53 protein-coding genes (1 of these 53 running past the window's edge) are annotated in these 56,622 nt (G+C 67.5%); 28 read left to right on the top strand and 25 right to left on the bottom strand.

Annotated features, from left to right (window positions below):
• Positions 1–218, bottom strand: the 5' portion of a protein-coding gene (locus WS95_RS01095; protein WP_034206056.1) for a hypothetical protein. It extends 211 nt beyond the left edge of the window; 218 of the gene's 429 nt are visible here — the first part of the coding sequence; its start codon is at positions 216–218; the stop codon falls past the left edge of the window.
• 127 nt (positions 219–345) lie between these two features.
• On the opposite strand from WS95_RS01095, the gene WS95_RS01100 reads away from it, so the two are divergent.
• The gene (locus tag WS95_RS01100; protein ID WP_059821821.1) at positions 346–957 is read left to right on the top strand and encodes a TetR/AcrR family transcriptional regulator; all 612 of its coding nucleotides are present in this window, start codon (positions 346–348) and stop codon (positions 955–957) included.
• A gap of 272 nt (positions 958–1,229) precedes the next feature.
• Here the strand turns inward: WS95_RS01100 and WS95_RS01105 are convergent, their stop codons facing one another.
• From WS95_RS01105 to WS95_RS01130, 6 genes are all read right to left on the bottom strand, one after another.
• A complete protein-coding gene (locus WS95_RS01105; protein WP_034206054.1) occupies positions 1,230–1,643 on the bottom strand; it encodes a hypothetical protein in 414 nt (137 codons plus the stop codon).
• A 350-nt stretch (positions 1,644–1,993) separates the two neighbouring features.
• The gene (locus WS95_RS01110) at positions 1,994–2,863 is read right to left on the bottom strand and encodes a PhzF family phenazine biosynthesis protein (RefSeq protein WP_059821823.1); all 870 of its coding nucleotides are present in this window, start codon (positions 2,861–2,863) and stop codon (positions 1,994–1,996) included.
• Positions 2,864–3,190: 327 nt separating this feature from the next.
• The gene (opcM, locus tag WS95_RS01115) at positions 3,191–4,726 is read right to left on the bottom strand and encodes a multidrug efflux transporter outer membrane subunit OpcM (protein ID WP_034206312.1); all 1,536 of its coding nucleotides are present in this window, start codon (positions 4,724–4,726) and stop codon (positions 3,191–3,193) included.
• 10 nt (positions 4,727–4,736) lie between these two features.
• Entirely contained in the window at positions 4,737–7,922 is a 3,186-nt protein-coding gene (gene ceoB, locus WS95_RS01120; RefSeq protein ID WP_034206053.1) for a multidrug efflux RND transporter permease subunit CeoB, read from the bottom strand.
• Between the two features lie 46 nt (positions 7,923–7,968).
• Complete coding sequence (gene ceoA, locus WS95_RS01125; RefSeq protein WP_034206052.1) at positions 7,969–9,186, bottom strand: multidrug efflux RND transporter periplasmic adaptor subunit CeoA; 1,218 nt, start codon at positions 9,184–9,186, stop codon at positions 7,969–7,971.
• A gap of 31 nt (positions 9,187–9,217) precedes the next feature.
• The gene (locus tag WS95_RS01130) at positions 9,218–10,078 is read right to left on the bottom strand and encodes an alpha/beta hydrolase (RefSeq protein WP_034206051.1); all 861 of its coding nucleotides are present in this window, start codon (positions 10,076–10,078) and stop codon (positions 9,218–9,220) included.
• A gap of 173 nt (positions 10,079–10,251) precedes the next feature.
• Here WS95_RS01130 and ceoR point away from each other — a divergent pair, with 173 nt between their 5' ends.
• Together ceoR and WS95_RS01140 are read left to right on the top strand one after the other, a co-directional pair.
• Positions 10,252–11,256, top strand: a complete 1,005-nt coding sequence (gene ceoR / locus WS95_RS01135; RefSeq protein WP_034206050.1) for a putative multidrug efflux transcriptional regulator CeoR — start codon at positions 10,252–10,254, stop codon at positions 11,254–11,256.
• A 416-nt stretch (positions 11,257–11,672) separates the two neighbouring features.
• Positions 11,673–11,966, top strand: a complete 294-nt coding sequence (locus WS95_RS01140; protein ID WP_034206049.1) for a DUF4148 domain-containing protein — start codon at positions 11,673–11,675, stop codon at positions 11,964–11,966.
• Positions 11,967–12,183: 217 nt separating this feature from the next.
• On the opposite strand, the gene WS95_RS01145 is transcribed toward WS95_RS01140, so the two are convergent.
• The 3 genes from WS95_RS01145 to selD all read right to left on the bottom strand — a co-directional run bounded on the left by WS95_RS01145 (position 12,184) and on the right by selD (position 15,239).
• Positions 12,184–13,263 carry a purine-nucleoside phosphorylase gene (locus WS95_RS01145; protein ID WP_034206048.1) on the bottom strand — a complete coding sequence of 360 codons (1,080 nt, stop codon included), beginning with the start codon at positions 13,261–13,263 and terminating at the stop codon, positions 12,184–12,186.
• A 231-nt stretch (positions 13,264–13,494) separates the two neighbouring features.
• Positions 13,495–14,088 (bottom strand): LysE family translocator, encoded by a 594-nt coding sequence (locus WS95_RS01150; RefSeq protein ID WP_059821825.1) that lies wholly within the window; start codon positions 14,086–14,088, stop codon positions 13,495–13,497.
• Positions 14,089–14,174: 86 nt separating this feature from the next.
• Entirely contained in the window at positions 14,175–15,239 is a 1,065-nt protein-coding gene (gene selD, locus WS95_RS01155; RefSeq protein WP_034206311.1) for a selenide, water dikinase SelD, read from the bottom strand.
• Between the two features lie 128 nt (positions 15,240–15,367).
• Here selD and WS95_RS01160 point away from each other — a divergent pair, with 128 nt between their 5' ends.
• Positions 15,368–16,204: a DMT family transporter gene (locus WS95_RS01160; protein WP_034206046.1), complete on the top strand. Its 837-nt coding sequence runs from the start codon at positions 15,368–15,370 to the stop codon at positions 16,202–16,204.
• Between the two features lie 260 nt (positions 16,205–16,464).
• Here WS95_RS01160 and pdxR read toward each other — a convergent pair whose 3' ends face one another.
• Positions 16,465–17,973 carry a MocR-like pyridoxine biosynthesis transcription factor PdxR gene (gene pdxR / locus WS95_RS01165; protein WP_059821827.1) on the bottom strand — a complete coding sequence of 503 codons (1,509 nt, stop codon included), beginning with the start codon at positions 17,971–17,973 and terminating at the stop codon, positions 16,465–16,467.
• 126 nt (positions 17,974–18,099) lie between these two features.
• Between pdxR and WS95_RS01170 the strand changes: the two genes are divergently transcribed.
• Together WS95_RS01170 and gabD are read left to right on the top strand one after the other, a co-directional pair.
• Positions 18,100–19,383 (top strand): 4-aminobutyrate--2-oxoglutarate transaminase, encoded by a 1,284-nt coding sequence (locus WS95_RS01170; protein WP_155294409.1) that lies wholly within the window; start codon positions 18,100–18,102, stop codon positions 19,381–19,383.
• 87 nt (positions 19,384–19,470) lie between these two features.
• Positions 19,471–20,940: an NADP-dependent succinate-semialdehyde dehydrogenase gene (gabD, locus tag WS95_RS01175; protein WP_034206310.1), complete on the top strand. Its 1,470-nt coding sequence runs from the start codon at positions 19,471–19,473 to the stop codon at positions 20,938–20,940.
• A 116-nt stretch (positions 20,941–21,056) separates the two neighbouring features.
• Here gabD and WS95_RS01180 read toward each other — a convergent pair whose 3' ends face one another.
• Positions 21,057–22,601: a methyl-accepting chemotaxis protein gene (locus WS95_RS01180; protein ID WP_059821932.1), complete on the bottom strand. Its 1,545-nt coding sequence runs from the start codon at positions 22,599–22,601 to the stop codon at positions 21,057–21,059.
• A gap of 413 nt (positions 22,602–23,014) precedes the next feature.
• A complete protein-coding gene (locus tag WS95_RS01185; protein WP_059821829.1) occupies positions 23,015–24,559 on the bottom strand; it encodes a methyl-accepting chemotaxis protein in 1,545 nt (514 codons plus the stop codon).
• Here WS95_RS01185 and WS95_RS34555 point away from each other — a divergent pair.
• Positions 24,558–24,761 carry a hypothetical protein gene (locus tag WS95_RS34555; protein WP_156444416.1) on the top strand — a complete coding sequence of 68 codons (204 nt, stop codon included), beginning with the start codon at positions 24,558–24,560 and terminating at the stop codon, positions 24,759–24,761. The two genes, WS95_RS01185 and WS95_RS34555, sit on opposite strands and share 2 nt — an antisense overlap.
• Positions 24,762–24,772: 11 nt before the next feature.
• On the opposite strand, the gene WS95_RS35520 is transcribed toward WS95_RS34555, so the two are convergent.
• The gene (locus tag WS95_RS35520; RefSeq protein ID WP_257139534.1) at positions 24,773–25,036 is read right to left on the bottom strand and encodes a hypothetical protein; all 264 of its coding nucleotides are present in this window, start codon (positions 25,034–25,036) and stop codon (positions 24,773–24,775) included.
• Between WS95_RS35520 and WS95_RS01190 the strand changes: the two genes are divergently transcribed.
• The 3 genes from WS95_RS01190 (at position 25,031) to WS95_RS01200 (ending at position 26,896) form a co-directional block, all read left to right on the top strand.
• Positions 25,031–25,726 (top strand): class I SAM-dependent methyltransferase, encoded by a 696-nt coding sequence (locus WS95_RS01190; RefSeq protein ID WP_257139535.1) that lies wholly within the window; start codon positions 25,031–25,033, stop codon positions 25,724–25,726. The genes WS95_RS35520 and WS95_RS01190 overlap by 6 nt on opposite strands.
• Complete coding sequence (locus WS95_RS01195; protein ID WP_059821833.1) at positions 25,723–26,283, top strand: GNAT family N-acetyltransferase; 561 nt, start codon at positions 25,723–25,725, stop codon at positions 26,281–26,283. The genes WS95_RS01190 and WS95_RS01195 overlap by 4 nt, the downstream gene beginning before the upstream one ends.
• A 133-nt stretch (positions 26,284–26,416) precedes the next feature.
• Entirely contained in the window at positions 26,417–26,896 is a 480-nt protein-coding gene (locus tag WS95_RS01200) for a DUF523 domain-containing protein (RefSeq protein ID WP_441294154.1), read from the top strand.
• A 100-nt stretch (positions 26,897–26,996) separates the two neighbouring features.
• Here WS95_RS01200 and pcaF read toward each other — a convergent pair whose 3' ends face one another.
• Positions 26,997–28,199: a 3-oxoadipyl-CoA thiolase gene (pcaF, locus tag WS95_RS01205; protein WP_059821837.1), complete on the bottom strand. Its 1,203-nt coding sequence runs from the start codon at positions 28,197–28,199 to the stop codon at positions 26,997–26,999.
• Positions 28,200–28,425: 226 nt separating this feature from the next.
• Here pcaF and WS95_RS01210 point away from each other — a divergent pair, with 226 nt between their 5' ends.
• Complete coding sequence (locus tag WS95_RS01210) at positions 28,426–29,214, top strand: IclR family transcriptional regulator (RefSeq protein ID WP_059780215.1); 789 nt, start codon at positions 28,426–28,428, stop codon at positions 29,212–29,214.
• 268 nt (positions 29,215–29,482) lie between these two features.
• Here WS95_RS01210 and WS95_RS01215 read toward each other — a convergent pair whose 3' ends face one another.
• Both WS95_RS01215 and WS95_RS01220 read right to left on the bottom strand, forming a co-directional pair.
• Positions 29,483–30,598 carry a succinylglutamate desuccinylase/aspartoacylase family protein gene (locus WS95_RS01215; RefSeq protein ID WP_059821840.1) on the bottom strand — a complete coding sequence of 372 codons (1,116 nt, stop codon included), beginning with the start codon at positions 30,596–30,598 and terminating at the stop codon, positions 29,483–29,485.
• A 55-nt stretch (positions 30,599–30,653) separates the two neighbouring features.
• Positions 30,654–31,427, bottom strand: a complete 774-nt coding sequence (locus WS95_RS01220; RefSeq protein ID WP_059821842.1) for a transporter substrate-binding domain-containing protein — start codon at positions 31,425–31,427, stop codon at positions 30,654–30,656.
• A gap of 136 nt (positions 31,428–31,563) precedes the next feature.
• Here WS95_RS01220 and WS95_RS01225 point away from each other — a divergent pair, with 136 nt between their 5' ends.
• Positions 31,564–32,484, top strand: a complete 921-nt coding sequence (locus tag WS95_RS01225) for a LysR family transcriptional regulator (RefSeq protein WP_059821844.1) — start codon at positions 31,564–31,566, stop codon at positions 32,482–32,484.
• A gap of 48 nt (positions 32,485–32,532) precedes the next feature.
• Here the strand turns inward: WS95_RS01225 and WS95_RS01230 are convergent, their stop codons facing one another.
• The 4 genes from WS95_RS01230 to WS95_RS01245 form a co-directional block, all read right to left on the bottom strand.
• On the bottom strand, positions 32,533–33,864 hold the full coding sequence (locus WS95_RS01230) for an MFS transporter (RefSeq protein WP_059821846.1): 1,332 nt from the start codon (positions 33,862–33,864) through the stop codon (positions 32,533–32,535).
• 56 nt (positions 33,865–33,920) lie between these two features.
• On the bottom strand, positions 33,921–35,111 hold the full coding sequence (locus WS95_RS01235) for a M20 aminoacylase family protein (protein ID WP_059821848.1): 1,191 nt from the start codon (positions 35,109–35,111) through the stop codon (positions 33,921–33,923).
• Between the two features lie 556 nt (positions 35,112–35,667).
• A complete protein-coding gene (locus WS95_RS01240; protein ID WP_059821849.1) occupies positions 35,668–36,543 on the bottom strand; it encodes an SDR family NAD(P)-dependent oxidoreductase in 876 nt (291 codons plus the stop codon).
• Between the two features lie 139 nt (positions 36,544–36,682).
• Positions 36,683–37,261: a TetR/AcrR family transcriptional regulator gene (locus WS95_RS01245; protein WP_059821851.1), complete on the bottom strand. Its 579-nt coding sequence runs from the start codon at positions 37,259–37,261 to the stop codon at positions 36,683–36,685.
• Between the two features lie 201 nt (positions 37,262–37,462).
• Here WS95_RS01245 and zwf point away from each other — a divergent pair, with 201 nt between their 5' ends.
• Complete coding sequence (zwf, locus tag WS95_RS01250; protein ID WP_059821853.1) at positions 37,463–38,938, top strand: glucose-6-phosphate dehydrogenase; 1,476 nt, start codon at positions 37,463–37,465, stop codon at positions 38,936–38,938.
• A gap of 70 nt (positions 38,939–39,008) precedes the next feature.
• Here the strand turns inward: zwf and WS95_RS01255 are convergent, their stop codons facing one another.
• The gene (locus WS95_RS01255) at positions 39,009–39,950 is read right to left on the bottom strand and encodes a LysR family transcriptional regulator (protein ID WP_059780062.1); all 942 of its coding nucleotides are present in this window, start codon (positions 39,948–39,950) and stop codon (positions 39,009–39,011) included.
• A gap of 101 nt (positions 39,951–40,051) precedes the next feature.
• Between WS95_RS01255 and WS95_RS01260 the strand changes: the two genes are divergently transcribed.
• From WS95_RS01260 to WS95_RS01290, 7 genes are all read left to right on the top strand, one after another.
• The gene (locus tag WS95_RS01260) at positions 40,052–41,254 is read left to right on the top strand and encodes an MFS transporter (protein WP_059821855.1); all 1,203 of its coding nucleotides are present in this window, start codon (positions 40,052–40,054) and stop codon (positions 41,252–41,254) included.
• Positions 41,255–41,282: 28 nt separating this feature from the next.
• A complete protein-coding gene (locus WS95_RS01265; RefSeq protein ID WP_059821857.1) occupies positions 41,283–41,606 on the top strand; it encodes a MoaF-related domain-containing protein in 324 nt (107 codons plus the stop codon).
• Positions 41,607–41,621: 15 nt separating this feature from the next.
• Positions 41,622–42,572 (top strand): LLM class oxidoreductase, encoded by a 951-nt coding sequence (locus tag WS95_RS01270; protein ID WP_059821860.1) that lies wholly within the window; start codon positions 41,622–41,624, stop codon positions 42,570–42,572.
• A 149-nt stretch (positions 42,573–42,721) separates the two neighbouring features.
• Complete coding sequence (gene dkgB / locus WS95_RS01275) at positions 42,722–43,528, top strand: 2,5-didehydrogluconate reductase DkgB (protein WP_059821862.1); 807 nt, start codon at positions 42,722–42,724, stop codon at positions 43,526–43,528.
• A gap of 68 nt (positions 43,529–43,596) precedes the next feature.
• Positions 43,597–44,712 (top strand): alkene reductase, encoded by a 1,116-nt coding sequence (locus WS95_RS01280; protein WP_059821864.1) that lies wholly within the window; start codon positions 43,597–43,599, stop codon positions 44,710–44,712.
• Between the two features lie 217 nt (positions 44,713–44,929).
• Positions 44,930–45,448, top strand: coding sequence for a DUF3455 domain-containing protein (locus WS95_RS01285; protein WP_059821866.1), 519 nt, complete (start codon positions 44,930–44,932; stop codon positions 45,446–45,448).
• Between the two features lie 552 nt (positions 45,449–46,000).
• Positions 46,001–47,389, top strand: a complete 1,389-nt coding sequence (locus WS95_RS01290; protein WP_034206024.1) for an NCS2 family permease — start codon at positions 46,001–46,003, stop codon at positions 47,387–47,389.
• Positions 47,390–47,595: 206 nt separating this feature from the next.
• On the opposite strand, the gene WS95_RS01295 is transcribed toward WS95_RS01290, so the two are convergent.
• Both WS95_RS01295 and WS95_RS01300 read right to left on the bottom strand, forming a co-directional pair.
• Positions 47,596–47,997 (bottom strand): CopD family protein, encoded by a 402-nt coding sequence (locus tag WS95_RS01295; RefSeq protein ID WP_059821868.1) that lies wholly within the window; start codon positions 47,995–47,997, stop codon positions 47,596–47,598.
• The gene (locus tag WS95_RS01300) at positions 47,994–48,302 is read right to left on the bottom strand and encodes a DUF3817 domain-containing protein (protein ID WP_059821870.1); all 309 of its coding nucleotides are present in this window, start codon (positions 48,300–48,302) and stop codon (positions 47,994–47,996) included. Before WS95_RS01300 ends, WS95_RS01295 begins: the two co-directional genes overlap by 4 nt.
• Before the next feature lie 107 nt (positions 48,303–48,409).
• Here WS95_RS01300 and WS95_RS01305 point away from each other — a divergent pair, with 107 nt between their 5' ends.
• From WS95_RS01305 to WS95_RS01320, 4 genes are all read left to right on the top strand, one after another.
• Positions 48,410–49,357, top strand: a complete 948-nt coding sequence (locus WS95_RS01305) for a GlxA family transcriptional regulator (RefSeq protein ID WP_059780069.1) — start codon at positions 48,410–48,412, stop codon at positions 49,355–49,357.
• 77 nt (positions 49,358–49,434) lie between these two features.
• The gene (locus WS95_RS01310) at positions 49,435–50,355 is read left to right on the top strand and encodes a LysR family transcriptional regulator (protein ID WP_059821872.1); all 921 of its coding nucleotides are present in this window, start codon (positions 49,435–49,437) and stop codon (positions 50,353–50,355) included.
• A 226-nt stretch (positions 50,356–50,581) separates the two neighbouring features.
• Positions 50,582–51,364 carry an ABC transporter substrate-binding protein gene (locus WS95_RS01315; protein WP_059821874.1) on the top strand — a complete coding sequence of 261 codons (783 nt, stop codon included), beginning with the start codon at positions 50,582–50,584 and terminating at the stop codon, positions 51,362–51,364.
• A 224-nt stretch (positions 51,365–51,588) separates the two neighbouring features.
• The gene (locus WS95_RS01320; RefSeq protein ID WP_034206018.1) at positions 51,589–52,704 is read left to right on the top strand and encodes a succinylglutamate desuccinylase/aspartoacylase family protein; all 1,116 of its coding nucleotides are present in this window, start codon (positions 51,589–51,591) and stop codon (positions 52,702–52,704) included.
• Between the two features lie 152 nt (positions 52,705–52,856).
• Here WS95_RS01320 and WS95_RS01325 read toward each other — a convergent pair whose 3' ends face one another.
• The gene (locus WS95_RS01325; RefSeq protein ID WP_059821876.1) at positions 52,857–53,663 is read right to left on the bottom strand and encodes a MetQ/NlpA family ABC transporter substrate-binding protein; all 807 of its coding nucleotides are present in this window, start codon (positions 53,661–53,663) and stop codon (positions 52,857–52,859) included.
• A gap of 306 nt (positions 53,664–53,969) precedes the next feature.
• Here WS95_RS01325 and WS95_RS01330 point away from each other — a divergent pair, with 306 nt between their 5' ends.
• From WS95_RS01330 to WS95_RS01345, 4 genes are all read left to right on the top strand, one after another.
• A complete protein-coding gene (locus tag WS95_RS01330; protein WP_059821878.1) occupies positions 53,970–55,127 on the top strand; it encodes a porin in 1,158 nt (385 codons plus the stop codon).
• A gap of 219 nt (positions 55,128–55,346) precedes the next feature.
• Positions 55,347–55,607: a DUF2866 domain-containing protein gene (locus WS95_RS01335; protein WP_011548992.1), complete on the top strand. Its 261-nt coding sequence runs from the start codon at positions 55,347–55,349 to the stop codon at positions 55,605–55,607.
• A gap of 124 nt (positions 55,608–55,731) precedes the next feature.
• A complete protein-coding gene (locus WS95_RS01340) occupies positions 55,732–56,115 on the top strand; it encodes a DUF6232 family protein (protein ID WP_059821880.1) in 384 nt (127 codons plus the stop codon).
• A gap of 210 nt (positions 56,116–56,325) precedes the next feature.
• Complete coding sequence (locus WS95_RS01345) at positions 56,326–56,553, top strand: hypothetical protein (protein WP_059821882.1); 228 nt, start codon at positions 56,326–56,328, stop codon at positions 56,551–56,553.
• The last annotated feature ends 69 nt before the right edge of the window (positions 56,554–56,622 follow it).

Here is a 56,622-nt window from a genome sequence, read left to right on the forward strand (position 1 = left end):
GGCAGCTTCAATTCGACGAACGCGGCGGGCTGCGCGCGCCCCTGCACGAAGATGCGGTCGCGCGGCAGCACGTTCAGCGTGCCGATCACGTTCGGCGCCAGGAACGCGTTCCCGGTCAACCCCTCGACGTCCAGCAGCGCATCGGTCAACTCGGCAAACACCGGTCCTTCGTCTTCTTGCGTGAAAACCCCTTCTGATACGGTCAGCGTAATCGGCATCGCAGTTTCTCCAGGTCAGGTCATCAGGATCGTGACGTGATATAAGTATCAGTCACTCTCTATACATTAGACACTGATCGCTCTCTATGCAAGCAATAAAGAGCGATCGCTCTGAAGCGAGCCCGTCATGCGTTATTCCGCCGAGCACAAGCACGAAACCCGCACCCGCATCCTCGAAGCCGCGAGTCGCCTGTTCCGCCAGGAAGGGTATGGCGGCTCCGGCATCGGTCCGTTGACGAAGGCGGCCGGCGTCACCAACGGCGCGTTCTACGGGCATTTCAAGTCCAAGGGTGAAGCCTTCCGCCAGATCGTGCTCGACGGCCTCGACCAGCTCCGGCATGGTGTCGCAACCTTCAAGGCCGAGCATGGCGCCCGTTGGCGGCGCCCGTTCGTAGCGTTCTACCTGGGGCCGCGACGCACCTGCGCACTCGGCGAAAGCTGTGCGCTGCCGAGCCTGTCTCCCGAAGTGATGCGCGCCGACGACGACACGCGCGACGCGTATGAACACGCGCTGAGGCAAATCGTCGACGAAGTGTCGTCCGGGCTCGGCGATACGCCCGACGACGACCGCGCGATCGCGTTTCTCGCGCTGCTGTCCGGTGGCGTCACGCTCGCGCGCGCGGTGCGCGATCCCGAACTCGCGCAGCGCATCGCCGATGCGGTCGGCCGTTACGCGGTCGTGATCGCCGAGCGTACCGACGTGCAACCCGAACCACGGTCATCGCGCGCCGACGCCTGAGCATCGCCGCTGACGACTGCGCCCCTCAACGCGTGCGCTTCGCACGCGCGGCCGTTTCCCGGTCGCCGATCAACGTAATCCCGTCGTGGCGCTTCACGAAATGGCGCAATACCGCGAGCGAGTTGGTCGTCAGCGTCGGATGAAGGCGCTGGGCGGAACTGACCGCTGGTTGCCAAACGCGGTGCAATAAAAAAGGTAAGGTTCTTCGTGGATTTCCGTGGACGCCGCCTTCCGGCCCGGAACGGTCACTTATCGATACGTTGCTCGAAAAGTCAGCGGACAAGCAGTCCGGACACGCGCGCCCATACCGCCCGAACGCGTCGCGCGCGATCCTCGAAGAGATAGGAGGCCGCAAGCGCCAGGAGACCTGAAATTGCCCCCGTCACGATGTGCTCGACATAGGGGATACGGTAACGACTCGTGTGCGAGTACGCGTCGCCCAACGTCGTCAGGACGCCAACGACCAGCGCATTGCCGTATCGATGCGCATAGAGCTTCCCCACCGGCGTGAAAGTCAGAAGCACAGCCAGGAGTCCGGTCAGCAGACCCGTATGAAATGCGATGGTCCAGTGGGGAAGGCTCGTGACATTTCCCCAGCTCCCCGGCATGCAGGTCATGCACGCAGTGGTCGGCTGCCAGAAACGCTGAACAAACAGTCTGACGCGGTGCTTCCACTCGGTTGACATGATGCATTCCCATCGATGCCGTCGCCGCGGCCGGCGCCGCCGCACGTGTCGTTGAAGCCGTTTCCGAACGCGCTTCAACGAGCTTGCCGTCGCCGTCACGGAGGGATCGGCTGTGCGCCGTGACGGCCGGGCATGATCCCGGCATGGGGAAATACTACTCCACGATTAGACGGCCGCCGTGTCGACCGGGAGCGGAATTCAACGCTTGCATCCATCGGGGCGGCTCCGTCCGTGATACCGTCGAACGATGCGCTTACGCGCGAAGTCGACGGCATCGCCCCCCGGGCTGCCGGCCGTGCGGCCGGAATCGCCCGGCCGGTTCGGGAAGTCCTCCGGCCGCACGGCCCGGATCAAGCCAACGCGCGAACCGCCCCCGATACCCGTATGCTCGCGCCGGTTTCCGGGGAGATTTGCACATGGATGCGGCTGCGCATCCCCATGTCCTCGCCCTGAATGATGTCGAGCGGGCCATCGCGCAGCCACCCCGCATCCCGAAGATAGCCGGCCAGGGCCGCCGCTGCCGCTCCCGTCGCCGGGTCTTCGTACACCCCTCCCGCCGCAAAGGGATTGCGAGCGTGAAACAGCCGTTGATGCTCTGCGTGCACCAGCGCGATCGTGGCGAAGCCGTGAGCCAGCATGAGTTCGCGGCCGACATCGAGGTCGTAGTGCATTTCAGATAGACGCGCGCGTTCGGCCAGTGCGAGGACGAGGTGCTTTGCACCACCACGCGCAATCGCAGGGGGCAGGCGCGGATCGAGGTCGCGGTGTCGATAGTCGAACAGCGCCAGTGCATCGCGCACGAGATCGGGCGGCGCCGGCTCGCTATGGGTGGGCGGCGACTGCAACGCAGCGACCAGCGCCGTACCGTCACGACGCCCCTCGACCGTGATTTCCGCGTCGTTGAGACGCAGATGAAACAGCCCGTCTCCTTCACGCCGGGCAAGCGCAGCGCCCAGTGCGATGGTGGCATGTCCACAGAAGGGAACCTCGATTTCGGGCGCGAAATAGCGTACCCGCCACGCATCGCCGAGCGGCGCCGCGAAGGCCGTTTCGGAATAGCCGACCTCCGCGGCGATTGCCTGCATGGTGGGAGCATCCGGCAACACCGCGCAAATCACGACACCGGCAGGATTGCCGCCGGCATTGCCATCGGCGAACGAGGCCAATCGTTCGACGGGGAAAGGGCTGAGCGGCGAAACAGGGTGTTCTGTCGTGGTCATTTGTTGGTCCCCAGTGGTAAATGAATGCGCGGCGAAGAGTTGGATCCGTTTCCAGGCGATTTTCGCATCTTCACATCGACGATACGAATCCCGGGCACGACCAGACCCGGGCACGACCAGACGGCGCGACGGCCGCGCTCAGGCTGCCGCTGACGCTCGAATGTGTGGGCCTATGCCTCTGGCGAGTGACGCATGACGGCCAATCGCTGCCGCTCCTCCCTGAAATTTTCGACGACTCGTAAAAAACCCCGACACGCAGACCTGAGCCTGCATGCCGGGGTTTTTCGCTTCTCGGCCGGCGAGCGACGCATCGCCCGCCGCTCGCGCTCACCGCGCAGCCATATCCTCCTTACCGGTCGCCGCGCCGCCGACCGCCGTCGGCGCCGCGCCCCACCCGCCGCCGAGCGCGCGGATGAGGTTGACGGTCGACACGGCCTGCGCACCGGTAAGCTGATTCGCCTGCAACTGCGACTGCAACACCGACCGCTCGCTGTCGATCACGTCGAGATACGCGACCTCGCCCTCCTGGTACTGCGTACGCGACAGCTTCGCCGCCCGGCGCGACGCGTTGACGGCGGCATCCTGCGCGCGGATCTGGTCGTCGAGCAGGCGCAGATCGGCGAGATTGTCCTCGACCTCGCGGAACGCGACGAGCACCTGCTGCCGGTAGTTCGCGACCTGTTCGTCGTACTGCGCGCGCGCCTGCTGCACGCCGGCCGCCCGCCGCCCGCCGTCGAACAGCGGCAACGTCAGCGCGGTGCCGGCGAACGGCCCGAGCAGGAACGTGCGGCTCGACCACAGGAACAGGTTGCCGAGCGTCGACGCCTCATAGCCGAACGACCCGGTGATATCGAGCTTCGGGAAGTACGCAGACTTCGCGAGCCCGATCCGTGCGTTCGCGGCCGCCATCGCGCGCTCGGCCGCCGCCACGTCCGGGCGGCGTTCCAGCAGCGCGGACGGCAGGCCCGGCGGAATCTTCACCGCGACCGGCACGATCGGCGTTTCCTTGAACGCGAAATCCGCCGGCGCCTTGCCGAGCAGGATCGCGAGCGCATGCTCCGACGCCGCGCGCCGGCGCGCGACGCCGACCGCATCGGCCTGCGCGCTGGCCAGTTCGTTCTTCGCGCGCGACACGTCGAGCTCGCTGATGTCGCCTTCGTTGAAGCGGCGCTGCACGAGCTTCAATGCCTGTTCGCGCAACTCGACGGTGCGGCGGTACAGATCCTGGTCCGAGTCGAGCTGACGCAGCTCGAAGTAGTTCTGCGCGACATCGGCCTGCAGCGCGAGCTGTACCGAGCGGAACAGCGCTTCGCTCTGCGCCTGGTCGGCACGCGACGCCTCGACGTTGCGGCCGACGCGGCCGAACAGGTCGGCTTCATACGACACCGTGCCCTGCGCGCGCCACAGCGTCGCGTTGGTCGGGCCCGTGCCCTGCGGCTGGAACTGCGACGCCGACGACAGCCCCTCGCGCGTCGGCCCGAATCCGGCGCCGATCTGCGGGAACCATTGCGAGCGCGCCGAACGCGTCGCCGCACGCGCTTCCTCGACCCGCGCGGCCGCGGCCTTGAGATTCTGGTTCGCGGCGAGCGCCTGCGTCTCGAGCGAATCGAGCACCGGGTCGCCGAACACCTTCCACCATTCGCCGCGATGTTCGCCGTCCGACGGCTCGGCCGTCTTCCACGTGCCGGCCTGCTCGCCGGCGGCGAGGGTCGGCGCTTCCTTGAACGCGGCGGGCGCCGCCGCGTCCGGACGCTTGTAGTCTGGGCCGACCGCGCACGCGGCGAGCAGCGTCGCGAGCAGAGTGCTCGCGGCCGCCACCTTCGCGAAGCGCATCAGGCCGTTCGTATCGTGCATGTCGTTCATTTTCTGGTCCTCAAGCATCGGGCGCCGGTACACCGTACCCCGTCGAATCCTTGCCGGCGACGTGGATCTTGCCGCCCGCGAGCGTACGCAGCACGACATAGAACACCGGCGTCAGCATCAGCCCGAACAGCGTCACGCCGAGCATCCCGAAGAACACCGCGACACCCATCGCATGGCGCATTTCCGAACCGGCGCCCGTCGACGTGACGAGCGGCACCACGCCCATGATGAAGGCGATCGACGTCATCAGAATCGGGCGCAGCCGCAGCCGGCTCGCCTCGATCGCGGCCTCGAGCGGCGTCCTGCCGTCGTGTTCGAGCTCGCGCGCGAATTCGACGATCAGGATCGCGTTCTTCGCCGAGAGCCCCACCAGCACCATCAGGCCGATCTGCGTGAAGATGTTGTTGTCGCCCTGCGTGAGCCACACGCCCGTCAGCGCCGACAGGATGCTCATCGGCACGATCAGGATCACCGCGAGCGGCAGCGTCAGGCTTTCGTACAGCGCGGCGAGCACGAGGAACACGAGCAGCACGCTGATCGGGAACACGTACATCGCCGAATCGCCCGCGAGGATCTGCTGGTACGTGAGGTCGGTCCACTCGAAGCGCACGCCGCGCGGCAGCGTTTCGTGCGCGATGCGCTCGACCGCGGCCTGCGCCTGCCCCGACGAGAAGCCGGGCGCCGGGCCGCCGTTGATGTCGGCCGCCGTGTAGCCGTTGTAGCGCACGACCATTTCCGGGCCGAACGTCGGCGTCACCGTGACGAGCGACGACAGCGGCACCATCTCGCCCTTATCGTTGCGTGTCTTCAGTTGCAGGATGTCGTCCGCGCGCTGGCGGAACGGCGCATCGGCCTGCACGCGCACCTGGTACACGCGCCCGAAGCGGTTGAAGTCGTTCACGTACAGCGAACCGAGATACACCTGCATCGTGTTGAACACGTCGGTCACCGGCACGCCGAGCTGCTTCGCCTTCACGCGATCGAGATCGACGTTGAGCTGCGGCACGTTGATCTGGTAGCTCGTAAACAACGGACCGAGTTCCGGCGCCTGCTGCGCGCGCTTGATGAAATCGTTGGTCGCATCCGACAGCTTCGCGTACCCGACCGCGCCGCGATCCTCGATCTGCATCTTGAACCCGCCGAGCGTGCCGAGGCCGAGCACCGGCGGCGGCGGGAACACCGCGACGAACGAATCCTTGATCGCGCCGTATTTCTGGTTCAGCGCACCGGCGATCGCGCCGGCCGACAGCGCCTTGCCGTGCCGTTCCGAGAACGGCTTCAGCGTGACGAACACGATGCCCGCGCTCGAGCTGTTCGTGAAGCCGTTCACCGACAGCCCCGGGAACGCGACCGCGCTCTCGACGCCCGGCTGCTTCAGCGCGATCGAACCCATGTCGCGGATCACCTTCTCGGTACGATCGAGCGACGCACCGTTCGGCAGTTGCGCGAACGCGATCAGGTATTCCTTGTCCTGCGCGGGCACGAAGCCGCCCGGCACGACCTTCGACACCAGCACCGTCGCCCCCACCAGCACGAGGTACACGCCGAGCATCAGCGTCTTGCGCGACAGCACGCCGCGCACGCCGCGGCCGTAGTTCTCCGCGCCGCGATGGAACACCTTGTTGAAACGGCGGAAGAAGCCGCCGAGCACACGGTTCATCACGCGCGTGAGCCAGTCTTCCTTGTCGCCGTGGCCCTTGAGCAGGATCGCGGACAGCGCCGGCGACAGCGTCAGCGAGTTGAACGCCGAGATCACCGTCGAGATCGCGATCGTCATCGCGAACTGCTTGTAGAACTGGCCGGTCAGGCCCGACATGAACGCGAGCGGCACGAACACGGCGACGAGCGTCAGCGCGATCGCGATGATCGGCCCGCTCACTTCCTGCATCGCCTTGTAGGTCGCCTGCCGCGCGGTCATCCCGTTCTCGATGTTGCGCTCGACGTTCTCGACGACCACGATCGCATCGTCGACCACGATCCCGATCGCGAGCACCATCCCGAACAACGACAACGCGTTGATCGAATAGCCGAACGCCAGCAGCAACGAGAACGTGCCGACGATCGACACCGGCACCGCGATCAGCGGAATGATCGACGCGCGCCAGGTCTGCAGGAACACGATCACGACGATCACGACCAGCGCGATCGCCTCGAGCAGCGTGTGCACGACGGCCTTGATCGACGAACGCACGAACTGCGTCGGGTCGTAGACGATCTTGTAGTCGACGCCCGCCGGCATGTCCTGCTTCAGCTCGGCCATCGTCTTGCGCACTTCGTCGGAGATCTGCAGCGAGTTCGCGCCCGGCGACTGGTTGATCGCCATCGCGACGGCTGGCTTGTTGTCGAGCAGCGAGCGCAGCCCGTACTCGGACGCGTCGAGCTCGATGCGCGCGATGTCGCGCAGGTGCGTGACGCCGCCGTCCGGCGTCGTCTTCACGACGATGTCGCCGAATTCCTCTTCCGTCTGCAGACGGCCGCGCGCATTCACCGACAGCTGCAGCGGCGTGCCCGGCAGCGACGGCGATGCGCCGATCACGCCGGCCGCGACCTGCACGTTCTGCTCGCGGATCGCCTGCACGACGTCCTCGGCCGACAGCCCGCGCTGCGCGACCTTCTGCGGATCGAGCCACACGCGCATCGCGTAGTCGCCCGAACCCCACAGCTGCACTTGGCCGACGCCCTGGATCCGCGACAGGCGATCCTTCACGTTGATCAGCGCGTAGTTGCGCAGGTAGGTCATGTCGTAGCGGTTGTCCGGCGAGATCAGGTGAACCACCATCGTCAGCGTCGGCGAGCTCTTCACCGTGGTGATGCCGAGCCGCTGCACGTCTTCCGGCAGGCGCGGCAGCGCCTGGTTCACGCGGTTCTGCACGAGCTGCGTGGCCTTGTCCGGATCGGTGCCGAGCTTGAACGTGACGGTGATCGTCATGTTGCCGTCGCTGTTCGCCTGCGACTGCATGTAGAGCATGTCCTCGACGCCGTTGATCTGCTCTTCCAGCGGCGACGCGACCGTCTCGGCGATCACTTTCGGGTTCGCGCCCGGGTACTGCGCCTTCACGATCACGGAAGGCGGCACGACTTCCGGATATTCCGAAATCGGCAGCAGGAACATCGCGATCACCCCGCCCAGCAGGATGACCACCGATAGGACTCCTGCAAAGATCGGCCGGTCGATAAAGAATTTGGAAATGTTCATGTGTGGCTCTGTCTGGTTGAACGCGGATGCGAAGCGGGCGCGCCGCTTACGAATCCGCCTTCGCCGGTGCGGCCGGCTTCGCGGTGCTCGCGAGCGGCGCGGCCGGATCGTCGCCGCCCGTCATCGGCACCATGTGCGGCTTCACCTGCTCGCCGGGGCGCACGCGCTGCGTGCCGTTCACGATCACGCGATCGCCGGCGGCCAGGCCGCTGACGATCACGCGCCGGTTGCCGTGCTGCATCCCCGGCTGCACTTCGCGATACGACACGCGGCCCTGCTGGTCGACGACGAACACGAACTTCTTGTCCTGGTCGGTGTTGATCGCCGCGTCGTCGACGAGCAGCGCCTCGTGCGGCGCGCTGCCGCCCACCTTCACGCGCGCATAGAGGCCCGGGACGAGCGTGCCGTCCGCGTTGTCGAAGCGTGCGCGCACGCGGATCGTGCCGGACGACGTGTCGAGCCGGTTGTCGACCGAATCGATCTCGCCGCTGCGCGAATAGCCGGTTTCGTTCGCGAGGCCGAGCTCGACCGGCACCTTGCGGCCGCTGCGCGCGCCGTTGATGTATTGCAGGTAGGTCTGTTCGTCCGCGTCGAACGATGCGTAGATCGGCGACACCGACACCAGCGTCGTCAGCGGCGCGGCCGACGCGCCGGCCGACACGACGTTGCCGAGCGTGATTTCCGCGCGCGACACGCGGCCCGATACCGGCGCGGTGATGCGCGTATAGCCGAGATTGATGCGTGCCGTTTCCAGCGCGGCTTCGGCGGCCTTCAGGTTCGCGCTCGCCTCGCGTGCCGCGTTCTGCTTTTCGTCGTAGTCGCGCTTCGCGATCGCGTTGTCGCCGATCAGCCGCTGCGCGCGCTGCCAGTCCGTCTGCGCGTAGCCGTTGCGCGCCTGCGCGGCCGCGAGCTGCGCGGCGGCGCGGTCGACTTCCGCCTGATACGGGCGCGGGTCGATCACGAACAGTACGTCGCCCTTCTTCACGAGCGCACCGTCCTTGAAGTTCACCGCGACGATCGTGCCCGACACCTGCGGGCGCACGTCGACTTTCTCGACCGCTTCGAGACGGCCCGAGTAGCTTTGCCAGTCGGTCACGGTCTGCGGCACGACGGTCGCGACGTCGACTTCGGGCAGCGGCGCCGCCGCTTTTTCGGGTGCGTTCGCGTTGACGCGCATCGCGCCGAACGTGCCGAGGCCGACGACGGCGAGCGTGACGATCGCCGCGGTCGCGATTCGGGAACGGGTGGTGCGTAGGATGGCCATGTGGATCTCCGGTAAGCGTGGATTGGTCTGGTTATTCGGAACGGTTCGGCTGGCGCGCCTGGAAGCGGCACTGGAAGAAGCGCACGGCTTCCTCGAACGCGGCTTCGTGCGTGGCGAGCGCGGCGTGCGTGATGTCCGGATAGCGGATCACCTGCGTAAGCACGCCCGACGAAATCAGGCAGCCCGCATATTTCTCCGCTTCGACGTGCAGCACGTCGTTCTGCGCGGTGACGACGAGCGTCGGCGGCAGCCCCGCGAGGCGCACCGATTCGATCGGCGCCGCGTACGGGTGCATGCGTTGCGCCGCCTGCGGCAGGTATGCGCGATAGCAGGCCGCGCATTCGCGCGCGGTGATGTCGGACGCGAGCCGCTCGGCGTCGCCGATGCGCGTCATGCTCGGGTCGAGCATCGGCCCGAACAGCGCCTGCGCGACGATCGACACTTCGCCGCGGTCGCGTGCGATGAAGGCCAGGCAGTTCGCGAGCTGGCCGCCCGCGTCGTGCCCCGCGACCCCGATCTTCTTCGGATTGCCGCCGAACGCGCGGGCGCGCGTCGCGGCCCAGACGGCGGCGCGATACGCATCCTCCGGCGCGGCCGGAAAAGGAAAGGCCGGCGCGAGCGAATAATCGACCGACACTACGAGAGCTGGTAAGCGTTCTGCTAAAAAACGCGCGGCGAAGTCCGCATCTTCGAGCGAACCGCGGACGAAGCCGCCGCCGTGGAAATAAAGCACTACTGGCAACCCGGTCTTGTCCGGGCGGCGGTAGAGGCGCAGCACGATGTCCTGTGCGTAGCCGGGAATTTCCACTTCGGCCACCGTCAGCGCCGCGCCCGCCATGGCTTGCGCGGGCAATGCGGCTTTCAGGAATTTGCTGAATTCAGAAGCGTCCATGACGATGCAGCATCCATTTCGAGATGGAACGAATTCTGGGTCCGGCAGACATTGGGATAAATGCCTATAATCCGGCAACACAATTCAACGCCCCCGAACAATCCGAGGCTGCGTTTACCCACGAGGTAGCGCAGCCTTGTCGTTCGCGGGCTCATTAGATTGCGGAGGTTGTGATGGACCGGCTTCAGGCCATGCAGGTGTTTACTCGCGTCGTCGATACAAGCAGCTTCACCAAGGCAGCAGAAACGCTCGGCTTGCCGCGGGCGTCCGTCACGACGATCATCCAGAATCTCGAAGCATTCCTCGGCGTGCGGCTGATGCACCGGACCACGCGCCGGCTCTCGCTCACGCCCGACGGCGCCGCCTACTACGAACGCTGCGTGCGGATCCTCGCGGACGTCGAGGAAACCGAAGCAAGCTTCCAGGCCAACAACCGGAAGCCGCACGGAAAGTTGCGTATCGACATGCCGGGCTCGATCGGGCGGCTGCTCGTGATTCCGTCGCTGTGCGAGTTTCATACGCGCTATCCGGACATCGACCTGCAACTCGGCCTGTCCGATCGGCCGGTCGACCTGCTGCAGGAAGGCGTCGACTGCGTGATCCGCGTCGGTGCGCTGCAGGATTCGTCGCTCGTCGCACGCCGCGTCGGCCTGTTCGAGTGCGTGACGGTCGGCTCGCCCGACTATCTCGAGCGCCACGGCGAACCGCAGACGATCGACGACCTGAGCCAGCACAAGGCCGTCAACTACTTCTCGAGCCGCACCGGCCGCACGATCGACTGGACGTTCCTGATCGAAGGCAAGGAAGTCGAGATGAAGATGGAGGGCATCGTGTCGGTGAACGATGCGGATGCGTACGTGACGTGTGGCGTCGAGGGCTTCGGCCTGATCCAGCCGCCGCTGTTCATGGTGCTGCCGCACCTGCGCGAGGGCCGGCTCAAGGAAGTCCTGCCCGGCGTCAAGCCGCTGCCGATGCCGATCTCGGTCGTGTATCCGCACAGCCGTCATCTGTCGCCGAAGGTGCGCGTGTTCGTCGACTGGATTGCCGAAGTGTTCGACCGGTGCCCGCTGCTGAGCGGCAAGGGCAGCCTCGACGCGACGTGCAGCAAGCGCACGTTCGAGGAAGCCGAGCGCGCGCCGGCGCTCGATACGCCGGTCATCAACGAGTGGGTCGCGTAATCGTCCGACCTCCACGCGCGGGCCGCAGCGCCCGCGCGTCATCCTGCCCGAGCGCGGCCCGGGCACGCCTTTCAAGCGCGGCGCCGCGATCCTTCCCGAATCCGCAGTAAACCTTTGCACGGCGCGCGGCAATCGGCCGCGTGCATCGTTGCGTGTCGTTGCGCGTCGCCGCCGCACCTCCCTGCGAAGCCCGTGCCGCGCGGCTCTCGGCCATTTCCGCATAACCCTGCCGGCGATGCGGATGGCGATTGTTCCACTGACACGACAATTCAATTCGCGTCTGCTGCATTTATCGCGACGGAACGGCAACCTAGAGTAAACCCTGTCGCGCACCTCGTTGCGCATCGAACAGATCCCGCCCGCGGGACCGGAGTCAGCGCTCAGGCGCGCGCTCCGACATCTCCAGGAGTTACGCCATGAACCGCCGCCATCTTCTCTCGGCCCTTGCGCTCACGCTTGCCGTGTCCGCACCGGCCTTCGCCGATTCGGACACCTCGCACGCCGGCGACTCCGGCAACACGTCGTGGTCCGCGCAGCACAACGGCCCGCGTACGCGCGCCGAAGTGAACGCGGAAGTCGAGCAGGCACGCAAGGACGGCACGCTCGCGTACCTGCGCAAGGCGACGTCGTATCCGCAAGGGCTCGAACTCGCGCAAGGCCCGTATCGCCCGACACCGGAAGGCAACCAGCTCGCCGGCGCGGGCCGGTAAACGCGAGACGCCGCGCAGCGGGTTGCCCAGTGCGCGGCGTCTCGAACGACGTTGTCGACGACTCGTCGAGTCAGTCAGTTAGTTAGTTGCAGGAGTACATGATGAACGACCCACTTCCTTCGCCGCTCGATCACTGGGACGACACCACGCCGGTGTGGACGCCGTTCCGTTCGGCCCCGCAATCGCATTGACCGCCGGCTGAATCATCGTCCTGCCGTCAACGGCGCGGCACCCCGTCGCGCCATTCGCCCCAGTGCGTGACGATGTCCTGCACCAGCGGATTGCCCGCGCGGTAGAGGTTTTCGGTCGCCGGGGCGAAACCGCCCTGGTCCGCGTAGTTCAGCAGGTTGTCGGCGCTCGTCTGCCCCGCGTACGGCCGATCGAAATCGGACCCGGTGCGCAGCACGGCCACGCGCGACAGGTCGACCCGCTTCACGCTCGCCGCGCGCTTGAGCGCTTCGTACGTCGCGTTGTCTTCCTGCGCGGTCATGCAGTAGGTGCCCTTGCCGTCCGTCAGGATCTTGGTCCACTGGCGTGCGCGCTCGCCGATCAGCGTGCCCGAGAACCACGTGTTGCCCGATGACGTGTCGCACTGGATCACCGTCGGCGGCCGGTTCGCCGGCGCATACGTGAACTTCGCACGCGCCGCTTGCGCCTGCGCGCTGTCTGCCAGCACGACGTTGCGCGACAGCGCGTAGGCGGCGTCGGTCAGTTGCGGGTTGAGCTGAAACACTTCGGTGCGATAGTCGAGCGGCGGCTTGTCGTTCGGGCTCTTCGTATTGATGCCGAGATAGCCGGTGTTCCAGCCGGCCGGAATCTCGCGCGCATCGAGCTCCCACTGCAGGCTGAAATCGACCAGGTATTTCGACCACGCGGCCGATCCGACCGTGCCTTGCGCGGGGTCGACGCCCGCGATGCCCGAGACCAGGAAATACGTGCGGCGCAGATCGAAGCGTTGCGAGAACGTGAGCGCCATGATCGTCGCCGACGCGTTCGCATAGCCCATGCCGGTCGTGACCACGCATACGTCCTGCTTGTTGCAGTGGACCGCCGGATAGTCGGGCGACAGGCCGGGCACGGCGATGTCGCGCCACGGGCCGAGCCGGTCGAGCCACGCCTGGCCCTCCGGCCCGAACATCGTGACGATCATGACCTTGACCGGGCGGCCATGCGAGCCGGTCTCGGCGAATGCCGCGTTGCCGGCATCGTTGCCCTGGTTGTCCTGCGCGATCGACGGCGCGGTCGCGCAGGCGGCAAGCGAGAATGCGGCGGCGGAAAGAATGGAGCGAGTCAGCATCGGCGTTCCTTGTTTCGGTGACGTTGGGTGAGAACGGCTGTCGGAGACTGCGCGACGAGTATAGAACGGGCGTACGCGATGCGGAACCCGACTACGAAACGGCCGGCGATGTTTCGTGCGAACGGATGCGTGTTGCGTGACGGAAAATCGCGCGTTCGTCACCGCGTCGAAAAACATCAGGAATGCTATCGGGTTCGTCGCCGCGTGCGACGTCGGCTGCTTCGCGCCGCGCTACACGCGCATCAGCCCAGCCACGCCGTAACCGAGCACGACGAGTGCGGCGACTACATGGCTCGCGGCGAGCCACCCCGGCGATTTCATGAAGCGCCCGATCGCGCTGCCGCCGAACGCGAACACGAGTTGCCCGGCGAGGCTGCCCGCAAACACGCACGCGGCGCCGAACAACCAGTGGCGGTGCGCACCGGCGGCAGCCGTCGCATAACCATAGAACAACAGGATGGTCAGCGGATTCGCGAGCGTGACGACGAACATCGACATGAACGGGCGATCGCCCGGCGGCGGCGCTCCGTCGCCGTCGAGCGTGCGGCGTCGGGCGCGCAGCGCCTCCCACAGCATCCGCGCGCCCATCGCGAGCAACACGAGCGCACCGACCATACGGAACAGCGCCAGATGCGACGCAAGCGTGTCCGCGAGCATCGCGCCGATCGTGAAGGCCACGACCGCATAGCAGCCATCGGCAGCGGCCACCCCGATCGCCGCGCGCACGCCGGTCGCCGTGCCGGCGCGCATGCCGTAGTTCGCGATCATCAGCGCGACGGGCCCGACCGACAGCGCGATCGTCAGCCCGAACAGGAAGTCGCTCATCGGTCGTCCAGGATATCGATTCAATCCCGTCGATGGAGAACATCGATTCCAGCGACGTCGAAACGATTCAGTGTGTGAATCCGAACTCAGGCGACGTCGACGCGTGCGGGCCCGTCCACCATCTCGCCGATCACCGCCGCGCGGTCGAAACCGTCGGCACGGAAGCACGCGAGCACGTCGTCGACCGCGTCCGGCGCGCATGCGACCAGCAGCCCGCCCGACGTCTGCGGATCGGTTAGCAGCGCCTGCGCGACGGGCGGCAGCCCGTCGGCGAGCCGCACGTCGGCGCCGTATGCGGCCCAGTTGCGACCCGACGCGCCGGTAAACACCCCGTCGGCAACGAACGTCTCGACACCCGCAAGCCACGGCAGCGATGCATAGTGCACGCGCGCGGTGAGCTGCGCGCCGCGCGCCAGTTCGAGCGTATGGCCGAGCAGCCCGAAGCCGGTGACGTCGGTCAGCGCATGCACGCCCGGCAGCGCGGCGAGCTCGGCGCCCGGCCGGTTCAGCTTGGTGGTGGTCGCGACCATTTGCGCGTAACCGTCGGCATCGAGCTGGTTCTTCTTCAACGCGGCCGACAGCACGCCGACGCCGAGCGGCTTGCCGAGCACGAGCACGTCGCCCGCGCGCGCGGCCGCGTTGCGCTTCACGCGCGACGGATGCACGACGCCGATCGCCGCGAGCCCGTAGATCGGCTCGACCGAATCGATCGAATGGCCGCCCGCGACCGGAATGCCGGCATCCGCGCACACCGATTCGCCGCCGCGCAGCACGGCGGCGATCGTCTCGTGCGGCAGCACGTTGATCGGCATGCCGACCAGCGCCAGGGCGAGGATCGGCTTGCCGCCCATCGCGTAGACGTCGGACAGCGCATTGGTCGCCGCGATGCGGCCGAAGTCGAACGGATCGTCGACGATCGGCATGAAGAAATCGGTGGTCGCGACGATCGCCTGCTCGTCGTTGAGCCGGTAGACGGCCGCGTCGTCGGAGGTTTCGGTGCCGACCAGCAGGTCAGGGAACAGCGCGGGCGGCGTCGCGCGCTTGAGCAGCTCGGACAGCACGCCCGGCGCGATCTTGCAGCCGCAGCCGCCCCCGTGCGACAGGCTCGTGAGGCGCGGAACGGCAGGCTGGGCTTGAGTGGCTTCGGTCATCGTCGGCATCCGGTGAATACGGTGAATAACAACGCTCCATTATCGACAATTCCGCGCGAGCGCGCCCGATACCCACATAATGGACGGCCCTTGCCGGCTCCCGCCCTTGCTCGCTTCCTCATTGATCGATGGATCACGTCTTCGTCGCCCTCGTGCTGTGCTCGGCTCTCCTGCACGCGATCTGGAACGCGTTCCTCCACGTCAGCGAAGATCGGCTGGCGCAACTCGGCACGATGTCGCTGCCGTATCTCGCGTTCGGCGTCGCCGGCGCCGTGCTGCTGCCCGCGCCGGCGCCCGCCGCATGGCCGTACGTCGCCGCGTCCGCGATGCTCGAGGTCGCGTACTGCTTCACGCTCGCGCGCGCATACCGCAGCGGCGAGTTCGGGCATATCTATCCGATCGCGCGCGGGATGTCGCCGCTGCTGGTGTCGGTGCTCGCGTTCGCCGTGCTGCACGAACGACCGACGCCGCTCGGCTTCGCGGGCATCGCGCTCGTGTCGTTCGGGATCATGTCGCTCGCGCTGCGGCGCGGCTTCAGGTTCTCCGGGGAAGGCGTGCCGTACGCGCTGCTCACGGGCGTGTTCATCGCCGCGTATTCGCTCTGCGACGGTATCGGCTCGCGCGTATCCGGCAGCGCGCTCGGCTACATCGCATGGGTGTACCTGCTGTGGAGCGTGCCGCAGCTCGTGCTCGTCTGCGCATGGCGCGGCGGCCCGCGCGCAGTGCTCGGCTCGCGCACCGCCCTCGCGCAGGGCGCGATCGCCGGCACGATCTCGCTCGCCGCGTACGGGATCGTGATCCTCGCGTACCGGCACCTGCCGGTCGCGACCGTGTCGGCGCTGCGCGAAACGAGCTCGATCTTCGCCGTCGCGATCGGCTGGTTCGTGATGCGCGAGCGGCCCGGCGCACAGCGGCTCGCCGCGTGTGCGCTGGTGGTTGCGGGCGCGGCGTTGATCCGGCTGTAGCGCCCGCACCGGGCCCTTGGCCGGTGCCGGCCTTCATGACCGCTTCCGCGGGATGCCCGCTCCGTGCGGCTGCGGGTTGCAACCTGCCCCCGCTCTTGCCCGACGGGAAGAGGCATGAACCGGTTGGCGATTCCCATTCAACGGCGCGAAAGCAGGCGGGCTGGCCGCGCGCGAAAAACACGCGCCTCGTTGCGGAGCGTATCGAGCTTCGACCGGTCTTCGACGGAATCGCAACGAGTCGATATCGCCGCGCTCGCACGTCACGCCGCCGCAACCGCCCCGCCGAACGCCCGCTCGTCGATCGCCTCCGCGAGCGTCGCGAACGCCGTCGCGATCTCGTCCTCCGGCACGCACGCATAGCCGAGCAGCAAGCCCGATGCCGCCCGCGAGCGGTCCGCGTAATACCCGGACAACGGCCGCACGACGATGTTGCGTTCGAGCGCGGCCTGCGCGACGGCTCGATCGTCGACACCGTCCGGCAGCCGCGTGACGAGATGCAGCCCCGCATCGCTGCCGAGCGCGTGCAGCGTATCGCCGTAGCGGCGCGCGACCGCGTCGAGCAGCACCTCGCGGCGTTGCCCGTACAGCGTGCGCATCTTGCGGATATGCGACACGAAGTGCCCTTCCGCGATGAATTCGGCGAGCACGGCCTGCTGCAGCAACTGGCCCTCGCGATACAACTCGGCGCTCGCGGTCGCGAAACTCTCCGCGAGCGGCTCCGGCGCGACCAGATAGCCGACCCGCAGCCCCGGGAACAGCGTCTTGCCGAAACTCCCGACGTAGATCACCTGCCCGGCCGTGTCCAGCCCCTGCAGCGACGCGAGCGGCCGGCTGCCGTAGCGGAATTCGCTGTCGTAGTCGTCCTCGATGATCCAGCAGCCGTGCTGGCGCGCGTATTCGAGCAACATCCGGCGGCGCGCGAGGCTCATCACCATCCCGAGCGGATACTGATGCGACGGCGTGACGAGCATCAGCTTCGGCGGCGCGGCGAGATCGGCGGCCGACGGCGCGATGCCTTCGTCGTCGACCGGAATCGGCCGCGTGGTGAGCCCCGACACGTTCAGCACGCTGCGCACGCCCCAGTAGCACGGATCCTCGGTCCAGATCGCGTCGCCCGGGTCGGTCAGCAACCGCACCGCGAGGTCGATCGACTGATGGATGCCGGTCGTGATCACGATCTGCTCGGGCGTGCAGCGCACCGAACGCGACGTGCGCAGGTAGTCGGCCAGCGCTTCGCGCAGCAGCGCGAGGCCGCCGCCGGGCGCATAGGTCAGCAGGTCCGGGCGCAGACGCCGCCAGTACTTGTTGTGCAGCCGCGTCCATACGCGCGCCGGAAATCGCGACACATCGGGCACGCCCGGCATGAACGCGCCGCCCTGACGCTTCGACACGCCGGCGCCTTCGACGAGCCGCGTGCCGCGCGCGGACAGGCGCCGCACGGACGGCGTCGCGACGGCCGGCCCGGCCGCCGCGCCGGGCGGCGCGCCGACGATCTCGTCCGGCGCGCTGTCGGCGACGAACGTGCCGCGGCCCGTCGCCGAGTGCACATAGCCTTCGAGCGCAAGCTGTTCGTAGACCTGCGTGACCGTGTTGCGCGCGATCCCGAGCTCGGCGGCCAGCAGCCGCGACGACGGCACGCGCGTGCCGGCCGGCAGTTCGCGCGACAGGATCGCCTGTTGCAGCAGCCGGTGAAGCTGCCGGTAGATCGGCTGTTCGCCCCCGCGCACGAGGCGCTGCGCCAGCCAGTCCGACAACACGCTCGCGCGCATGATTGGCTCCTGAATATTTATTGAAATGGCTCTGATTGCCGGAGCCAAATGTGATTATAGTCGCGTCCATGGGCTGCCGAGGCGCCCGATTTTCTACCTATCGGACCGAACATCAAGGAGATGACCGTGAAGAATGCCGACCTGCAGGCCCGCAAGAACGCCGCCACCCCGCGCGGCGTCGGCGTGATGTGCGATTTCTACGCAGCCCGCGCCGAGAACGCGGAGCTGTGGGATGTCGAAGGCCGCCGCTTCATCGATTTCGCCGCCGGCATCGCGGTGCTGAACACGGGCCACCGCCACCCGAAGATCGTCAAGGCGATCGCGGATCAGTTGAACAACTTCACGCACACCGCTTACCAGATCGTCCCGTACGCGTCGTACGTCGAGCTGGCGGAAAAGATCAACGCACGCGCGCCGGGCGACTTCCCGAAGAAGACGGCGTTCTTCACGACCGGCGCCGAAGCCGTCGAAAACGCGATCAAGATCGCGCGCGCGGCGACCGGCCGCCCGGGCGTCATCGCATTCTCGGGCGGCTTCCACGGCCGCACGATGATGGGCATGGCGCTGACCGGCAAGGTCGCGCCGTACAAGCTGAACTTCGGCCCGTTCCCGGGCGACGTGTTCCACGCGCCGTACCCGAACGCCGTGCACGGCGTGACGACGGCCGACTCGATCAAGGCGATCGAGATGCTGTTCAAGGCCGACATCGATCCGAAGCGCGTCGCCGCGATCATCTTCGAACCGGTCCAGGGCGAAGGCGGCTTCAACCCGGCGCCGGCCGAGTTCGTGCGCGCGCTGCGCAAGATCTGTAACGAACACGGCATCCTGCTGATCGCCGACGAAGTACAGACCGGCTTCGCGCGCACCGGCAAGCTGTTCGCGATGCAGCACTACGACGTGCTGGCCGACCTGATCACGATGGCGAAGAGCCTTGCCGGCGGCATGCCGCTGTCGGGCGTCGTCGGCCGGGCGGACGTGATGGACGCGGCCGCGCCCGGCGGCCTCGGCGGCACCTACGCCGGCAACCCGCTGGCCGTCGCGTCGGCGCACGCGGTGCTCGAGATCATCGACGAAGAGAAGCTGTGCGAGCGCGCGACGCAGCTCGGCGACGTGCTGAAGGCGAAGCTGAACGCGCTGCAGGCGGACGTGCCGCAGATCGCCGACGTGCGCGGCCCGGGCGCGATGATCGCGGTCGAATTCCTGAAGCCGGGTTCGGGCGAGCCGGATGCCGAGTTCACGAAGCGCGTGCAGGCGCGTGCGCTCGAACGCGGGCTGCTGCTGCTCGTGTGCGGCGTGTACTCGAACGTCGTGCGCTTCCTGTTCCCGCTGACGATCCCGCAAGCCGTGTTCGACGAAGCGCTCGCGATCCTCGAGGAAGTGCTGAAGGAAACGGTCGGCGTGCCGGCCTGAGTGCCCGTCCCCGACTGAATGCGCCGCCGCCGTCGTGAAGACGGCGGCGGCCGTTTGCATCCGTCCTTTTCGAAGCAGGTGATTCATATGAGCACTGTTCAGGAAACCCTGGCACTGAAAGATCCGTCGCTGTTCCGCCAGCAGGCGTACGTCAACGGCGAATGGCAACCCGCCACGAACGGCGAGACGTTCGAGGTCCGCAACCCGGCGACGGGCGGCCTGCTCGGCACCGTGCCGGCGATGGGCGCGGCGGAAACGCGTCACGCGATCGACGCCGCGAATGCCGCATGGCCGGCGTGGCGCAAGAAGACCGCGAAGGAACGCGCGGTCATCCTGCGCAAGTGGCACGACCTGATGATGGAGAATGCCGACGACCTCGCGCTGATCCTCACCACCGAGCAGGGCAAGTCGCTGGCCGAAGCGAAGGGCGAGATCGGCTACGCGGCGTCGTTCCTCGAGTGGTTCGCGGAAGAAGGCAAGCGCGTGTACGGCGACACGATCCCGACGCCGGCGAGCGACAAGCGCATCGTCGTGACGAAGGAAGCGATCGGCGTGTGCGCGGCGATCACGCCGTGGAACTTCCCGGCGGCGATGATCACCCGCAAGGTCGGCCCGGCGCTCGCGGCAGGCTGCCCGATCGTCGTGAAGCCGGCCGAGGCGACGCCGTTCTCCGCGCTCGCGATGGCCGTGCTGGCCGAGCGCGCGGGCGTGCCGGCCGGCGTGTTCAGCGTCGTCACGGGCGATCCGAAGGCGATCGGCGGCGAACTGACGTCGAACCCGATCGTGCGCAAGCTGTCGTTCACGGGCTCGACGCCGGTCGGCCGCCTGCTGATGGCGCAGTGCGCGGCGACGGTCAAGAAGGTGTCGCTGGAGCTCGGCGGCAACGCGCCGTTCATCGTGTTCGACGACGCCGATCTCGATGCGGCCGTGCAGGGCGCGATCGCGTCGAAGTACCGCAACAGCGGCCAGACGTGCGTGTGCACGAACCGCTTCTACGTGCATGAAGCCGTGTACGACCAGTTCGCGCAGAAGCTCGCGGCGGCCGTCGGCCAGTTGAAGGTCGGCCGCGGCACGGAGCCGGGCGTCACGCAAGGCCCGCTGATCAACGAAGCAGCCGTGCTGAAGGTCGAGGCGCATATCGAGGACGCGCTCGCGAAGGGCGCGACCGTCGTGACGGGCGGCAAGCGCCACGCGCTCGGCCACGGCTTCTTCGAGCCGACGGTGCTGACCGGCGTCACGCCGGCGATGAAGGTCGCGAAGGAAGAGACGTTCGGGCCGCTCGCGCCGCTGTTCAAGTTCGGCAGCGACGACGAAGTGATCCGCCTCGCGAACGACACCGAGTTCGGCCTCGCCGCGTACTTCTACAGCCGCGACATCGGCCGCGTGTGGAAGGTCGCCGAAGCGCTCGAATACGGGATGGTCGGCGTGAACACGGGCCTCATCTCGAACGAAGTCGCGCCGTTCGGCGGCGTGAAGCAGTCGGGCCTCGGTCGCGAAGGCTCGCACTACGGCATCGACGACTACGTCGTGATCAAGTACCTCTGCCTGGCCGTCTGACGGTTCGGGGCCTGGCGCGCGAGCGGCAGGCCCTGGCCGCCCGGCCGGAACCGGGCGGTCGCGACGCGGGCCGGTATCCCTCTCCGCCGTGCCCGCGTCACCTGCCTTCTCCGCGATCAGCGGAATACGTTCACCGCCTCCACCAGCCGCGTCGCCTGCTGCTTCAGGCTTTCCGACGCCGCCGTGCTCTGCTCGACGAGCGCCGCGTTCTGCTGCGTGATGTTGTCCAGATGCACGACCGCCTGGTCGACCTGTGCGACACCGGTGCTCTGCTCGGCCGTCGACGAGCTGATCTCCGCAATCAGATCGGACACGCGCTTCACCTGCGTGACGATGTCCTCCATCGTCTTGCCCGCGCCATCGACGATCCGCGCGCCCGACTCGACGCGCTCGACGCTCGCGCCGATCAGCGTCTTGATCTCCTTCGCCGCATTCGCGCTGCGCTGCGCGAGCGCGCGTACCTCGCCGGCCACCACCGCGAAGCCGCGCCCCTGATCACCCGCACGCGCGGCCTCGACCGCCGCATTCAGCGCGAGGATGTTGGTCTGGAACGCGATGCCGTCGATCACGCCGATGATGTCGGCAATCTTGCGCGAGCTCTCGGTGATGTCGTTCATCGTCGCGACGACTTCGTTCACCGCCTGCCCGCCCCGCCCGGCTGCCTCGCTCGCGGAAACGGACAGCTGATTCGCCTGCAGCGCCGTCTCCGCATTGCTCGACACGGTGGCCGTCATCTCGGCCATCGATGCGGCCGTCTGCTGCACGCTCGTCGAAGCCTGCTCGGTGCGCGCGCTGAGGTCGTTGTTGCCTTGCGCGATCTCGTTGCTCGCGCGCTGCACGTTCAGCACCTGTTCGCTGACGTCGTCGACGAGCCAGCGGAACATCAGCCCGAGCTGGTTGATCGTACGCAGCGTCATGCCGATCTCGTCGACGCGATTCATCCGCACGCCGTTGCGGCTCTCGCCGGTCGCCACGCGCAACGCCTCGTCGCGCAACTGCCGAAGCGGCCGCACGATCTGCGCGTCGAGCCACAGCCCGGCCGCCGCCGTCACGCCGATCGCCGCACCGGCGAACGCCGCAAGCGCGCCGCCGCTCAACCCGGCCGCCCAGCCGGTGCCGACGACCGCAGGCGCCAGCACACACAGCGTCGACACCAGCCGCGCCCGCACCGACATCGTCTGGAACACCGACGCGACGCGCAGCGCGCCGGTGCGCAAGATCAACCCCTTGTGGAACCGGCGGCTGCCGGCCTTGCCTTCGCGGAAATCGCGATACAGCGCCTCGGCAGCCGCGATCTCGTCGCGCGTCGCCTTCGTGCGCACCGACATGTAGCCCTTCGGCTGCCCGTTGCGCATCACCGGAATCGCGTTCGCGCGCACCCAGTAATGGTCGCCGTTCTTGCGGCGGTTCTTCACGAGCGCGGTCCACGGCTCGCCGCGCCCGAGCGTCGCCCACATGTCGGCGAACGCCTCCTTCGGCATGTCCGGATGCCGCACCACGTTGTGCGGCTGGCCTTCGATCTCCTCGGGAGAAAAGCCGCTGACCTGGATGAATGCCGCGTTCGCGTAAGTGATGTGGCTGTCGACATCGGTCGTCGACATCAGCGTCGCATCATCGGCAAATTCGAATTCGCGTTGCGTGACGGGCTGGTTGTTGCGCATGGTGTGGAGCTCCGGGTGGCGGATCTTGCGTCCGTTCGTCGATTGATTCGAGACCCCGCGCATCGCGATCGATTCGCATGCGTGTGAGTCGGGCTCCTGCACTTTCGGCACATTCGGCGAAAACATTATGCCGTATTCGGGTAAATATGCATTAGATATGCATCATCTTGTTTTTACCGAATGATTTGTTTATGGATGAAACGAAGTGCGTTGCCGGGCAACGATCTGGACGCGATTCGCCCGGCCAATGGATGCCGCGATTTCGGCTCGATTCATTCGCCCCCTCCTGAAATCGGGGAGACGAATATTTCACGTTCGACGTCATTCCATTGAATTCGCCAATCCGAATAAGCACGGTGCGCGACATCCGGCATCGTCGATCGATTCCGCACGTCGCACACCCTTTCGCGCGCTCATCTGAACACGTTCACCGCATCCACGAGGCGCGTCGCCTGCTGTTTCAGGCTTTCCGACGCCGCCGTGCTCTGTTCGACGAGCGCCGCGTTCTGCTGCGTGATGTTGTCCAGATGCACGACCGCCTGGTCGACCTGCGCGACACCGGTGCTCTGCTCGGCCGTCGACGAGCTGATTTCCGCGATCAGATCGGACACGCGCTTCACCTGCGTGACGATGTCCTCCATCGTCCGGCCTGCCTCGTCCACGCGCCGCGCGCCCGACTCGACGCGCTCGACGCTCGCGCCGATCAGCGCCTTGATCTCCTTCGCCGCGTTCGCGCTGCGCTGCGCGAGCGCGCGCACCTCGCCTGCGACCACCGCGAAACCACGACCCTGCTCGCCCGCGCGCGCGGCCTCGACCGCCGCATTCAGCGCGAGGATGTTGGTCTGGAACGCGATGCCGTCGATCACGCCGATGATGTCGGCAATCTTGCGCGAACTCTCGGTGATCTCGCTCATCGTCGCGACGACCTCGCTCACCGCCTGCCCGCCGCGCTCGGCCGCCTCGCTCGCGGAAACGGACAACCGATTCGCCTGCAGCGCCGTTTCCGCATTGCTCGACACGGTGGCCGTCATTTCCGCCATCGACGCGGCGGTCTGCTGCACGCTGGACGCGGCCTGCTCGGTACGCGCGCTGAGGTCGTTGTTGCCTTGCGCGATCTCGTTGCTCGCGCGCTGCACGTTGTGCACCTGCTCGCTGACGTCGTCGACGAGCCAGCGGAACATCAGGCCGAGCTGGTTGATCGTGCGCAGCGTCATGCCGATCTCGTCGACGCGATTCATCCGCACGCCGCGCCGGCTCTCGCCGGTCGCGACGTTCAGCGCCTGCTCGTGCAGCCGCTTCAGCGGTTGCACGATCTGCGCATCGAGCCACCAGCCGGCGGCGGCCGCCACGCCGATCGTCACACCGGCAAACGCCGCGAGCCCATTGCCGCCCAGCCCGCAGGCCCAGCCCGCGCCGATGACTGCCGGCGCCAGCACGCACCATGCCGAATGCACGCGCGCACGCACCGACATCGTCTGCGGCAGCGATGCGATTCGCAGCAGCCCGGTGCGGATGACGAGCCCCTTGTGGAACCGGCGCTGGCCGGTCTTGCCTTCGCGAAACGCGCGATACAGCGCGTCCGCGGCCCGGGTCTCGTCGTGCGGCGCCTTCGTGCGCACCGACATGTAGCCTTGCGGCGCGCCGTTGCGCATCACCGGAATCGCGTTCGCACGCACCCAGTAATGGTCGCCGTTCTTGCGGCGGTTCTTCACGAGCGCGGTCCACGGCTCGCCGCCCTTGAGCGTCGCCCACATGTCGGCGAACGCCTCCTTCGGCATGTCCGGGTGCCGCACCACGTTGTGCGGCTGGCCGACGAGTTCCTCGTTCGAGAACCCGCTCACCTGCGCGAACGTCGTGTTCGCGTAGGTGATGACACTGTCGGCATCGGTCGTCGACATCAGTGTGACGTCGTCGGGAAAATCGAATTCCTGTTGAGTAATGGGCAGGTTGTTGCGCATGCAAGGCTCCGAAAGGCGGCTCTGTCGTCCGCGCCGCACTGAAATCGCGCTCAGTAGCCGAAAAACGGTTGATCGCTTTACGACACTCTCGTCCTTTGTCGGCAATGCACCGGGAAACCTTAATCCTGTCGCGCATCCTGCATGCAATTCGGCCATTACCATGATTTCGATCAAATATTCCGGCGATAATCGCGGCACGTGATTATCGACTTGTCACACCGCGCCGCCCGACGTGCCGATGTCGGCATCCGTTGCGCGCGGCGAAACGATTTGAATTATCCTGCTCCATTCCACCGGAATTCGAATTCGATGAAAAAGGCATTGCACGAACTGAATCGGTTGTCCTGGAATAAGGCGACGGTTGCGCATAACAGCCATAAAGGCGATCAGGCTGCATTTTTCCGCAATGGCGGCTCGACGCTGTTTCCGGAAGAACGCGAACTGCTCGGCGATCTGGCGGGTCTGCGGCTCTTGCACCTGCAATGCAACGCGGGGCAGGACACGCTGAGCCTCGTGCGCGAAGGCGCGGACGCAACCGGCGTCGACATCTCCGACGAGGCGATCGACTTCGCGCGGCGACTGTCGGCCGACGCGGGCCTGCCCGCGCGGTTCGAGCGCGCCGACGTACTCGACTGGATGCCCGAAGCCGCCGCGCGCGGCGAGCGCTTCGATCACGTGTTCACGTCGTACGGCGCGATCTACTGGCTGTCGGACCTGACCGCATGGGCGCACGGGATCGCCTCGCTGCTCGCACCGGGCGGCCGCTTCGCGATGGTCGAGTTCCATCCGTTCTCGCTGTATTTCGACGAACACTGGCAGCCGCACTACGACTACTTCAAGGACGACGCGACCGAGGAACCCGCAGGCGTCGGCGATTACGTCGCGGTGTCCGGCACGGGACTCGGCGCGCAGCACGACCACCCGGGCATCGTCGATTTCGCGAACCCGCATCCGAGCTACGAGTTCATGTGGGGCATCGGCGCAGTCGTGAATGCACTGATATCGGCCGGGCTCGCGATCGATCGCCTGATCGAATATCCATACGCGAACGGCTGGAAGGGCTTCGACGGCATGCGCGAGTTGGACGGCCGCCGGATGGTGCCGCCCGAAGGCATGCCGCGCCTGCCGTTGATGTACGCGCTCGCCGCGCACCGGGTGGCCGCATGACCGGCCGCACCGCCGCCGCGCGCGACGCGCTGTCGGCCCGCCTGCTGGCCCGCGACGACGTGCCGCTCGTGTGGACCATCGACCGGCGTGAAATCATCGAACACCTGTACGTGCTGCGCGACGGCGCGCTGCATCTCGTGCCCGAGTTCTACGACGTGGCCGGCTGGCCCGACGGCGAAGCCGATCACTACACGCCGATCCTGCTCGACTGTCACGACCGCGGCGGCTGGTTTCTCGGCCGGTTCGACGGCACGCGGCTCGTCGCGGCCGTCGTCGTCGACAGCCGGCCGCTCGGCCCGCGGCGCGACATGCTGCAGTTGAAGTTCCTGCACGTGAGCCGCGATTGGCGCGGTTGCGGGCTCGGCGAACAGCTCTATCGCGCGGCGCAGGTGCGGGCACGCACGATGGGCGCCGAGCGTCTGTACGTGTCGGCCACGCCGTCGCAGCGCACGATCGACTTCTACCTGCGGCTCGGCTTCACGGTCAGCGCGGTGCCCGATCCCGAACTTTACGCACTCGAGCCCGAAGACATTCACCTCGAAGGGCCGACGGCGTGACCGCGCGGCATGCGGATGAAGCGTGGAATTTTGCGCTCCGCCACTGCCGTCATCAGTTACCGTCAGCACGTCACGGAGCGCGACATTGAACGATGACCCGCCACCGCCCGCCACGCCGAAGATCCTCGTCAGCATGTGCGTGGTCGGCCATCCGGTCCGTTACAACGGCTCGGCGAAGACCGCCGCGCACGAGGCGCTCGAACGGTGGCAACGCGAAGGGCGTCTCGTGGCCGTCTGCCCGGAACTGGCGGGCGGCCTCGGCGGGCCGCGCCCGCCCGCCGAGATCGCCGGCGGCGCATCGGGGCAGCAGGTGCTGTCGGGTCGCGCACGCATCGTCGACGTGGGCGGCACCGACGTGACGGCCCCGTTCGTGGCCGGCGCGCAGACCGCGCTGGCCCTTGCGCAAGCACACGGCTGCCGCTTCGCGATCCTCGCCGACGGCAGTCCCTCGTGCGGCAGCACGTTCATTTACGACGGAAGTTTCGAGAGCCGGCGGCACGCGGGCGCCGGCGTCACGGCGGCGCTGCTGCGCGCGCATGGCATCGAGGTGTTCGCGGACACCGAGATCGATGCGCTCGACGCGCGGCTCAGGCAACTGTCGCCGGCCGGTTAACGACGATGGGCGGCACGAGACACCTCGTGCCGCCCATCGTGGCGGAAACGGCGCGGCGATCAAGCGGCGCGTATCCGGCCGCTTCCCCCCATCTCGCCGGTCAGACGCGTTCGATCGCGATCGCGATGCCCTGGCCGACGCCGATGCACATCGTGCACAGCGCAAAGCGGCCGTTCGTGCGATGCAACTGGTACATCGCGGTCGTCACGAGACGCGCACCCGATGCGCCGAGCGGATGACCGAGCGCGATCGCACCGCCGTTCGGGTTCACGCGCGGATCGTCGTCGGCGACGCCGAGCATGCGCAGCACCGCGAGACCTTGCGACGCGAACGCTTCGTTCAGCTCGATCACGTCGAACTGGTCGATCGTCATCCCGAGCCGCGCGAGCAGCTTCTGCGTGGCCGGCGCGGGGCCGATGCCCATCACGCGCGGCGCGACGCCGGCCGTCGCGATCCCCAGCACGCGGGCGCGCGGCGTCAGGCCGAAGCGCTTCGCGGTGGCCTCGTTCGCCAGCAGCAGCGCGGCGGCGCCGTCGTTCACGCCCGACGCGTTGCCGGCCGTGACCGAGCCGTCCGGGCGCACGACGCCCTTCAACTTCGCGAGCGCTTCGAGCGACGTTTCGCGCGGATGCTCGTCGCGCGACACGACGATGGCGTCGCCTTTCTTCTGCGCAATCGTGACCGGCACGATTTCCTCGGCGAGCGTGCCGTCCTGCTGCGCCCGCGCGGCCTTCTGCTGGCTGCGCAGCGCGAACAGGTCCTGATCCGCGCGGCTGATGTTGTAGTCGACCGCGACGTTCTCGGCCGTCTCGGGCATCGAATCGACGCCATACAACTGCTTCATCAGCGGATTGACGAAGCGCCAGCCGATCGTCGTATCGAAGATATCGGCCTGGCGCGCGAACGCGCTCGCGGCCTTGCCCATCACGAACGGCGCGCGCGTCATGCTCTCGACGCCGCCCGCCACCATCAGCGCGGCTTCGCCCGACTTGATCGCGCGCGCGGCCACGCCGACCGCATCCATTCCGGAGCCGCACAGGCGGTTGATCGTCGAACCGGGCACGCCCTCCGGCAGGCCCGCCAGCAGCGCCGACATGCGCGCGACGTTGCGGTTGTCCTCGCCGGCCTGGTTCGCGCAGCCGTAGATCACGTCGTCGATCGCCGTCCAGTCGACGTCGCGGTTGCGCTCGACGAGCGCCTTGAGCGGCACCGCGCCCAGATCGTCGGCGCGCACGCCGGACAGTGCACCGCCGTAACGCCCGATCGGCGTACGGATCGCATCACACAGAAAAGCTTCGGTCATCAGTGTCTCCGGTCCCGTGAAAGGCTGGGAAATGAACGGGGCGCCCCCTTGCATTGCCCGCCGGGATGCGCTTAAATGTTCTATATACGAACATAAGATCGTGTATCGAACGTTCAACGCATCATAGGGAGTGCAGGGACGACCTGTCAAGGGCGCGGTCCGCCGTGCGGTTGGCGTGTCGGGCCCCATGCGCTATCTTCTCGGCTGCACGACATTCCAGGCGCTCATGACAACCGACGATATTCAAACGAAACCCGGCGACTCCTATGTGCAGTCGTTCGCGCGCGGCCTCGCGGTGATCCGCGCATTCGACGCGGCGCGCCCGGAGCAGACGCTCACCGAGGTCGCATCGGCCACCGGCCTCACGCGCGCGGGCGCGCGCCGGATCCTGCTCACGCTGCAGACGCTCGGCTACGTCGAGGCCGACGGCCGGCTGTTCCGGCTCACGCCGAAGATCCTCGAGCTCGGCTTCGCGTACCTGACGTCGATGCCGTTCTGGAATCTCGCCGATCCGGTGATGGAGCAGTTGTCCGCGCAAATCCACGAAAGCTGCTCGGCCGCGGTGCTCGACCGCACCGAGATCGTCTACGTGCTGCGCGTGCCGACCCGCAAGATCATGACGATCAACCTGTCGATCGGCAGCCGGCTGCCCGCGTACTGTACGTCGATGGGCCGCGTGCTGCTGTCCGCGCTCGACGACGCGGCGCTCGACGAAACGCTCGCGCAAAGCGGCATCCGTGCGCATACGCCGCGCACGATCACCGACATCGGCGAACTCAAGGCGACGATCGCGCAGGTGCGCCAGCAAGGCTGGGCCGTGGTCGACCAGGAACTCGAGGTGGGCTTGATGTCGATCTCCGCGCCGATCCGCAACCGGCGCGGGCAGGTGATCGCCGCGATGAACATCAGCGGCAACGCACAGCGGCATACCGCGAAGCAGATGGTGAAGGAGTTTCTCGGGCCGCTGCAGCAGGCCGCGCAGACGGTATCGGAGCTGGTCGCACGGCGCGGGTGAGCGGTCACTTCGCGCGCCGGATCGGCAACATGGCCATTCGCGCATGGCGTGAAGCACGCGGATCGAGCCGACAGTGCGGATACCGCGGATAAAAAGACGGGCGGCATGCGCCGCCCGCTCAACTCTCTGACTCTGTTTGCAACGTCCTTCTCACGGAACACGGAGCGCGCTCCGCATCGCCAAATTTAGGGGTGCGGCAACGCCCGGTCAATTTGACGAGAACGAAATTGCACGGCGCCTCTCGGACGCCGTGCGCGCCCGGCACCGCTCACGCGCCCAGCAGCATCCCCGTTCGCACCGGCACCGTGCCGGTCACGCGGCCGAGCGGCGCGCCGGCCGTCACGAAACGGATCGCGCGCCGCATGTAGAACACGCCATCGGTCGCGCTCGAGATCGTCGTGACCGCATCCGTCAGCGGATCGACGATGTCGAACAGCGGATCGCCCGCACGGATCGTCGCGCCGATCGCCGCGCGGTGCACGAGGATCCCGCTCACCGGCGCGTAAAACTGCTCGCTGCCCGCAAGCGGCGTGGCCGATGCGGCCAGCGGCGGCAGCGGTGCGCGTTCGCCGCGCACCGCGCCGCACCACACGAGATAGTCGACGAGCGCGTCGGCGTCGCGTTGCGCATAGTCGTACGTCACGTCGCGCTGGCCGCGGCACTCGACGGTCACGGCCACGGTGCCGGCCGCCATCGGCGTGCCGTCCGGCAAATGCGCGCGCAACCGCGACCACAGCAGGTGATGCGCATCGTCGAACGCATGGCCGCCCGAATCCTCGGCGAGCAGCGACACCTCCGCACCGAGATAACGCGCGAGCGGCTCGACGTCCGGCCACGCGGTCTCGCTCGTGTACACGTGCATCACCGCTTCGAGCGAGCAATGCAGGTCGATCACGACGTCGGCGTCGTGCGACAGCTTCAGCAGCGCAAGCTGCAGCGCATCGAATTCGGTGCGCGGCGCGATGTCGTCGAGCGCCGCGCCGACGCATTCGCGCACGATCGCGCGATTGCGCGCGCCGTCGTCGCCCAGCCGGTCGCGCGCGCGCGCGGCGATTTCCGCGAGCGGCAGAAAGCCGCGGTTGAAGTTGCGGCCGCTCGCGAGGTCGAAACGACCGATGAACTGCCCGAGCAGATGATGATTGAGGCCGACCGGGTTCGACACCGGCACCAGCACGATGTCGGCCGCGAGCCGGCCTGCGGCGTCGAGCTGCGCGAGACGCTGCTTCAGCACGACCGCCGCGAGCATCGCCGGCGTCTCGTCCGCGTGCAGCGCGGCCTGCAGGTAGATCTTGCGGCCGCTGTCGGCCGGCCCGAAATGAAAGCTCGTCAGCGTGCGCTGCGTGCCGATCGACGGCGACAGGAGCGGCGTGGTGCGAATCTGCATCGATGGTCTCGAACGGATGAAAACGGGGAATCGGGACAACGGGCCTGCACGGCGCTCAGTCGCCGTACGGGTTGAAATCGAAGTACTGCTTCGCGATCCGGTCGTACGTACCGTCCTTCAGCATCGCTGCGATCGCGCCGTCGATCGACGCCTTCAGCGCGGTATCCGACTGCCGCATGCCGATGCCGACGCCGCGATCGCCCATGTCGAGCGGCGCGCCGACGAACGCGAAGCCCTTGCCGCGCGGCTGGCGCAGGAACCCATAGTCGGCTTCCACGGTGCCGAGCAGCGCCGCGTCGAGGCGGCCGTTCACGAGATCGGCGAACACGTCGTCCTGGCTCTTGTACGGCACCACGCCGACACCGGCCGGCGCCCAGTGCGCGAGCGCCCACGATTCGAACTGCGTGCCCGACTGCACGCCGACGCGCTTGCCGGCCAGCGACGCCGCCGTGCCGTCGAGCCCGCTGCCGGGCCGCGCGACGAGCCGCGACTTGAAGCGGAACAGCTTCGACGAGAACAGGATCTGTTTCTCGCGCTTCGCGGTGATCGCCATCGACGACAGGATCGCGTCGATCTTGCGCGCCTGCAACGCGGGGATCATCCCGGAGAATTCGAGCTCGACCCACTGGCAGCGCAACTGCGCACGGCGGCAGATCTCGTTGCCGAGATCGACGTCGAAGCCTTTCAGGCTGCCGTCGGGCGCTTTCGCATCCATCGGCGGATAGGTCGGGTCGATGCCGAGCCGCACCACGTGCGCGTCGAGCGCACACGCGGACGTGGCCGCCAGGCCAATGCACAGGGAAACGAGCGGGACGAGGAGACGTTTCATGGTCGACGATGGGCAGGTAGCGGGACGAACGGCATGCGCCGGACTGCCTGCGATCGTAGGGGCCGCCGGCTGCCGCCGGAACCATCGGCTGACTTATCATGATCGGTATTTCCGATCACCGGCCTCGCAGCTTCCCATGGCGTTCACGCTGTCCCAGCTCCGCATCTTCCGGGCCGTCGTCGAGCACGGCAGCCTGCGCGCGGCCGCACGCGCGCTCGATCTCGCGCAAAGCGGCGTCTCGCAGCAACTGCAGGGCCTCGAGGCGACGCTCGGCGCGACGCTGTTCACGCGCACCAATCGCGGGATCGTGCCGACGGCCGTCGGCCAGCGGCTGCTCGCGCGCTCCGCTTCGATCCTCGGCGAATGCGACCAGGTCGAGCGGGAAATCCGTCAGTTGAGCGGCGCCTACGAAGGCACCGTCACGCTCGGCCTCGTGACCGAGCCGCTGATCGACGCGTTCGCGCCCGTGCTGACCGCGTTCCGCGCGCGCTTCGACAAGGTGGACGTGCACCTGCGCACCGGCACGTCGCGGATGATGATCGGCTGGCTGCGCGAAAGCGCGGTCGATTTCGCGATCGCGCTGGTCGCGAAGCAGACCGACACGACCGATCTCGCGGTCACGCCGCTGCGCACGTCGGCGCCGGTGGTCGTCTGCCGCAACGGGCACCCGGCGATGCATGCGCGATCGCTCGCCGAGCTGGCCGCCTACGGATGGGTGTCCACGCGCTCGCCGAACCTGAGCGCCGACCCGGTCGTCAACCGGCTGCTCGCGTACTTCGACGCGCACGGCCAGCCGCCGCCGAAGATCCTCGCGACCGTCGAAGGGATGTTCGAGACGCTGCAGATCGTCACGCAGACCGATTCCCTCGCGCTCGAAACCGAAGCGATCACGCGGCACGGGCCGTTCGCCGGCGCGCTCGTGAAGGTGCCGGTGCGCGAACGGGCCGAAGCGCAGGACGTCTGCCTGCTGCAGCGCGCGGCCGTACCGCTGACGCCGGCCGCGCAGGAACTCGCGACGATGCTCGCGTCGTATCTGAGGGTGGTGCGCGGGCGGTAAGCGCATACGGCCGCGCCGCCGCCCGCATCGCGCATCACGCGTCGAGCGTCAGTCCAGCGATTCGCGCGCGGTCTCGCGCAGCATCGCGACCGCGATCAGCGACAGCACCACGCACGCGGCCACGTAGCCCGCCGGCGCGAGCTTGCTGCCGGTCGTCTTCACGAGCCAGGTCGCGATCAGCTGCGCGGTGCCGCCGAAGATCGTCACCGCGAGCGCATACGCGATCGAGATGCCCGTCGCCCGCACGTGGCGCGGCAGCGACTCGCACATCAGCGCCATTTCCGATGCGGAGCCGAGCGAATAGAACAGCAGCATCAGCGCGGTCAGCGGCAGGATCACCGACAGCGTCGGATGATGGTTCATCAGCCAGAATGCCGGAAACAGCAGCGCGACCAGCACGCCGCGGCCGACGAAGATCGGCAGGCGCCGGCTGCCGAGCTTGTCCGACAGCCAGCCGAACAGCGGGCACGTGACCAGCATCACGCAGCCCGACGCGACCCCGACGAACATCGACAGCTTCATCGGCAAGCCGAGCGTGTGGATCGCGTAGGTCGGCATGTAGAAGGTCAGGATGTAGGTCGACACCGTGCCGCCCATCACCGTGAGCATCAGCAGCAGCACCGTGCGCGCGTGCTTCGAGAACAGCTCGTGCAGCACGCCGCGCTCGATGCCGTGATGGCGGTCGCCGGGCGCGTCGTCCGCGAGCCGGCGACGCAAAAACATCCCGACCGGCGCAATCAGCACGCCGACGAGGAACGGCAGCCGCCAGCCCCAGCCTTCCAGTGCGTCCTTCGTCATCGTGTTCGACAGCAGCGCCGCGAACCCCGAGCCCATCAGCGCGGCGCCGCCTTGCGTCGCGAGCTGCCAGCTCGCGCGGAACGCGCGGCGCGACGTGCCGCCCTGTTCGAGCAGCGTCGACGTCGCCGCGCCGAATTCGCCGCCTTGCGAGAAGCCCTGCAGCAACCGCGCGAACACCACGAGCAGCGGCGCGGCCACGCCCACCTGCGCATAGGTCGGCGCGATCGCGATCAGACCGGTGCCGAGCGCCATCAGCATGATCGTCAGGTTCAGCGCGGCCTTGCGCCCCTTGCGGTCGGCGTAGACGCCGAGCACGACGCTGCCGAGCGGCCGCGTGAAGAAGCCGGCGGCGAACGTCGCGACCGACAGCAGCAGCGACGTGGTCGGGTCGCTCGACGGGAAGAACAGCTTGCCGATCAGCACCGCGAAGAAACCGTACACGGTGAAATCGAAGAATTCCAGCCAGTTGCCGATCACGGCCGCGGCGATCGCGCCGCGCCGCGTGACGGCAGGCGCGCCGGGCGCACCGGCTTCGGCGGCGCCCGGCGACGCGGGGTGCAGCGCGAGATGGTCTTTCTGCATCGCTCTCCTCTCCTCTGAATGCGGCCGGAAGCGCCGGCCGCGCGCCGCCGTTGCGATCACTGCCCGAGGTAACGCTCGACGAGGCGCGTCCAGAACGCCGCGCCGATCGGCAGGTTGCGATCGTTGAAGTCGTATTTCGGGTTGTGCACCATGCAACCGTCCTCGCCTTCGCCGTTGCCGAGCCGCACGAACGAGCCCGGCCGCTGCTGCAGCATGAACGCGAAATCCTCGCTGCCCATCAGCAGGTCGGCCTGCTCGACCACGTGCGCATCGCCGACGAGTTCGCGCGCGACCTGCGCGGCGAAATCCGTTTCGGCATCCGTATTGACGACGACCGGATAACCTTCGATGTACTCGACGTTCGCGGTCGCGCCGTAGCTCGCGGCCTGCGTTTCGGCCAGCTCGACGATGCGGCGCTTGAGCAGCGCGCGCACGTCGGGGCTGAACGAACGCACGCTGAGTTCGAGTCGCGCGCCGTTCGGAATCACGTTGTTCGCGGTGCCCGCGTGCATCGAGCCGACCGTGACCACCGCCGGCTGCGACGGATCGACGTTGCGCGCGACGATCGTCTGCAGCGCCATCACGATGCTCGCCGCGACGACCACCGGGTCGACGGTCAGATGCGGCCGCGCCGCGTGGCCGCCCACGCCTTCGATCGAGATGATCGCCTTGTCGCCGGCCGACATGAACGGGCCGCGGCGCGTGAGGAACACGCCGGGCGCCGCGCCCGGATGGTTGTGCATGCCGAACACGGCGTCGCACGGGAAACGCTCGAACAGGCCGTCGTCGATCATCTTCTTCGCGCCGCTGTCGACGCCGTGCTCCTCCGCCGGCTGGAAATACAGGTGCACGGTGCCCGAGAAGTTGCGCGTCTTCGCGAGATGCTGCGCAGCGCCGAGCAGCATCGTCGTGTGGCCGTCGTGGCCGCACGCGTGCATCTTGCCGTGCGTGCCGCTCGCATACGGCAAGCCGGTCGCCTCGACGATCGGCAACGCATCCATGTCGGCGCGAATGCCGATGCTGCGTGCGCCGTCGCCCACCCGCAGCGTGCCGACGACGCCGGTCTTGCCGACCCCGCGCGTCACCTGCCAGCCCCATTGCGCGAGCTTGTCCGCGACGAGCGCGGCCGTGTCGTGCTCTTCGTACGCGAGTTCGGGATGGTGATGGATGTGGTGACGGATCTCGCGCAGCCCGCCTGCGGCGGGCATCAGATCCTCGACTTCGGTGAATCGGGTAGCGGTGGTCATCAAGGGGCTCCTGCCGTTCGTCTGCGCACGCGGGGGATGCGTGCGGGAAAGCGAGCCACTATAGCGAGCCGATATCCGCGCAATAAGATGCGGAATTTTTCACCGCGATAAGGTTTATTAATCAAGGTTAATACGGGGCATCGGTCCGGTGCGTGAACTTCGATTAGATGCGGGTACGACTTTCGATCAGATGTGGACGGGACCGCCTAGAGCATCGCGGGAACGCCCGTGGCATAAGGCATATCCGTATCTAACCGAAAGTAGCTTCTGGAGCCCTCTCACGAGGGCCCGTACATTGTCGCGAACATGTCAATGGCAAACCCCGGAGCGCCCGACCGCAGGCATTTCGCAAGAAAGCGAAGCACCTTGAGCCAAGGCGACGCCACCCTCTCGTGCGCGACTTGCTTCGGCGAGTGACAGGAAGCGGGCGCTGCGTCGACGGCCGCGGCGACTGCTTGGGCGATGGGCGTACACGCGCCCGCCCTCGACCGGCCGCCGAGCGCCCCGCCGCAACGGCGGCGCGGCACACCCACCGCCGACGCCACGCCCCTCGCAACTACTCGACCTGCTTCAACGCTTGCAGCCCGTCCGGCAACTTCGCATCCGGAAACTGCGTGGACAACGAGGCATCGCGCCACCGCGCCGCCTCTTCCGCGCGCTGCCGCTCCGCCTGCTCGCAGACGAACAACGCATCGCCGCCGAGCAGCAAGCGCATCGGCACGTCGTCGCGACGCGACAGCTCGACGATCAGCGCCGCGATCCGGGCGGGATCGCCGACCTCATGCCCGCCATACGCGCCGAGCAGGTCGAGAATCTTTCCGACCGACGGCCGATAGTCCGGCAGCAGATCGTCGATCCCGCGCTTCGCCCGCGCGGCCCATTCGGTACGCATCCCGCCGGGCTCCAGCGTGCACACGCGCACGCCGAACGGCGCGACTTCCTTCGCGAGCACGTCGCTGAACCCGCCGACCGCCCACTTCGCGGCCTGGTACGCGGACAATCCCGGCGTCGACGTCCGCCCGCCGACCGACGACACCTGGAAGATGTGCCCCGCGCGCTGCGCACGCATCGTCGGCAACACCGCCCGCGTCAGGTTGATCACGCCGAACAGGTTCGTTTCGATCTGGTCGCGGAAGACGTCGGCGCCCATCTGCTCGAACGGCGCCGTGTGGCCGTAGCCCGCGTTGTTCACCAGCACGTCGATGCGCCCGAACGCGGCGCGTGCCGCCGCGACGGCCCGCGCGGCCGCCGCTTCGTCGGTGACGTCGAGTTCGACCGGCAGCAGCCGGTCGCCATGACGCTCGACCAGATCGGCCAGTCGCGCCGGATCGCGCGCGCCGGCCACCAGCCGGTCGCCAGCTGCCAGCACCGCTTCCGAAATCGCTCGGCCCAAGCCGCGTGCGGCCCCCGTTACCAACCAGACTTTCGACATTTTCCGCTCCTTGATCGTGATGAAACGACTAAAATGAATGATTACTCACTCATTAATATGAACGACGTAGCAGCCCTTGCGACCCTGCAACGCCCTGCCGGTCGTGGCGGCACGCGCCGCCACGACGGCGACTTTCGACTCACACCGCGTGCAATACGGCCCACAACGCGCGAAACCCCGCTTCCCGGTAGGCATCGGCCCGCGCCGGGTCGCGTGCGATCGACTCCATCGCGGTTGCCGCGATCGACGTAAACAACGCCGAGCAGAACGCATGCGCTTCGTCGCGGTTCAGCGCGCCCGACGCGGCGACCTGCTCGCGCAGCAGCGTGCCGATCGCGCCGAAGCCTTCCGCGCCGGCCGCGCGATGCGCGTCGTCGATGCGCCCGCTCACGCCGAGCTGCTGCAGCGCGCGCCGGCCGTCCGGATTCGCGACGCCCCACGACACATAGCCGTTCCACGCATGCCGCACGGCCTGCTCGGCCGGCGCACGCTCCGGAAACCCGGCCATCATCGCTTCGCGCAAGCCGGCCTTCAGGCTCAGATACAGCGCGTTCAGCAACGCATCCTTGGTCTCGAAGTACGTGAACACCGTGCCTTCCGCCACGCCGGCGAGCCGCGCGATGCGTGCGGTCGTCGCGGCCGCGCCGTCCTCGGCGAGCGCGCGCGCGGCCGCGGCGAGGAGGGCTTCGTGCTTGTCGGGACTGCGCGGTCGGGCCACGTTCGATTCCTTTAATGAGTGAGCGCTCAATCATAATTGAGCGGCGAGGCGCAATGCAAGCCCTGTTACATCCTGGGGAACGCATACGCAATCCATCAAAACGGTGCACTATTAGCGTTTTGCCGTACCGGCACCGGCCATCCGGCGCCCGATGCCCTCGACGTTCGTTTCACGTTCACCGTTCCAAACCGCGAACCTCCCATGACGACTCAGCCTTCCCAGACCGCGGCCGACCGGCCCGTCGACATGATCATCTTCGGCGGCGGCGGCGACCTCGCCGCCCGCAAGCTGTTGCCCGCGCTGTACATGGCGCACCTGCACTGCAATCTTCCGCCCGAGACGCGCATCATCGCCGTCGGCCGCCGCGACTGGGGCATCGACGGCTACCGCAAGTTCATGGACGAGCAGTCGCGCCCGTTCATCGACGAGAAGGCGTTCGACGCCGACGCGTGGAGCCGCTTCCTCGACCTGTTCAAGTACGTGCTGATCGACGTGAACGCGCCGGACGACTACCAGCGGCTCGCCGAAGCGGCGCGCGGCGACGCGATCCGCGTGTTCTACCTGTCGACGTCGCCGGAGCTGTTCACGACGATCTGCGACAACCTGTCGGCCGCGCACCTCGTCGACACGCACTCGCGCGTCGTCCTCGAAAAGCCGCTGGGCCACGATCTCGCGTCCGCGAAGGCGATCAACGACGCGGTCGGCAAGCACTTCGAGGAATCGCAGATCTACCGGATCGATCACTATCTCGGCAAGGAAACCGTGCAGAACCTGATGGTGCTGCGCTTCGGCAACCCGATCTTCGGGCCGCTGTGGCAGGCGCCGAGCATCCGCAGCGTGCAGATCACGGTCGCGGAAACGGTCGGCGTCGGCAGTCGCGCGGGCTTCTACGACCACACCGGCGCGCTGCGCGACATGGTGCAGAACCACCTGCTGCAACTGCTGTGCATCGTCGCGATGGAGCCGCCCGTGTCGCTCGACCCGGACGCGGTGCGCGACGAGAAGCTGAAGGTGCTGCGCTCGCTGCGACCGATGTCGCTGTCGGACGTCGCGCGCGACACGGTGCGCGGCCAGTACACGGCCGGTGCGGTCGACGGTCAGCCGGTCAAGGGCTATCTCGAGGAAGACAACGTGCCGGCGGACAGCCGCGCGGAAACCTTCGTCGCGCTGCGCGCGTACATCAACAACTGGCGCTGGGCGAACGTGCCGTTCTTCCTGCGCACCGGCAAGCGGCTGCAGCGCCGCCAGTCGGAAATCGTGATCGAGTTCGCGGACATGCCGTTCTCGATCATCCCGACCGGCCCGCGCCACTACAGCAACCGCCTCGTGATCCAGCTCCAGCCGGAAGAGTCGATCCAGTTGCAGATGCTCGCGAAGGAGCCGGGCAGCGGGATGAACATGGTGCCGGTGAGCCTGAACCTCGACCTGCAGCAGGCGATTCCGGAGCGGCGCGCGGAAGCGTACGAACGGCTGCTGATCGACGTGATCCGCGGCCGCCTCACGCACTTCATGCGCCGCGACGAGCTCGAAGCGGCGTGGTCGTGGGTCGAGCCGATCCTCGACGGCTGGAAGCAGCTCGGCGACCGGCCGCGCCTGTACACGGCCGGCACGTTCGGGCCTGCCGCCTCGTCGGCGCTGCTCGCGCGCGACGGGATGTCGTGGGCCGAAGAGGCGTAATCGCCGCCCGACGGCGTGCCGCCGCGCGGCACGCCCGTTCCCGACCGGCCGCGCCGCCGGCGCCGCGTCGCTACGGCGACAGCAGCCACGTGGCCTTGCGTCGCGCCGGCGCATCGCGCCCGCTGCCGGCGCCGAGCATCTCGATCAGGTAATCGACGAACGACGCGATCCGCGACGAGATCGCGGTGTTGCGGTAATACACCGCGTTGATCGGCTGCTCGACCTCGAGCGTCTGCCGCGCGAGCACCTGCACGAGCCGCCCGGCCTCGCGATCCTGCGCGGTCACGAAATCCGACAGGCACACGACGCCCGTGCCCTCCAGCGCGAGCTGCCGCAGCGTCTCGCCGCTCGACGACCAGACGTCGGGCTCGATGCGGCAAGGCTCGCCGTCCGTGCCGAGGATCGGCCATACGTTCAGCGATTCGGGCTGCGTGAAGCCGAGCAGCGTGTGCTTGCGGAGATCCTCGACCTTGCGCGGCTGGCCGTGCGCTTCGATGTAGGCGGGGCTCGCGAGCATGCGCACCCGGCTGTTGCCGATGCGCCGGCTGTGCAGCGTCGAATCCTTCAGCCGGCCGATCCGGATCGCGACGTCGGTGCGCCGCTCCAGCAGATCGATGATGCCCTCGTTGCTGTTCAGTTCCAGTTCGACCTTCGGAAAACGCTCGCGGTAGCCGCGCACGAGCGGCACGATCACGTGCAGCATGAACGGCGTCGCGGCGTCGACGCGCAATCGCCCGGACGGCATCTCGCGCCGCGCGAGCATCTGCTCTTCCGCGTTCTCGACCGATTCGACGATCGCGCGCGCATCCTGCAGGAATGCGCGCCCTTCCTCGGTCAGCTCGAGCCGGCGCGTGGTCCGGCGCAGCAGCGTGGTCTTCAGCTTCTCCTCGAGCCGCGCGAGCGTGCGGCTCGTCGCCGACACGGTGAGGTCGAGGTGCTGGGCGGCGGCGGTGATCGAACCGGTGTCGACCACGGCGATAAAGGCCTGGAGTTCGTCGAGGGTGGTCTTCATTGTTGATTTGAAATCAAAACAATTTGGTTTATAGACCAGTTTTTCAGCAAAAGTAAAGCCGGCACACTGCGATCCATTCCTACCGAAACCCGGATCCCGTCATGCCACTCGCGTTGCTTGCGTTGACCATCAGCGCCTTTGCCATCGGCACCACCGAATTCGTGATCGTCGGGCTGATCCCGACGATCGGTGCGGACCTCGGCGTCAGCCTGCCGTCCGCCGGACTGCTCGTCAGCCTGTACGCGCTGAGCGTCGCGATCGGCGCGCCGCTGCTCACCGCGCTCACCGGCCGCGTGCCGCGCAAGGCGCTGCTCGCCGGGCTGATGGCGCTCTTCACCGTCGGCAACCTCGTCGCGTGGCAGGCGCCCGGCTACGAATCGCTGATCGTCGCGCGCGTGCTCACGGGCCTCGCGCACGGCGTGTTCTTCTCGGTCGGCTCGATCATCGCGACGACGCTCGTGCCGAAGGACAAGGCCGCGAGCGCGATCGCGACGATGTTCAGCGGCATGACCGTCGCGTTCGTCGCCGGCATTCCGCTCGGCACGTTCATCGGCCAGCATTTCGGCTGGCGTGCGACGTTCCTGATCGTCGCGCTGTTCGGCCTCGTCGCGTTCGTCGGCGCGGTCGCATTCGTGCCGCGCGGGCTGCCGCAGACGCCGCCGGCGCCGCTCGCCCGCCAGTTGCGCGTGCTGGCCCAGCCGCGCCTGCTGCTCGTCTATGCGATGACGGCCGTCGGTTACGGCGGTTCGCTGATCGCGTTCACCTATATGGCGCCGCTGCTCGAACGGATCGCCGGCTTCACGCCGTCGCAGGTCAGCCTCGTGCTCGTCGGCTACGGCGTATCGGTCGCGATCGGCAACGTGTGGGGCGGCAAGCTCGCGGACGCCGTCGGCCCCGTGAAGGCGCTCAAGCGGATCTTCCTGCTGCTCGCGATCGTGCTGCTCGCGCTGACCTTCACGATCCACGCGAAATGGCTTGCAGTCCTGACGATGCTCGCGTGGGGCGCCGTGGCGTTCGGCAACGTGCCGGGGCTGCAGGTGTACGTCGTCAAGCAGGCGCGCCACTTCGCGCCGGACGCCACCGACGTCGCATCGGGCTTCAACATCGCCGCCTTCAACCTCGGCGTGGCCGGCGGCTCGTTGCTCGGCGGCCTGGTCGTCGCGAACGTCGGCCTCGGCCACACGCCGTGGATCGCCGCCGTCGTCACGCTCGGCGCATTCGCGCTCACCGCGCTGAGCGGCCGTCTCGACCGCCGCCACGGTCTGCCCGAGCGCACGGCCGGACCCGTCGAACTCGCCCATTGAACGCCACTTTTTTACAGGAGCCCACAGCATGAACGCATCGACCCCACGCCCGCCGTTCGCCGGCAAGACTTTCGAAGTCCGTTACGACGGCCTCACCGCGCTCAACGCATACGACGAAGACGGTCGCCACATGCGCTACGAGATCACCGAAGGCCCTTACGTGGGCGCGAAGGGCGAAGTCGAATACACGTGGCAGCGCGTCGCCGGCGAGACCTACGCGACCTCGTGGCAGGAAGCCGATCGCGCCACCGTCGTGCATATCGACGATTTCGCCGCCGGCACGTCGCGCTCGTTCTTCACCGCGTCGTCGCTCGATTTCTACCGGCTCGACGGCAGCCTGCGCGCGGTCTGAACGGAGGCGTCCATCATGCTCACGTCGCTCGACAAGCTCGCCGACGGCGGCTTCAGCATCGGCATCGAACTGCCGCTCGACAACGACTGGACCCCGGCCGGCAACGCGAAACGCCAGCATGACGGCCGCCACCCCGGTGTGCCCGACCTGGAAATCCACGCGGAACTCGCACAACTGGCCGACACGCTCGGCTTCCGCGCGCTCTGGGTGCGCGACGTGCCGGTGTACGACCCGTCGTTCGGCGACGCCGCGCAGGTGTTCGAGACGTTCTCGTATCTCGGCTACCTCGCCGGGATCACGCGCGACATCCTGCTCGGCACCGCGGCCGTCGTGCTGCCGCTGCGCGAACCGCTGCTCACGCTGAAATCGGCCGCGACGATCCAGGAATTGAGCGGCGGCCGCCTGCTGCTCGGCGTCGCGAGCGGCGACCGGCCGGTCGAGTATCCGCTGTTCGGCCGCGACTTCGCCACGCGCGGTGCGACCTTTCGCGACCAGGTCGCGCTGCTGCGCGACGGCGCGCGCGGGCATCTGCCGCCCGGCCTGGACGTGCTTCCCGCGGCCCGTTCGCCGGTGCCGCTGCTCGTCGCGGGCCTCGCGCAGCAGACGCCCGCGTGGATCGGCGAGCACATGGACGGCTGCCTCGCGTATCCGGGCACGCCGGCCGATCACCTGCAGCGCGCCGCGAGCTGGCGTGCGGTGGCCGGCGGCAAGCCGTACGTGAGCTTCATCCATCTCGACCTCGCGGACGATCCGCACGAGCCGCTGCAGCGGCACCGCTTCGGCGCCCGCGCGGGACGCGTCGCGCTGACGGAGGAACTCGCGGCGATGCGCGATGCGGGCGTGCAGCACATCGGCCTGCATTTCCGCCGCAACCGGCGGCCGCTCGACGAAACGATGGCCGAGATCGCCGCGGACGTGCTGCCCGCATTCCATTCGCCAACGAATCCGCAGACGCGCGCCGCATAAGGCCGGCCACGGCCCGCATGCACCCGCGGCACGATCGATATTTGACTTCAAATCAAATATTTTTGTTATCTAAAGGCGTTTATTTCATGAGTCTCAAGCGCCAGAATGATTCCGATACCGCAATCGTTCCCCCTCTTTCAGGAGCACAGATGAGCAAGATTCCCGCCTTCGGCCTCGGTACGTTCCGCCTGCAAGGCCAGGTTGTCATCGACTCGGTGCGCAACGGCCTCGAAGTCGGCTACCGCGCGATCGACACCGCGCAGATCTACGGCAACGAAGCCGAGGTCGGCGAAGCGATCGCCGCGTCCGGCGTGCGCCGCGAAGACCTGTTCCTCACGACGAAGATCTGGGTCGACAACTACGCACCGGACAAGCTGGCGGCCAGCCTCGAGGAAAGCCTGCGCAAGCTGCGCACCGACCATGTCGACCTGACGCTGATCCATTGGCCGGCGCCGGGCAACGGCGTGTCGATCGACACGTTCATGACCGCGCTGGCCGACGCGAAGGCGAAGGGCCTCACGCGCCAAATCGGCATCTCGAACTTCAACATCGAACTGACGAAGGAAGCGATCGCGGCCGTCGGCAGGGACGCGATCGCGACGAACCAGATCGAGCTCAGCCCGTACCTGCAGAATCGCAAGCTGGTCGAGTTCCTGAACGCCGAAGGCATCCACGTGACGTCGTACATGACGCTCGCGTACGGCAAGGTGCTCGGCGACCCGGTGCTCGGCGCGATCGCGCGGCGTCACGACGCGACGCCGGCGCAAGTCGCACTCGCATGGGCGCTGCGGCTCGGCTACTCGGTGATTCCGTCGTCGACCAAGCGCGAGCACCTCGCGAGCAACCTGCTCGCGCAGACGCTGCGCCTGACCGACGAAGACATGGCGCAGATCGCCGCGCTCGAACGCAACGGTCGCGAAGTCGACCCGGCCGGCCTCGCGCCGAAGTGGGACTGAGCGCGCCGCGCCCTCATCCGACACGACCCGTCGCGGCCCGCCGGCCGCGGCACCGACAGGACACCACCATGACCCAGGACCCGCTTTTCCAACCGCTGCGGCTCGGCGCGCTGACGCTGCCGAACCGCATCGTGATGCCGCCGATGACGCGCTCGCGCGCGAGCCAGCCCGGCGACGAAGCCAACGAACTGATGGCCGCGTATTACGCGCAGCGCGCGAGTGCGGGCCTGATCGTCAGCGAAGGCACCTACATCGCGCCGCTCGGCAAGGGCTACGCGTGGACGCCCGGCATCCACACACCGTCGCAGATCGCCGGCTGGCGCAAGGTGACGGACGCCGTGCACGCCGCGCACGGCCGCATCTTCGCGCAGCTGTGGCACGTCGGCCGGCTGAGCCACACGAGTCTGCTCGGCGGCGCGCAACCGGTGTCGTCGTCGCCGCTCCAGGCGAAGGGCGTGAACGTGTTCATCGCCGGCGAAGACGGCAGCACCCCAGGCTTCGTGCAGGCATCCGAGCCGCGCGCGCTGTCGATCGACGAGATCCGCGAGATCGTCGATCAATACCGCGCCGCCTCCCGCCACGCGATCGAAGCCGGCTTCGACGGCGTCGAGCTGCACGGCGCGAACGGCTACCTCGTGAACCAGTTCATCGACTCGAACGCGAACACGCGCACCGACGCGTACGGCGGCTCGCTGGAAAACCGGCTGCGCTTCCTGCGCGAAGTCGCACAGGCGCTGATCGAAGGCGCCGGCGACGCGTCGCGCGTCGGCATCCGCCTCGCACCGTTGACCACGCTGAACGGCTGCGTCGACGACGATCCGGAAACGACCTACCTCGCCGCCGCGAAGCGGCTCGGCGAGCTCGGCGTCGGCTACCTGCACATCGCGGAAGCCGACTGGGACGACGCGCCGCTGATGCCGATCGCCTTCAAGCAGCAATTGCGCGCCGCGTTCCCGGGCGTGCTGATCTACGCCGGCGCGTACACCGCCGAGCGCGCACGCGAAGCGATCGCCGCCGGCTGGACGGACCTCATCGCGTTCGGCCGTCCGTTCGTCGCCAACCCCGACTTGCCCGAGCGCCTGCGCACCGGCGCGCCGCTCGCACCGCATGACCGCAACACGCTGTTCGGCGGTGGCGCCCGCGGGCTGACCGACTACCCGACGCTCGCGCAAGCCGCGGCCTGAACGCTTCGGTCGTGCGTGCCCGGCCGGGCGCTGTATGCCGGCTCCGCACCGGTCGACATTGGCCGGGTCGCGATCCACCGATCGCTGCCCCGCTGCCTCGGCAATCGCGGCGACTATCGCCTCGATTGCCATTTCCACATTGCAGCCGGTGCAATCGGCGTCTACCGTTGATGGAATCGCCTTCGTACGACCATTCGATCTGAAAGGACGCGTTGCCATGCCCAGCTGCTCCCCGACCCGCGACATGCTGCTGGCCATGACGGCCGGTCTTGCCTTGGCGGCTGTCGCCGCACCGGCGCACGCCGGCGATCCGGCCGGCCTCACTTCCCGCGATCCCGTGACGACGGTGCTGTCCACCACCGCGACCGGCGTGCAGATCTACACATGCGAATACGATGCCGAACACCGGCTTGCATGGACCTTCGTGCGGCCGGAGGCGATGTTGTTCGATGAAGCCGGCGCGCTTGTCGTGCGGCACGGCGCGGGGCCGTCGTGGGAAGCACTCGACGGTAGCCGCGTAACCGGCAAGAAGCGCGCGGAAGCGCCGAGCGCCAGCCCGTCCAGCATTGCGCAACTGTTGCTCGCGACGACGCCTGCCGCGACGGGCACGCTCGCCGGCGTGCGTTTCGTGCAGCGGCTCGATACGTCGGGCGGCATGCCGCCGGCGACGGCGTGCACGACCGAGCATGCGATCGGCCGCTTCCCGTACTTCGCGCGATACGTGTTCCTGAAGTGACGCGGGCGCACCGTCGGCGCCGGGCGTCGTCGCGGCAATCCGCCAGTTACTCGGTGTTCCTGTCTTTCAGGCACGCATGGTTGCGCGCGGCGGCGAATCCCGTCGCCCGCCGCAGTTCGCACCGACCTTCCCGGCCACGCCGAAGGCTATTTGTAATATTCAATGCATCGCCCCCTTCCATCCCGCCCGCCGACCCTGCATTCAAATAGTCGCCTTAACGGATTCGAACTAGGCGTATACACGCGTGTCGGCGCGACGAAGCCCCGTTGCACGCCGATATAAGCGCTGCGACATGCGCTGCATGCTCGTCCCCCGATGGGACGTGATCGGTTGCTCGCCTAACCTTCGCTACGGCAAAGCACACGTGACGGGGTCGACCACACCACGCGTCGTCCGACGCGACACCCTCGCGATCGTTTCGATTCGCCCGTCACGGCGCGCATCGCGCGTCATTCGTCTCCACGACGTTGCCGAACAATCCCAACAGATACGAGACACCCTGACGACGGTCCGCCACGGACCGTTTCAGCATGCTGATAAAGGAGCAAGCTCATGAGTGATACCCCGGTGCAGCCGACGGTCGGCGTCGGCGCGGAAGAAACTGACTTTGGCGCCCAGGGAGTCATCGACCGGTACTTCGGCATTTCGTCGCGCGGCAGCACGCAGCGTCGCGAGATCATTGCCGGCGTGACCACCTTCCTCGCGATGGTCTATTCCGTGTTCGTCGTGCCCGGCATGTTCGGCAAGGCCGGTTTCGACACGAGCGCCGTGTTCGTCGCGGTCTGTCTCACCACCGCGTTCGGCTCGCTGCTGATGGGCCTGTGGGCGAAGCTGCCGATCGCGATCGGCTGCGCGATCTCCCTGACCGCGTTCACCGCGTTCGGCCTCGTGCTCGGCAAGGGGCTGCCTCCGACGGTCGCGCTCGGCGCCGTGTTCCTGATGGGCCTCGTGTTTACCGGCATCTCGGTCACCGGCGTGCGTTCGTGGATCCTGCGCAACCTGCCCGCGGGCGTCGCGCACGGCACGGGGATCGGCATCGGCCTGTTCCTGCTGCTGATCGCATCGAACGACGTCGGCCTCGTGATCAAGAACCCGGGCGCCGGCCTGCCGGTCTCGCTCGGCCAGATCACCGCGTTCCCGGTCATCATGTCGGTCGTCGGCCTCGCCGCGATCTTCGGCCTCGAAAAGCGTCGCGTGCCGGGCGGCATCCTGCTCGTCGTGATCGCGATCTCGGTATTCGGCCTGATCTTCGATCCGGGCGTGAAATACCGCGGCATCTTCGCGCTGCCGTCGCTCAGCGCGCCGGGCCACGCATCGCTGATCGGCGCGATGGACATCAAGGGCGCGCTGTCGATGGCCGTACTGCCGAGCGTGCTCGCGCTGGTGATGACCGCCGTGTTCGACGCGACCGGCACCATCCGCGCGGTCGCCGGGCAAGCCGGCCAGCTCGACGAAAACGGCCGCATCGTCAACGGCGGCCGCGCGCTGACCGCCGATTCGATCAGCTCGATCTTCTCCGGCCTGCTCGGCGGCGCGCCGGCGGCGGCCTACATCGAGTCGAGCGTCGGCGTGGCCGCCGGCGCGAAGACGGGCCTCGCGGCGGCCGTGGTCGGCCTGCTGTTCCTCGTCGTGATGTTCTTCTCGCCGCTCGCGGGTCTCGTGCCGTCGTACGCCACCGCACCGGCGCTGATGTACGTCGGCCTGTTGATGCTCGGCAGCGTGAGCAAGCTGCACATGGACGACATGGTCGACGCGATGTCGGGCCTCGTATGCGCGGTGTTCATCGTGCTGACCGCGAACATCGTGACGGGCATCATGCTCGGCTTCTCGACGCTCGTGATCGGCCGCATCGCCAGCGGCGAATTCCGCAAGCTCAACGTCGGCACCGTGCTCATCGCGGCCGTGCTCGTCACGTTCTATCTCGGCGGCTGGGCGATCTGAGCGCGGCACCTGCGCGACGTCGCCTGCACGAGGGCGACGCGCATCGGGACGAGATCGTCTCCTCCACCATCGTCGTCGATGGTCTCCAGGCCTGGGAACGCGAGTTTCCAGGCTTTTTTTGTCCGTGCGACGCCGCGTGACGCGCTTCGCGACAACGGCGCGATACACCCGTTCGCGCCCGGCGCCACGCTCGCGGCGTCGCGCCGTCAGAACGGCTTGATCACGGCCAGCCCGACGACGAGCGCGGTCGCGACGATCGCCGCGCCCGCCGCTTGCCCGAGCCACGGTGTCGGCATGACGACGAGATCGTCGCGCTCCATCCGCCGCAGCGTGCCGGCCAGGATCCCGTGCAGCACCGACAGCGCGGCGACGAGCGCAAGCTTCGCCGACAGCCACGCGGCGCCGAACCAGTGACCGCTCAGCGCCAGCGCGATGCCGGCGATCCAGACGAGCGCGAGCGCGGGCACCGTCACCGTGCGATCCCAGCGCCGCACCGCGCGATGCACGGCGAGATTCGCAATCCGGACCCCGACGGACGACAACAGCAACCCGCCGACGAACGTGACGACGGCGACCAGATGCACGGCCTTCAGCACCAGGTAGATCATCGCGCGTGCCGCCTGCGCGCGATCCAGCCGGCGCTCGCGAGCCCCGCGAACGGCACGACGGCCGACAGCACGAGCCGCACGACCTCGCCCTTGCTCCACAGCCCGCTCGACGCGGTGCCGACCACCGCCCATCCATACATGACGAACGCGACGCCGTGAACCGGGCCCATGATCGATACCGCGACCGGATAGCCGGCCAGATGCTTGAGCGGCACGGCCACGCACACCAGCACGACGAGCGTGGTCGCTTCCAGCAGCGACAGGTATTGCAGGTTCCGCAACGCGTTGCGATCGTCTTGTTTCATCGGCAGGCTCCAGGTGGGTCCGCCGCGATTGTCGCGTGTGGTACGGGTTCGAGCCATTGGCTAGAATGACATCTTTCAACGGATTCCGGCCACGGGCCGCACACGCCATGCACACGGTCGCCGTTCTTGCGTTGCCCGATGTCGTCCCGTTCGATCTGGGCGTTGCATGCGACACGTTCGCGCGCGTGCGGGCGCCCGACGTCGCGCCCGCGTACCGCGTGCGCGTGTGCAGCGAGCAGCCGCGCGTCGGCGGCGACCTGTTCGAGCTGCGTCCGCCGTTTCGTCTCGATGCGCTGGCCGACGCCGATACGATCATGGTGCCCGGCACGTCGGCGCCGCTCGCGCCCACGTCGCGCCGCGTGCTCGACGCGCTGCGCGCGGCGGCCGCGCGCGGATGCCGGATCGCGTCGATCTGCAGCGGCGCGTTCGTGCTCGCGGAAGCGGGGCTGCTCGACGGCCTGCGCGCGACGACGCACTGGCTCGCAGCCGCCGAACTCGCGCGCCGCTATCCGACCGTCGACGTCGACCCGAACGTGCTGTTCGTCGACAACGGCCAGATCCTGACGTCGGCCGGTGCGGCCGCCGGCCTCGATCTGTGCCTGCACATGATCCAGGCCGACTATGGCGCGGCGGTCGCCGTCGACGCTGCCCGCAGCGCGGTGGCGCCGCGCGTGCGCGAGGGCGGGCAGGCGCAGTTCATCGCGCCCGAATGGCCGACCGGCGGCGACGGCCTGCACGACCTGATGGACTGGCTGCAGGCCAACCTGCGCAAGCCGCTGACGCTCGACGCGATCGCGCGCAAGGCGTCGACAAGCGTGCGCACGCTGACGCGGCGCTTCCGGGAGCAGACGGGCACGTCGCCGGGGCAATGGCTGCAGACCGCGCGCGTCCGGCATGCGCAGCAGTTGCTGGAGGTGACCGAGCTGTCGATCGAACATGTGGCGACGGAAGCCGGGTTCGGTTCGGTCACCGCGTTTCGCGAACGCTTCGCGCGCATCGTCGGCACCTCGCCGCAGCGTTACCGGCAGGCGTTCCGCGCGCGCGCCGATGCGTGACGCGCATCGGGATCGCCCCGCCGCAGCATGAATCCGTCGCCCGCCGCCGCCCCTTTCGCGCCCACCGGACTCCCTCCATGACCCGCATCCGTAACCCCTTGAACATCGCGCAGCTCCAGGCGTTCGTCTCCGCCGCGCACCACAAGAGCCTGCGCGCCGCCGCCCGCGAGCTCGGCGTCACGCAGCCGGCGATCACGCACACGATCCGCGAGCTCGAAACCGCGCTCAACGCGGAGCTGCTCGCTCGCAGCGTGCGCGGCGTCGAGCTGACCGCCTGCGGCGAGGCGCTGCTGCCGCGCGCCGAGCAATTGCTCGGCGACATCCGCCGCACGGTCGAGGCGGTCGAGCAGGTGAAAGGCGAGATGTCGGGCCGCGTCGCGGTCGGCACGATGCCGTCGATCGCGCTGACCGCGTTGCCGCGCGCGGTGACGGCATTCCGCGAGTCGATGCCGAACGTCAGCCTGCATCTGGAGGAAGTGACGGTGCCCGACGCGCTCGCGCAGTTGCGCAACGGCACGCTCGACATCGCTGCGATGCACCATGTGCCCGCGCTCGACCGCGATTTCACGCAACTGCCGCTGCTGTCGACCGAATTCACGATCGTGATGCGCGACGGTCATCCGCTCGCGCAGGCGCGCCGGTTAGAGGAACTGCTCGACGCCGAATGGATCGTCACCGTCGGCGCCGAGCAGTTTCCGCACAGCGTGATGGTCGGGATGTTCGAGGCGCACGGGCTGCCGCTGCCGAAACGTTTGCTGCGCTCGCCGATGTCGTTCGCGGTGACGCTGGGGCTCGTCGCGCGCTCGGACGTGATCGGCTGCTTCACGCGCCCGCTCGCCGCGATGGTGGCCCCGCTCGGCATCCGCACGGCCGAACTCGACGAAAGCATGCCGCGCTTCGACCTGTCGATCATCGCGCGGCGCGACCTGCTGCCCACGCCGGCCGTCTCGCACTTCGTCACGTGCCTGCAGCGCGCGGTCAACGAAACGCTCGGTTGAATCGTTCCTGTGTGTGAAACGGCGACGCGTCCGACGCGCCGCCGCCGGGCCCGGTATCGGGGCTTGTCCTAGGCGCCCCGCCGGTATTTTGTCTTGATAATCTTGCGCACGTCGCGCGCCCCCATCGGGCGGGCGAAACGGACTGTCCGACGCGAAGCCGCGGCGGGCCGAAGGCTTACGGCGCGGCACAACCGCGCACCCATCGAACAAAACGAGGAGTCACCGAGTGAAAAAGATTCTTGCGGCTGTGACCGTGGCCCTGCTCGCCGTATCGGCCGGCAGCGCGTACGCGAAAGACTGGACGACCGTGCGGTTCGGCGTCGACGCAAGCTACCCGCCTTTCGAATCGAAAGGCGCCGACGGCAAGGTGGTCGGCTTCGACGTCGATCTGGGCAACGAAATTTGCCGCCGCATGAACGCGAAGTGCGTGTGGATCGAAAACGACTTCGACGGGATGATCCCGGCGCTGAAGGCCCGCAAGTTCGACGGCGTGCTGTCGTCGATGTCGATGACGCCGGCGCGTCAGGAACAGATCGCGTTCTCGGCGAAGCTGTTCAACACGCCGACGCGCCTCGTCACGAAGAAGGGCGCCGGCCTGATGCCGACGGCCGAATCGCTGAAGGGCAAGTCGGTCGGCGTCGAGCAGGGCACGATCCAGGAAACCTATGCGAAGACGTACTGGGCGTCGAAGGGCGTGAACGTCGTGCCTTACCAGAACCAGGACCAGGTCTACGCCGACCTGATCTCCGGCCGTCTGGACGGCGCGCTGCAGGACGCGGTGCAAGCCGAGATCGGCTTCCTGAAGACGCCGCGCGGCGCGAACTTCGACTTCGCCGGCAAGGATCTCGACGATCCGAAGACGCTCGGCAACGGCGCCGGTATCGGCCTGCGCAAGGAAGACACCGACCTGAAGGCGAAGATCGACAGCGCGATCGCCGGCATGCGCAAGGACGGCACGTACGACAAGCTCGCGAAGAAGTACTTCGATTTCGACGTCTACGGCAAGTAATCCGGCCGACGCACGCGCGATTCGGCGCGACGGGAACGGGCTCCGCGAGGAGCCCGTTTTTTTTGCGCGCGGCGCCGGCGACGTTATTTTTTCCGCGCCAACCCGATGATTCTCAACGGAAAACCGCGTGTTCTGGCGCCGGTTTGATGGCGGCGAGAAAGGCAACGTACAATCGATCTTCCACGCACATGGATCATTCGCGGCTGCGCCGCACTCCCCTCATCATGCAAACGCAGACCCATCCGCTGATTTCCCCCGCCGTCGGTACCGAACGCCAGATCACCAGCTTCCATTACGGCCCGCGCGGCGGCAAGAAGGTCTATATCCAGTCGTCGCTGCACGCGGACGAGCTGCCCGGCATGCTGGTCGCCACGCTGCTGCGCCGCAAGATCGCCGCGCTCGAAGCCGCCGGCAAGCTGCGCGGCGAAATCGTCGTCGTGCCCGTGCCCAATCCGATCGGCCTGTCGCAGCACGTGTTCGGCGATCACCTCGGCCGCTTCGAGCTCGGCTCGATGCAGAACTTCAACCGCAATTTCTACGATCTCGCGGCGCTCGTGCTGCCGCGTGTCGAAGAGCGCCTCACGAACGACGCGCAGCGCAATCTGGCCGTCGTGCGCACGGCGATGCGCGAAGCGCTCGACGAGCAGAAGCCGCGCACCGAGCTCGACTCGCAGCGCCTCGCGCTGCAGAAGCTGTCGTTCGACGCCGATATCGTGCTCGACCTGCACTGCGACAGCGACGCGGTGATGCATCTCTACACGAATCCCGATCTGTGGCCGGACGTCGAGCCGCTGGCGCGCTATCTCGATGCCAAGGCCTCGCTGCTCGCGCTGAATTCGGTCGGCAACCCGTTCGACGAAATCCACAGTTTCTGCTGGTCGGATCTGCGCAGCCGCTTCGGCGACCGCTTCCCGATCCCGAACGGCGCGATTTCGGTCACGGTGGAACTGCGCAGCGAACGCGACGTGTCGTACGAGTTCGCCGAAAAGGATGCGCAGGCGATCGTCGAATACCTGACCGAGCGCGGCATCGTCGAAGGCACGCCGGCGCCGCTGCCGCCGCTCGCGCACCCGGCCACGCCGCTCGCGGGCACCGATCCGCTCGTCGCGCCCGTGTCGGGCGTGATCGTGTTCCGCACGCCGGTCGGCGCGATGATCGAGGCAGGCCAGGCCGTGGCCGATATCGTCGATCCGCTGACCGATCGCGTCGTCACGCTGAAGAGCAGCGTGTCGGGCGTGCTGTACGCGCGCCAGGTCGTGCGCTTCGCGACGGCCGGCATGGAAGTCGCGCGCATCGCGGGCGCGACCGCGATCCGCACCGGCTCGCTGCTGTCCGCCTGAGCCCGGGCGCGCGACCCGCGCGCCAGGCCATCCCGCACTGTGCATGCAATCGCATGCACCAACGCAATCGCCCGCTTGCGCGGGCGATTCGCTTTCCGGAGCACGCGTCGGCGGCCGGCGATCGCCCGCTGGCGGCCGCGCGCGAACGCCGTTCAGAACGCCGGCACGATCGCGCCGCCGAACTTCTGGTCGATGAACTTGCGCACGTCGTCCGACTCGTAGGCCGCGACGAGCTTCTTCACCCACGGCTTGTCCTTGTCCTGCGCGCGCACCGCGATCAGGTTCGCGTACGGCCCGCGCAGATCCTCGATCGCGATCGCATCCTTCACCGGCGTGAGCCCGGCCTTGACCGCGTAGTCGGTGTTGATCGACGCGGCATCGACGTCGGGCAGCGCGCGCGGCAGTTGCGCGGCGTCGAGCTCGACGATCCTGATCTTCTTCGGGTTCTCGGCGACGTCGAGCGGCGTCGCGTTCACGCCGTTCGTGCCGGCGCCGGTCTTCAGCTTGATCACCCCGTACTTCTGCAGCAGCAAGAGCGCGCGGTTGCCGTTCGACGGGTCGTTCTGGATCCCGACCTTCGCGCCGACCGGCAAATCCTTCAGCGACTTGAGCTTCTTCGAATAGAAGCCCATCGGCGCGGTATACGTGAGCCCGACGTTGACGATCTTGTAGCCGCGCTGCTTGATCTGGCTGTCGAGGAACGGCTGGTGCTGGAAGCCGTTCGCATCGAGATCGCCGGAATCGAGCGCCGCGTTCGGCTGCACGTAGTCGTTGAATTCGATGACCTTGATCGCGAGCCCTTCGCGCGCGGCGACCTTCGTCACTTCGGTCCAGATCTGCGCGTCGGGGCCGCTCATCGTGCCGACTTTCAGCGTTTGCGGGTCGGCGTGCGCGCCGGGGGCGGCGAATGCCAGCGCGGCGGCGAGTGCGCCGAGGCCGGTCAGGATCGAACGTCGCATGGTGTCCTCTTGTCCCGTGTCGTTGTCGAAGCGCGCATCGTGGCACGGGGCCGGAACGGCACCAACCAAGCTTATTTCATGTGCATATTCCGGATCCTCATCGAATCTCAGGCGGAATCGGTATAACTCCGCGCTGTACAACCGGGCAAAATCCAGTGTCGCATCGGCACCACACATTCTTCATATGACAGTCGCTGTCATATTCATTACGTGGCCCGCCGATAAAGTTGCGCCGGTCCGTGAAAGCGCCCATAGAGTGCGCCGGAACCGCAACTGGACACGCCATTCATTCGCTCGGAGAATCCTTTGAACAAGAAACTGTTGACCATCGCCGCCCTGGCAGCAACGGCCGGCACGGCACACGCACAAAGCAGCGTGACCCTGTACGGCGTCATCGATGCCGGTATCAGCTACGTGAACCACAGCAAGACCGCCAACGGCGGCACGGGCAAGCTGTTCAAGTACGACGACGGCGTGGCTCAAGGTAGCCGTTGGGGCCTGCGCGGCACCGAAGACCTCGGTGGCGGCCTGAAGGCGATCTTCGTGCTCGAAAACGGCTTCAACAGCGGCAACGGCACGATCGGCCAGGGTGGCGCGATCTTCGGTCGCCAGGCTTACGTCGGCCTGAGCCAGTCGCAATACGGCACGGTCACGTTCGGCCGCCAGTACTCGTTCTCGACCGACATCCTCGGCTCGAACTACTCGACGGGCGGCAACACGGTCGCGGGTAACTACGCGTACCACGTGAACGACATCGACCAGCTCACGTCGAGCCGCATCAACAACGCCGTGAAGTTCCAGAGCGCGAACTACTCGGGCTTCACGTTCGGCGCGTTGTACGGCTTCTCGAACTCGACCGACTTCGCAGGCGCACCGGCAACGACGACGGGCACGACGACGACGGCAGGCTCGTCGCGCGCATACAGCTTCGGCCTGAACTACGCGAACGGCCCGTTCTCGCTCGGCGCCGCCTACACGGACATCCGCTTCCCGAGCCAGTCGACGCCGGCCTTCTCGACGACGATCGCGAACCTGAGCACCGGCAACGTCCGCGACCTGCGCACGTACGGCGTGGGTGGCCGCTACGTCTGGGGCCCGGCGACGGCATGGCTGCTGTGGACGCGTACGCAGTTCTCGACCGTGTCGGGCGCGGGCGGCACGTTCTACAACGCATATGAAGCAGGCGCGAAGTACGCGTTCACGCCGGCACTGTCGGGCGGCCTCGGCTACACGTACACGAACGCCACGCAGAACGGCAACTCGTGGCACTGGAACCAGGTCAACGGTATCGCCGACTACGCACTCAGCAAGCGTACGGACGTGTACGGCCTGGTCGTGTACCAGCAGGCTTCGGGCAAGGGCGTGCAAGCGCAGATCGGCTCGAGCACGAGCTACTTCAACACGTCGGGCACGGGTTCGAAGAACCAGATCGCCGCACGTATCGGTATCCGTCACAAGTTCTAAAGCATCCGCTCGACTGTCCGCGTCACGCGGATCACGACGGCAAGCAGCGCCCCGCTCCACGCGGGGCGCTTTTTTATGGGCTTTTAAGTTTCGCTTAATTCTGGGCTGAGAGGATGCTCTCACCCCCCCTGTTGGCCGCCTGAGCATCGGCGGCTTTTTTTTTGAGACACCCCTACGGCACCGCCATCAACTGCCCACAAGACAGGATCGGAGGCCACGATGATCGAAGATACCGTTTTCAGCCATCTGCACGCGATTCTGACGTGCCAACACTCGCTGCCGGTCCAGAGTTGCCGCGTGTCGGTGGAAATGCAGCGCCCCTGGGGCCGTCCGTATCGCCTCGTCGAGTGGACGATGCATCTCGACGCGCCCGCGCGGCGTCAGATCGTGCCGGCCGAATCGACCGACGAAGAAATCGCCGAGGTCGTCGCGTCGCACGTGCCCGGCCGGCTTTACGGCGACGGCCGGCTGCAGTTCTGAACGCGTCTGCACGCCACCCGCCTTCCGGCTTTCGGCCGCGCCGCACGCATCGTGCGGCAGTCGGTCTCGTTTGACGCGGCAACGAAACCTGCTACGCTGCGCGTTTTCGTCCACGCAACACACGATGGAAAACGCATTCAACGAGCGCGGCGTCATGGTCACGCGCAACGGCCTGTCGGCCGCGGGGCAGGTATTCGCACTGCGTGACATTCGCCACGTCGACGTCGTCAAGATTCCGAAGAACCGGCTCGTGCCGTCGCTGATCTCGCTGATCGGCGCGGCCATCGCCGTCGCCGGTGGCATCGGCGCGTCGAGCGCCGCGCTGGTGGTCGGCGTGATGCTCGTCGTCGTCGGCTATCTCGCCTGGGCCACGCAGGACATCACGTATCGCCTGCTGGTCGAGATGCCCGACGGCAAGCGCGAAGCGCTGTCGAGCGTCGACGCCGAGTTCGTCGAACGCGTCGCGCAGGTCGTGCGCGATGCACAGGCCGCGACGGCGGCCAGCTGATTCCATTCGCGTCGCGGCGCGCTTCGGTTCGCGATCCGCGGATGCGCGCGGCGCGTATCGGCTCGCGCGGCGCCTCGTTGCTGCGGGCCGACGCAGCTTCGTCGAATCGGCTTCCCGCGTCGTCATCTCGCGTTCCGCGCGTGCGCGGCGACTGCCGACCGCCTAGTATGGAAAGAGCGGCCCGCCGCCGCATCGTCCGAGGAGGCCAGCATGAACGCCCAATCGCTGTCCGGCATGCTTCGCGCACAGGAACTGCTGATCGTGTCGATGATCCGCGCGCTTCCCCTTGACGAACGCCGTGCGCTCGTCGATCTCTACACCGAACAGATCGCGTTCGCCGAACAGGCCGGTATCGAAAGCCACGGCGATCGCGCGACACACGATGCGTTCATCGCGCATACGCGCAACCTGTTGATTCGCATCGAAGCGCTCGCTTAAGGCCCTTTTCCCTCGAATTTCCGTCCCGGCTCGCGCGCGCCGCGCATGCGAGCGCTCACTCGCGCAGGT

The organism is Burkholderia sp. MSMB1826, from assembly GCF_001526325.1.
Lineage (GTDB): Bacteria > Pseudomonadota > Gammaproteobacteria > Burkholderiales > Burkholderiaceae > Burkholderia.

Excerpts from the sequence above, each read along its gene's own strand:
- WS95_RS01100 (WP_059821821.1), top strand. The coding sequence starts at position 346 with ATGCGTTATTCCGCCGAGCACAAGCACGAAACCCGCACCCGCATCCTC.
- WS95_RS01105 (WP_034206054.1), bottom strand. The coding sequence starts at position 1,643 with ATGTCAACCGAGTGGAAGCACCGCGTCAGACTGTTTGTTCAGCGTTTC.
- WS95_RS01110 (WP_059821823.1), bottom strand. The coding sequence starts at position 2,863 with ATGACCACGACAGAACACCCTGTTTCGCCGCTCAGCCCTTTCCCCGTC.
- opcM (WP_034206312.1), bottom strand. The coding sequence starts at position 4,726 with ATGAACGACATGCACGATACGAACGGCCTGATGCGCTTCGCGAAGGTG.
- ceoB (WP_034206053.1), bottom strand. The coding sequence starts at position 7,922 with ATGAACATTTCCAAATTCTTTATCGACCGGCCGATCTTTGCAGGAGTC.
- ceoA (WP_034206052.1), bottom strand. The coding sequence starts at position 9,186 with ATGGCCATCCTACGCACCACCCGTTCCCGAATCGCGACCGCGGCGATC.
- WS95_RS01130 (WP_034206051.1), bottom strand. The coding sequence starts at position 10,078 with ATGGACGCTTCTGAATTCAGCAAATTCCTGAAAGCCGCATTGCCCGCG.
- ceoR (WP_034206050.1), top strand. The coding sequence starts at position 10,252 with ATGGACCGGCTTCAGGCCATGCAGGTGTTTACTCGCGTCGTCGATACA.
- WS95_RS01140 (WP_034206049.1), top strand. The coding sequence starts at position 11,673 with ATGAACCGCCGCCATCTTCTCTCGGCCCTTGCGCTCACGCTTGCCGTG.
- WS95_RS01145 (WP_034206048.1), bottom strand. The coding sequence starts at position 13,263 with ATGCTGACTCGCTCCATTCTTTCCGCCGCCGCATTCTCGCTTGCCGCC.
- WS95_RS01150 (WP_059821825.1), bottom strand. The coding sequence starts at position 14,088 with ATGAGCGACTTCCTGTTCGGGCTGACGATCGCGCTGTCGGTCGGGCCC.
- selD (WP_034206311.1), bottom strand. The coding sequence starts at position 15,239 with ATGACCGAAGCCACTCAAGCCCAGCCTGCCGTTCCGCGCCTCACGAGC.
- WS95_RS01160 (WP_034206046.1), top strand. The coding sequence starts at position 15,368 with ATGGATCACGTCTTCGTCGCCCTCGTGCTGTGCTCGGCTCTCCTGCAC.
- pdxR (WP_059821827.1), bottom strand. The coding sequence starts at position 17,973 with ATGCGCGCGAGCGTGTTGTCGGACTGGCTGGCGCAGCGCCTCGTGCGC.
- gabD (WP_034206310.1), top strand. The coding sequence starts at position 19,471 with ATGAGCACTGTTCAGGAAACCCTGGCACTGAAAGATCCGTCGCTGTTC.
- WS95_RS01180 (WP_059821932.1), bottom strand. The coding sequence starts at position 22,601 with ATGCGCAACAACCAGCCCGTCACGCAACGCGAATTCGAATTTGCCGAT.
- WS95_RS34555 (WP_156444416.1), top strand. The coding sequence starts at position 24,558 with ATGCAAGGCTCCGAAAGGCGGCTCTGTCGTCCGCGCCGCACTGAAATC.
- WS95_RS01185 (WP_059821829.1), bottom strand. The coding sequence starts at position 24,559 with ATGCGCAACAACCTGCCCATTACTCAACAGGAATTCGATTTTCCCGAC.
- WS95_RS01195 (WP_059821833.1), top strand. The coding sequence starts at position 25,723 with ATGACCGGCCGCACCGCCGCCGCGCGCGACGCGCTGTCGGCCCGCCTG.
- WS95_RS01200 (WP_441294154.1), top strand. The coding sequence starts at position 26,417 with ATGTGCGTGGTCGGCCATCCGGTCCGTTACAACGGCTCGGCGAAGACC.
- pcaF (WP_059821837.1), bottom strand. The coding sequence starts at position 28,199 with ATGACCGAAGCTTTTCTGTGTGATGCGATCCGTACGCCGATCGGGCGT.
- WS95_RS01210 (WP_059780215.1), top strand. The coding sequence starts at position 28,426 with ATGACAACCGACGATATTCAAACGAAACCCGGCGACTCCTATGTGCAG.
- WS95_RS01215 (WP_059821840.1), bottom strand. The coding sequence starts at position 30,598 with ATGCAGATTCGCACCACGCCGCTCCTGTCGCCGTCGATCGGCACGCAG.
- WS95_RS01220 (WP_059821842.1), bottom strand. The coding sequence starts at position 31,427 with ATGAAACGTCTCCTCGTCCCGCTCGTTTCCCTGTGCATTGGCCTGGCG.
- WS95_RS01225 (WP_059821844.1), top strand. The coding sequence starts at position 31,564 with ATGGCGTTCACGCTGTCCCAGCTCCGCATCTTCCGGGCCGTCGTCGAG.
- WS95_RS01230 (WP_059821846.1), bottom strand. The coding sequence starts at position 33,864 with ATGCAGAAAGACCATCTCGCGCTGCACCCCGCGTCGCCGGGCGCCGCC.
- WS95_RS01235 (WP_059821848.1), bottom strand. The coding sequence starts at position 35,111 with ATGACCACCGCTACCCGATTCACCGAAGTCGAGGATCTGATGCCCGCC.
- WS95_RS01240 (WP_059821849.1), bottom strand. The coding sequence starts at position 36,543 with ATGTCGAAAGTCTGGTTGGTAACGGGGGCCGCACGCGGCTTGGGCCGA.
- zwf (WP_059821853.1), top strand. The coding sequence starts at position 37,463 with ATGACGACTCAGCCTTCCCAGACCGCGGCCGACCGGCCCGTCGACATG.
- WS95_RS01255 (WP_059780062.1), bottom strand. The coding sequence starts at position 39,950 with ATGAAGACCACCCTCGACGAACTCCAGGCCTTTATCGCCGTGGTCGAC.
- WS95_RS01260 (WP_059821855.1), top strand. The coding sequence starts at position 40,052 with ATGCCACTCGCGTTGCTTGCGTTGACCATCAGCGCCTTTGCCATCGGC.
- WS95_RS01265 (WP_059821857.1), top strand. The coding sequence starts at position 41,283 with ATGAACGCATCGACCCCACGCCCGCCGTTCGCCGGCAAGACTTTCGAA.
- WS95_RS01270 (WP_059821860.1), top strand. The coding sequence starts at position 41,622 with ATGCTCACGTCGCTCGACAAGCTCGCCGACGGCGGCTTCAGCATCGGC.
- dkgB (WP_059821862.1), top strand. The coding sequence starts at position 42,722 with ATGAGCAAGATTCCCGCCTTCGGCCTCGGTACGTTCCGCCTGCAAGGC.
- WS95_RS01280 (WP_059821864.1), top strand. The coding sequence starts at position 43,597 with ATGACCCAGGACCCGCTTTTCCAACCGCTGCGGCTCGGCGCGCTGACG.
- WS95_RS01285 (WP_059821866.1), top strand. The coding sequence starts at position 44,930 with ATGCCCAGCTGCTCCCCGACCCGCGACATGCTGCTGGCCATGACGGCC.
- WS95_RS01290 (WP_034206024.1), top strand. The coding sequence starts at position 46,001 with ATGAGTGATACCCCGGTGCAGCCGACGGTCGGCGTCGGCGCGGAAGAA.
- WS95_RS01295 (WP_059821868.1), bottom strand. The coding sequence starts at position 47,997 with ATGATCTACCTGGTGCTGAAGGCCGTGCATCTGGTCGCCGTCGTCACG.
- WS95_RS01300 (WP_059821870.1), bottom strand. The coding sequence starts at position 48,302 with ATGAAACAAGACGATCGCAACGCGTTGCGGAACCTGCAATACCTGTCG.
- WS95_RS01305 (WP_059780069.1), top strand. The coding sequence starts at position 48,410 with ATGCACACGGTCGCCGTTCTTGCGTTGCCCGATGTCGTCCCGTTCGAT.
- WS95_RS01310 (WP_059821872.1), top strand. The coding sequence starts at position 49,435 with ATGACCCGCATCCGTAACCCCTTGAACATCGCGCAGCTCCAGGCGTTC.
- WS95_RS01320 (WP_034206018.1), top strand. The coding sequence starts at position 51,589 with ATGCAAACGCAGACCCATCCGCTGATTTCCCCCGCCGTCGGTACCGAA.
- WS95_RS01325 (WP_059821876.1), bottom strand. The coding sequence starts at position 53,663 with ATGCGACGTTCGATCCTGACCGGCCTCGGCGCACTCGCCGCCGCGCTG.
- WS95_RS01335 (WP_011548992.1), top strand. The coding sequence starts at position 55,347 with ATGATCGAAGATACCGTTTTCAGCCATCTGCACGCGATTCTGACGTGC.
- WS95_RS01340 (WP_059821880.1), top strand. The coding sequence starts at position 55,732 with ATGGAAAACGCATTCAACGAGCGCGGCGTCATGGTCACGCGCAACGGC.
- WS95_RS01345 (WP_059821882.1), top strand. The coding sequence starts at position 56,326 with ATGAACGCCCAATCGCTGTCCGGCATGCTTCGCGCACAGGAACTGCTG.